The sequence below is a fragment of the Streptomyces sp. NPDC002092 genome (genome assembly GCF_053593775.1).
On the sequence record NZ_JBSFDG010000017.1, the window covers coordinates 167,476 to 208,680 of the forward strand.

41 protein-coding genes, 2 pseudogenes and 1 riboswitch (1 of these 44 only partly in view) are annotated in these 41,205 nt (G+C 70.6%); of the genes and pseudogenes, 19 read left to right on the forward strand and 24 right to left on the reverse strand.

The features are described 5' to 3' along the window. A protein-coding gene (gene bioB, locus ACWCRD_RS34345; protein WP_450969633.1) for a biotin synthase BioB crosses the window boundary here: on the reverse strand, positions 1 to 1,035 show its 5' portion. Its footprint begins 162 nt before the window's first position; only the first 1,035 of its 1,197 coding nucleotides appear in the window; the start codon lies at positions 1,033 to 1,035; its stop codon lies off the left edge, out of view. A gap of 146 nt (positions 1,036 to 1,181) precedes the next feature. On the opposite strand from bioB, the gene ACWCRD_RS34350 reads away from it, so the two are divergent. Further along, entirely contained in the window at positions 1,182 to 2,318 is a 1,137-nt protein-coding gene (locus ACWCRD_RS34350; protein ID WP_450969634.1) for an 8-amino-7-oxononanoate synthase, read from the forward strand. A gap of 71 nt (positions 2,319 to 2,389) precedes the next feature. Here the strand turns inward: ACWCRD_RS34350 and ACWCRD_RS34355 are convergent, their stop codons facing one another. After that, positions 2,390 to 2,617, reverse strand: coding sequence for a DUF397 domain-containing protein (locus ACWCRD_RS34355; RefSeq protein WP_450969635.1), 228 nt, complete (start codon positions 2,615 to 2,617; stop codon positions 2,390 to 2,392). A 9-nt stretch (positions 2,618 to 2,626) separates the two neighbouring features. Continuing rightward, positions 2,627 to 3,487: a helix-turn-helix domain-containing protein gene (locus ACWCRD_RS34360; protein ID WP_450969636.1), complete on the reverse strand. Its 861-nt coding sequence runs from the start codon at positions 3,485 to 3,487 to the stop codon at positions 2,627 to 2,629. A 213-nt stretch (positions 3,488 to 3,700) separates the two neighbouring features. Between ACWCRD_RS34360 and ACWCRD_RS34365 the strand changes: the two genes are divergently transcribed. After that, a complete protein-coding gene (locus ACWCRD_RS34365) occupies positions 3,701 to 4,159 on the forward strand; it encodes an ATP-binding protein (RefSeq protein ID WP_450969637.1) in 459 nt (152 codons plus the stop codon). A gap of 102 nt (positions 4,160 to 4,261) precedes the next feature. On the opposite strand, the gene ACWCRD_RS34370 is transcribed toward ACWCRD_RS34365, so the two are convergent. The 3 genes from ACWCRD_RS34370 to ACWCRD_RS34380 all read right to left on the reverse strand — a co-directional run bounded on the left by ACWCRD_RS34370 (position 4,262) and on the right by ACWCRD_RS34380 (position 6,240). Further along, positions 4,262 to 4,735 carry a C40 family peptidase gene (locus ACWCRD_RS34370; protein WP_450969638.1) on the reverse strand — a complete coding sequence of 158 codons (474 nt, stop codon included), beginning with the start codon at positions 4,733 to 4,735 and terminating at the stop codon, positions 4,262 to 4,264. A gap of 3 nt (positions 4,736 to 4,738) precedes the next feature. Then, positions 4,739 to 4,872, reverse strand: a riboswitch (cyclic di-AMP (ydaO/yuaA leader). 416 nt (positions 4,873 to 5,288) lie between these two features. Next, positions 5,289 to 5,597 carry a hypothetical protein gene (locus tag ACWCRD_RS34375; protein ID WP_099927190.1) on the reverse strand — a complete coding sequence of 103 codons (309 nt, stop codon included), beginning with the start codon at positions 5,595 to 5,597 and terminating at the stop codon, positions 5,289 to 5,291. A 7-nt stretch (positions 5,598 to 5,604) separates the two neighbouring features. After that, positions 5,605 to 6,240 (reverse strand): ATP-dependent Clp protease proteolytic subunit, encoded by a 636-nt coding sequence (locus ACWCRD_RS34380; RefSeq protein ID WP_450969639.1) that lies wholly within the window; start codon positions 6,238 to 6,240, stop codon positions 5,605 to 5,607. A gap of 63 nt (positions 6,241 to 6,303) precedes the next feature. Here ACWCRD_RS34380 and ACWCRD_RS34385 point away from each other — a divergent pair, with 63 nt between their 5' ends. Beyond that, positions 6,304 to 6,591, forward strand: a complete 288-nt coding sequence (locus ACWCRD_RS34385; protein ID WP_389080849.1) for a type II toxin-antitoxin system Phd/YefM family antitoxin — start codon at positions 6,304 to 6,306, stop codon at positions 6,589 to 6,591. Between the two features lie 70 nt (positions 6,592 to 6,661). Here the strand turns inward: ACWCRD_RS34385 and ACWCRD_RS34390 are convergent, their stop codons facing one another. Continuing rightward, on the reverse strand, positions 6,662 to 7,675 hold the full coding sequence (locus tag ACWCRD_RS34390) for an ABC transporter permease (RefSeq protein ID WP_450969640.1): 1,014 nt from the start codon (positions 7,673 to 7,675) through the stop codon (positions 6,662 to 6,664). A 144-nt stretch (positions 7,676 to 7,819) separates the two neighbouring features. Between ACWCRD_RS34390 and ACWCRD_RS34395 the strand changes: the two genes are divergently transcribed. The 8 genes from ACWCRD_RS34395 (at position 7,820) to ACWCRD_RS34430 (ending at position 14,925) form a co-directional block, all read left to right on the forward strand. Next, positions 7,820 to 8,470 (forward strand): TetR/AcrR family transcriptional regulator, encoded by a 651-nt coding sequence (locus tag ACWCRD_RS34395; RefSeq protein WP_450969641.1) that lies wholly within the window; start codon positions 7,820 to 7,822, stop codon positions 8,468 to 8,470. A gap of 87 nt (positions 8,471 to 8,557) precedes the next feature. Next, the gene (locus ACWCRD_RS34400; RefSeq protein ID WP_010355509.1) at positions 8,558 to 8,860 is read left to right on the forward strand and encodes an urease subunit gamma; all 303 of its coding nucleotides are present in this window, start codon (positions 8,558 to 8,560) and stop codon (positions 8,858 to 8,860) included. A gap of 10 nt (positions 8,861 to 8,870) precedes the next feature. Further along, the gene (locus ACWCRD_RS34405; protein ID WP_450969642.1) at positions 8,871 to 9,182 is read left to right on the forward strand and encodes an urease subunit beta; all 312 of its coding nucleotides are present in this window, start codon (positions 8,871 to 8,873) and stop codon (positions 9,180 to 9,182) included. Continuing rightward, positions 9,175 to 10,896 carry an urease subunit alpha gene (locus tag ACWCRD_RS34410; RefSeq protein WP_450969643.1) on the forward strand — a complete coding sequence of 574 codons (1,722 nt, stop codon included), beginning with the start codon at positions 9,175 to 9,177 and terminating at the stop codon, positions 10,894 to 10,896. The genes ACWCRD_RS34405 and ACWCRD_RS34410 overlap by 8 nt, the downstream gene beginning before the upstream one ends. Before the next feature lie 43 nt (positions 10,897 to 10,939). Then, positions 10,940 to 11,614 (forward strand): urease accessory protein UreF, encoded by a 675-nt coding sequence (locus tag ACWCRD_RS34415; RefSeq protein ID WP_450969672.1) that lies wholly within the window; start codon positions 10,940 to 10,942, stop codon positions 11,612 to 11,614. Between the two features lie 142 nt (positions 11,615 to 11,756). Continuing rightward, a complete protein-coding gene (ureG, locus tag ACWCRD_RS34420; protein WP_450969644.1) occupies positions 11,757 to 12,434 on the forward strand; it encodes an urease accessory protein UreG in 678 nt (225 codons plus the stop codon). Then, positions 12,422 to 13,189, forward strand: coding sequence for an urease accessory protein UreD (locus tag ACWCRD_RS34425; RefSeq protein ID WP_450969645.1), 768 nt, complete (start codon positions 12,422 to 12,424; stop codon positions 13,187 to 13,189). Before ureG ends, ACWCRD_RS34425 begins: the two co-directional genes overlap by 13 nt. 140 nt (positions 13,190 to 13,329) lie before the next feature. Then, a complete protein-coding gene (locus ACWCRD_RS34430) occupies positions 13,330 to 14,925 on the forward strand; it encodes an alpha/beta hydrolase (RefSeq protein WP_450969646.1) in 1,596 nt (531 codons plus the stop codon). Between the two features lie 69 nt (positions 14,926 to 14,994). Here the strand turns inward: ACWCRD_RS34430 and ACWCRD_RS34435 are convergent, their stop codons facing one another. The 6 genes from ACWCRD_RS34435 to ACWCRD_RS34460 form a co-directional block, all read right to left on the reverse strand. Beyond that, on the reverse strand, positions 14,995 to 15,726 hold the full coding sequence (locus tag ACWCRD_RS34435) for a lysophospholipid acyltransferase family protein (protein ID WP_450969647.1): 732 nt from the start codon (positions 15,724 to 15,726) through the stop codon (positions 14,995 to 14,997). 208 nt (positions 15,727 to 15,934) lie between these two features. Further along, positions 15,935 to 17,218 carry a PP2C family protein-serine/threonine phosphatase gene (locus ACWCRD_RS34440; protein ID WP_450969648.1) on the reverse strand — a complete coding sequence of 428 codons (1,284 nt, stop codon included), beginning with the start codon at positions 17,216 to 17,218 and terminating at the stop codon, positions 15,935 to 15,937. Positions 17,219 to 17,287: 69 nt separating this feature from the next. Continuing rightward, on the reverse strand, positions 17,288 to 19,750 hold the full coding sequence (locus ACWCRD_RS34445) for a SpoIIE family protein phosphatase (RefSeq protein WP_450969649.1): 2,463 nt from the start codon (positions 19,748 to 19,750) through the stop codon (positions 17,288 to 17,290). A gap of 120 nt (positions 19,751 to 19,870) precedes the next feature. After that, positions 19,871 to 21,091 carry an ornithine--oxo-acid transaminase gene (gene rocD / locus ACWCRD_RS34450; RefSeq protein WP_450969650.1) on the reverse strand — a complete coding sequence of 407 codons (1,221 nt, stop codon included), beginning with the start codon at positions 21,089 to 21,091 and terminating at the stop codon, positions 19,871 to 19,873. Next, positions 21,088 to 21,900: a dimethylargininase gene (ddaH, locus tag ACWCRD_RS34455; RefSeq protein ID WP_450969651.1), complete on the reverse strand. Its 813-nt coding sequence runs from the start codon at positions 21,898 to 21,900 to the stop codon at positions 21,088 to 21,090. The genes rocD and ddaH overlap by 4 nt, the downstream gene beginning before the upstream one ends. Before the next feature lie 154 nt (positions 21,901 to 22,054). After that, positions 22,055 to 22,540: an Lrp/AsnC family transcriptional regulator gene (locus ACWCRD_RS34460; protein ID WP_115914107.1), complete on the reverse strand. Its 486-nt coding sequence runs from the start codon at positions 22,538 to 22,540 to the stop codon at positions 22,055 to 22,057. 78 nt (positions 22,541 to 22,618) lie between these two features. Between ACWCRD_RS34460 and ACWCRD_RS34465 the strand changes: the two genes are divergently transcribed. The 4 genes from ACWCRD_RS34465 (at position 22,619) to ACWCRD_RS34480 (ending at position 26,818) form a co-directional block, all read left to right on the forward strand. Continuing rightward, complete coding sequence (locus tag ACWCRD_RS34465; protein ID WP_115914108.1) at positions 22,619 to 23,368, forward strand: LytTR family transcriptional regulator DNA-binding domain-containing protein; 750 nt, start codon at positions 22,619 to 22,621, stop codon at positions 23,366 to 23,368. Positions 23,369 to 23,370: 2 nt separating this feature from the next. Then, the gene (locus ACWCRD_RS34470) at positions 23,371 to 23,733 is read left to right on the forward strand and encodes a hypothetical protein (protein ID WP_450969652.1); all 363 of its coding nucleotides are present in this window, start codon (positions 23,371 to 23,373) and stop codon (positions 23,731 to 23,733) included. A gap of 39 nt (positions 23,734 to 23,772) precedes the next feature. After that, the gene (locus ACWCRD_RS34475; protein WP_450969653.1) at positions 23,773 to 25,488 is read left to right on the forward strand and encodes a sodium/solute symporter; all 1,716 of its coding nucleotides are present in this window, start codon (positions 23,773 to 23,775) and stop codon (positions 25,486 to 25,488) included. Between the two features lie 115 nt (positions 25,489 to 25,603). After that, positions 25,604 to 26,818 (forward strand): sensor histidine kinase, encoded by a 1,215-nt coding sequence (locus ACWCRD_RS34480; RefSeq protein WP_450969654.1) that lies wholly within the window; start codon positions 25,604 to 25,606, stop codon positions 26,816 to 26,818. A gap of 57 nt (positions 26,819 to 26,875) precedes the next feature. Here ACWCRD_RS34480 and ACWCRD_RS34485 read toward each other — a convergent pair whose 3' ends face one another. Together ACWCRD_RS34485 and ACWCRD_RS34490 are read right to left on the reverse strand one after the other, a co-directional pair. After that, positions 26,876 to 27,046: a hypothetical protein gene (locus ACWCRD_RS34485; RefSeq protein WP_450969655.1), complete on the reverse strand. Its 171-nt coding sequence runs from the start codon at positions 27,044 to 27,046 to the stop codon at positions 26,876 to 26,878. Positions 27,047 to 27,059: 13 nt separating this feature from the next. Next, complete coding sequence (locus ACWCRD_RS34490) at positions 27,060 to 28,832, reverse strand: protein kinase domain-containing protein (protein ID WP_450969656.1); 1,773 nt, start codon at positions 28,830 to 28,832, stop codon at positions 27,060 to 27,062. Positions 28,833 to 28,864: 32 nt separating this feature from the next. Here ACWCRD_RS34490 and ACWCRD_RS34495 point away from each other — a divergent pair, with 32 nt between their 5' ends. Next, positions 28,865 to 29,290, forward strand: coding sequence for a hypothetical protein (locus ACWCRD_RS34495; RefSeq protein WP_450969675.1), 426 nt, complete (start codon positions 28,865 to 28,867; stop codon positions 29,288 to 29,290). A 23-nt stretch (positions 29,291 to 29,313) separates the two neighbouring features. Here ACWCRD_RS34495 and ACWCRD_RS34500 read toward each other — a convergent pair. From ACWCRD_RS34500 to ACWCRD_RS34520, 5 genes and pseudogenes are all read right to left on the reverse strand, one after another. Then, a pseudogene (locus ACWCRD_RS34500) lies at positions 29,314 to 30,255 on the reverse strand (DUF6777 domain-containing protein); the annotation flags it as partial. A gap of 68 nt (positions 30,256 to 30,323) precedes the next feature. Further along, on the reverse strand, positions 30,324 to 31,274 hold the full coding sequence (locus ACWCRD_RS34505; RefSeq protein WP_450969657.1) for a cytochrome c oxidase assembly protein: 951 nt from the start codon (positions 31,272 to 31,274) through the stop codon (positions 30,324 to 30,326). A gap of 120 nt (positions 31,275 to 31,394) precedes the next feature. Beyond that, complete coding sequence (locus ACWCRD_RS34510; RefSeq protein ID WP_450969658.1) at positions 31,395 to 32,420, reverse strand: 6-phosphofructokinase; 1,026 nt, start codon at positions 32,418 to 32,420, stop codon at positions 31,395 to 31,397. Between the two features lie 180 nt (positions 32,421 to 32,600). Next, positions 32,601 to 33,329, reverse strand: coding sequence for a type 1 glutamine amidotransferase (locus tag ACWCRD_RS34515; RefSeq protein ID WP_398952470.1), 729 nt, complete (start codon positions 33,327 to 33,329; stop codon positions 32,601 to 32,603). A 14-nt stretch (positions 33,330 to 33,343) separates the two neighbouring features. Then, positions 33,344 to 34,582: a MurT ligase domain-containing protein gene (locus ACWCRD_RS34520; protein ID WP_030928265.1), complete on the reverse strand. Its 1,239-nt coding sequence runs from the start codon at positions 34,580 to 34,582 to the stop codon at positions 33,344 to 33,346. 113 nt (positions 34,583 to 34,695) lie between these two features. Between ACWCRD_RS34520 and def the strand changes: the two genes are divergently transcribed. Further along, positions 34,696 to 35,235: a peptide deformylase gene (gene def, locus ACWCRD_RS34525; protein WP_450969659.1), complete on the forward strand. Its 540-nt coding sequence runs from the start codon at positions 34,696 to 34,698 to the stop codon at positions 35,233 to 35,235. A gap of 69 nt (positions 35,236 to 35,304) precedes the next feature. Here def and ACWCRD_RS34530 read toward each other — a convergent pair whose 3' ends face one another. Beyond that, positions 35,305 to 35,949, reverse strand: coding sequence for a TetR family transcriptional regulator (locus ACWCRD_RS34530; protein WP_099927154.1), 645 nt, complete (start codon positions 35,947 to 35,949; stop codon positions 35,305 to 35,307). Between the two features lie 184 nt (positions 35,950 to 36,133). Here ACWCRD_RS34530 and ACWCRD_RS34535 point away from each other — a divergent pair, with 184 nt between their 5' ends. After that, positions 36,134 to 37,360, forward strand: coding sequence for an acyl-CoA dehydrogenase family protein (locus ACWCRD_RS34535; protein ID WP_450969660.1), 1,227 nt, complete (start codon positions 36,134 to 36,136; stop codon positions 37,358 to 37,360). Between the two features lie 91 nt (positions 37,361 to 37,451). On the opposite strand, the gene ACWCRD_RS34540 is transcribed toward ACWCRD_RS34535, so the two are convergent. The 3 genes and pseudogenes from ACWCRD_RS34540 to ACWCRD_RS34550 form a co-directional block, all read right to left on the reverse strand. After that, positions 37,452 to 37,973 carry a cupin domain-containing protein gene (locus ACWCRD_RS34540; protein WP_450969661.1) on the reverse strand — a complete coding sequence of 174 codons (522 nt, stop codon included), beginning with the start codon at positions 37,971 to 37,973 and terminating at the stop codon, positions 37,452 to 37,454. Between the two features lie 7 nt (positions 37,974 to 37,980). Further along, the gene (locus ACWCRD_RS34545; protein WP_450969662.1) at positions 37,981 to 39,195 is read right to left on the reverse strand and encodes a cytochrome P450; all 1,215 of its coding nucleotides are present in this window, start codon (positions 39,193 to 39,195) and stop codon (positions 37,981 to 37,983) included. Between the two features lie 7 nt (positions 39,196 to 39,202). After that, positions 39,203 to 40,279 (reverse strand): annotated as a pseudogene (locus ACWCRD_RS34550) (type III polyketide synthase); the annotation flags it as partial. A gap of 172 nt (positions 40,280 to 40,451) precedes the next feature. Between ACWCRD_RS34550 and ACWCRD_RS34555 the strand changes: the two are divergent. Continuing rightward, positions 40,452 to 41,114 (forward strand): thiaminase II/PqqC family protein, encoded by a 663-nt coding sequence (locus tag ACWCRD_RS34555; protein WP_450969663.1) that lies wholly within the window; start codon positions 40,452 to 40,454, stop codon positions 41,112 to 41,114. The last annotated feature ends 91 nt before the right edge of the window (positions 41,115 to 41,205 follow it).

Below are 41,205 nucleotides of genomic sequence, written 5' to 3' on the forward strand. Positions count from 1 at the left end.
GTGCGAACCGCAGCCGCCCGCGGCCGCCGAGGCCCGGTGCTCCGGCAGCGTCACCTCGCCGGCGCCCTCCACCTCGAAGCCGGCGTCCGCGATCATCTCCAGGTCGGCCTTGCCTGCCTGGCCCTCGCTGGTGAGGTAGTCGCCGAGGAAGATCGAGTTGGCCAGGTTCAGCGCCAGGGGCTGCATGGTGCGCAGATGCACCTCGCGGCCGCCGGCGATGCGCACCTCGACGTCCGGGCACACGAACCGCACCATCGCCAGGATCCGCAGACAGCGCTGCGGGGTGAGGTGCCACTCCTTGGCGAGCGGGGTGCCCTCCATCGGGATCAGGAAGTTCACCGGCACCGAGTCCGGGTCCAGCTCGCGCAGCGAGAAGACCACGTCCACCAGGTCCTCGTCGCTCTCGCCCATGCCCGCGATCAGACCGGAGCAGGCGGACAGACCGGCCGCGTGCGCCTTGGTCACGGTGTCCACCCGGTCGGCGTACGTGTGCGTGGTCGTGATGTCCCCGTACGTCGCCTCGGACGTGTTCAGGTTGTGGTTGTAGGCGTCCGCGCCCGCCTCGCGCAGCCGCTCCGCCTGGCCGTCGGAGAGCAGACCGAGACAGGCGCACACCTCGACGCCCTCGTTCTGCTCCTTGATCGCCTTGATGGTGCCGGCGACCCGGTCCACGTCCCGGTCGGTCGGCCCGCGCCCGGACGCCACCAGGCACACCCGCTTGGCGCCCCCCGCAAGACCGGCCGCCGCGGCCTGCGAGGCCTCGTCCGGCTTGATCCAGGTGTACTTCAGGATGTCGGCCTTGGAACCGAGCCGCTGGGAGCAGTACGAGCAGTCCTCCGGACACAGTCCGGACTTCAAGTTGACGAGGTAGTTCAGTTTCACCCGTCGGCCGAACCAGTGCCGGCGCACCTTTCCGGCCGCGGCCACCACGTCGAGCACGTCGTCGTCGGAAGTGGCGAGGACGGCCAGAGCTTCCTCGCGGGTCGGCAGCTCGCGCCGAAGCCCCTTGTCCACCAGCGTGTTCAGCAGGTCCATGAGAGCCGATCCTGTCTTACGGAAGCGCTCCCGGCCAAGGAGAGAATGAACAACAGGGACACTTCGTCGTGTGTGTATTGCCACACCATGGGGTGCGGCCGGTCCGGCTAGTGTCTGTCCACTGCCTACAAAAGCCCGGAGGAGCCATGGCGTTCGGCTGGATCGACGAACAGGCGCGGCTGCGCCGCCGCGCCGGACTCGTACGGACCCTGCGCCCGCGCCCGGCCCACTCCCCGCTGCTGGACCTCGCGAGCAACGACTACCTCGGGCTGGCCCACCATCCGGCCGTCGCCGAGGGCGCGGCGGTGGCCGCGCGGACCTGGGGCGGCGGCTCGACCGGTTCTCGACTGGTCACCGGTACGACGGAACTCCACACCGAGCTGGAGGACGAGCTGGCCGGTTTCTGCGGCTTCGAGGCGGCACTCGTCTTCTCCTCCGGCTACGCGGCCAACCTCGCCGCGGTCACCGCGCTCGCCCCGCACGGCTCGCTGATCGTCTCCGACGCGGGCAACCACGCCTCCCTCATCGACGGCTGCCGGCTGGCCCGGGGCACCACCCAGGTCGTCGGACACGCCGACCCGGAGGCGGTGCGCAAGGCGCTGCAGACACACGAGGACAGCGCGGCGACCGCGGTCGTGGTCTCCGACACGGTCTTCTCGGTCGACGGCGACGCGGCCCCGCTGGCCGAACTGGCCGCCGCCTGCCGGGAGCGCGGCGCCGGACTGCTGGTCGACGACGCGCACGGCCTCGGCGTCCTCGGTGACGGCGGCCGCGGCGCCCCGCACGCGGCGGGCCTCGCGGGCGCCGACGACGTGGTCGTGACCGCCACGCTGTCCAAGTCGCTCGGCAGCCAGGGCGGAGTCGTCCTCGGCCCCGCCCGGGTCATCGACCACCTCGTCAACGCGGCCCGCACCTTCATCTTCGACACGGGCCTCGCCCCCGCCGCGGCGGGGGCGGCCCTGGCGGCACTGCGACTGCTGCGCCGCGAGCCGGAGCGTGCGGAACGCGCGCGTGCGGTCGCCGCCGAACTGTACGCACGCCTGACCGCCGCGGGTCACGAGGCGGTGCGCCCGGACGCCGCGGTGGTCTCCGTGCGTGCTCCGTCCCCGGAGGGGGCCGTGCAGTGGGCGGCCGACTGCCGTACGGCAGGCCTCGCCGTGGGCTGCTTCCGTCCTCCTTCCGTGCCCGACGGCATCTCAAGGCTGAGGCTGACCGCCCGCGCGGACCTCTCCGAGGCGCAGATCGAACGCGCTGTACGTGTGATCGGCGAGACGCGACCATGAGTCGGCGTGACACGGCCATGTGCCGCACGATGCGGAACTGATCGGAACTGACCAGAGCTGATCGGGACTGATCAGGACCTGAATGCGGCCGTGAAGTCCGTCCAGCTCTCGGGGGAGAGGAGCAGGGCGGGCCCGGCCGGGTCCTTGGAGTCGCGCACGGCGAGCAGCCCGGCCCAGGGGCCGGAGCGCGGCCGTGCCGTCTCGACGCAGTTGTTCGCGCCCGTGCTGTAGCTGCTGCGCAACCACTGCACGTCGGGCAGCTCGGTACTGGAAGGTACGTTCCGAGGCAGTGCTGACATGGTGCCTCCTTACGCGCCGTCACCTATCCCGGCGATGTAGTCCAACGAGTCCTCGGGCGAAAGGGCGTGGAACTGAAGGGCGTTGAAGGCCTCGGTGTAGGCCCGGAGGTCTTCTTTCCGTTCGAGGTAGAGGCTACTCGTCAAGTGGTCGAGAACAACCACGTCCAGATCAGAAGTGCTCGAAAATGAGAAGATTACGAAAGGCCCGGTGACGCCGACATGCGCTCCGGCAGCGAACGGCATTACCTGAAGCCGCACTTGAGGCAGCCGCGCCGCCTTCAGAAGCCGCTCGAGCTGCTGCTTCATGACCTCGGGGCCGCCGATCTCCCGGCGCAGCACCGCCTCGTCCAGTACCGCGCTCAGTTCCAGCGGCGGATCCGAACGCAGCACGTCCTGCCTGGCCAGCCGCACCTCGACCAGGGCGTCCAGCCGTTCGTCGTCCAGTCCGCCGACCGCTGCCCGGGTCACCGCACGTGCATAGGCGGGCGTCTGCAGCAGGCCCGGCACGACGGACGTCTCCAGCGTGCTCATCGCGCTCGCCTGGGACTCCAGACTGATGAAATCGCGGTAGGTGGGCGGCAGTACCCCACGATAGGCGTGCCACCAGTGGTGTCGGCCGCCTCCTTCGTCGGATCCCGCCAACACCAGGAGCAGTTCCCGGAGTTGGCCGTCCGCCACGGCGTAGGCGTCCAGGAGTAACCGCACATCGGCCGGTTTCACCCCGCTGGCGCCGGTCTCGATCCGGCTCACCTTCGACTGGTGCCAGCCCACGAGCCGGGCGGCCTCACCACTGGTGAGCCCCGCGCTCGTGCGTAACGCACGCAGTTCGGCGCCCAGTTTCCGGCGGCGCACCGCGGGACCGTGTTGCATGCGCTTCTCCTTACTCCTTCCGTGCCACCCAAATACGGTCTCTCGTCGCAGAGTTCACCGCTTTGAGGGACAGATATATGCATATCTTGGTGGATCGCCACCCGTGACGGGCGCGGTAATGGCAGTCTGGCGACGAAGCACCAGTCCGGGACCGTACTCGAACCATCCGCTCCGTGTCGGACTCCGGTCCCGTGGGAAAGGGACGACCGCGCCATGGCAGACCATTTGGAAGCATCCGTCACTCTGCCGAGCGATCCCGCCTCGGTCTCCGCGGCCCGCGGCTTCGTGGTCACCACGCTGGCCGAGTGGGGCCTGCCGGCCGACACGGAGGCCGCCGAGACCATCCGCCTCATCGTCTCCGAACTCACCACCAACTCGGTACAGCACACCTTCGGCCAGTCACCCACCTTCACGGTGGACCTCGAACTCCACCGTGACGAGCAGCTCCGCATCGGTGTCACCGACAGCCACCCCCGCTTCCCCAAGCGCCTGCCCGCCGCCGTGCAGCAGGACAACGGCCGGGGCATGGTGATCATCCGCTGGCTGGCAGCCGAATGCGGTGGCCGGCTGCATGTCCGCCCCACCCGTGAGGGCGGCAAGACGGTCACCATCGAACTCCCGTGGACCGTACCGGTCCAGCCGGTGACGGCAGCGGGGCAGCAGGAGCCGTAGTCGCTCAACCGTGCCCAGCAACTGCGCCCGGGGCGCTCTGGTGCCGCGTAATGCCCCGCGGGGGCGGCGGCGTGTCAGGTTGCCGTCGCCCCCGCGGGAGAGTCAGCTGACCCGGCCGTACCAGACGCTGGACGTCCAGATCTTCTGCAGCTTTACGACGTCCCCGGTCTTCGGGGCGTGCCAGATCTTCCCCTTCCCGGCGTAGATGCCCACGTGGTAGACGCTGGAGCCCGAGTGGAAGAACACCAGGTCTCCGGCCTTCCGGCTCTTCGCGGAGATGTGCTCGGTCTTGTTGTACTGCTGGGCCGCCGTACGGGGCAGGGTCTTGCCCGCCTTCTTGAACGAGTACAGCGTGAGCCCTGAGCAGTCGAACCGGCGCGGTCCCGAGGCGCCCCACTTGTACGGGGAACCCTTTTTGGAAGCCGCGATCTGGAGTGCCTTCGTCGCCATCGTGGCTGCCGAGGCGTCGGAGGCGACACCCGGGACCACGATGGAGCCGCCCACTGCGGCGATGGTGAGGGCCGAGGCCGTACCGGCCCGGACCATGAGCGACGGGACACGATTGAGCGCAGTCATGCGCAACCCTTCGTCAGCCGCCTGTGAAGGATGACCTGTCGGATTCGGGCTGGCGAAGTTGCCCGGCCGCTGCTGCGGCTTCACCCCAAGGGCTGCTCGACCCGGCCATGGCGCGGCCGTTCCGGCGACCCGTCTTGCTTGGGTCCTCCACTCCTGCCGATCCACTCCTGTCGACCGGTCATCCGGGCGGCGGCAGGACTCGGCGTCCGCCCGGATCGCCCCGCCGCTGCGGCGGGGGCTTGTCGTCAGACAGGGATCTTGACCCATACAAGTCCGAAAATCCCAACGGAACCGGGGGTTTGTGTCGTTACTCACCACTCACCCGTTCGGGTGGACACCCCTGTGTTCGAGGGAGCGTTGAGGCCCCCGACGAGGCTCGGACCAGCACCGGAGCACCAGAAACCGCCCTTGGGGCAGGCGCGTTGCGCAACCTTGGCGGTCGCGAAAAAGGAGCCGCGACTACGCCGAACGGGGGTACCTCATTTGGTCCGTTTGAACTCCGGTCCGGACGCTCCGCCGACAGGGCGGAAGGTCCGGACCGGTCGTATGTGCGTCAACTGTCGGACTGAGGCGGCACCGTGACCCTGGCGGTGCGCCGCTCCCCGTCGAGCACCCGCAGGGCCCGCCCCAGCGTCGGGGCGTGCAGCTCGGTCTCGCCCCGCTGGTGCATCAGCGCCAGGGCGTCGCGGAGCTGAGCTGCTTTGCTCACCAGCGCCTGCGCGGCCCGCAGCCCGCGATACGTGTCGCCGTGCTGCGCCGGGTTGATGCGGCCGAGGAGGTCGACCACGTCGAGGTAACGGTCGATCAACTCGCCCTCGGCGCGGGTGAGGGCGGGCAGCGGCGGAAGTTCCGGTGGGAGCACCGGCCGCTCACCGCCCGGTGGGCGGGGCGAGGGTGGCCTTGCGGCTGGGGATGATCCGGTCCACCAGGCCGTACTCCACGGCTTCTTGGGCATTCAGGATCTTGTCCCGCTCGATGTCCGCAGCGACTTGCTCCGGGCTGCGTCCCGTGTGCCGTACGAGCATCTCCTCCAGCCGGGCCCGCATCCGGCCCAACTCGGCGGCCTGGATGGCCAGATCGCTGGTCTGTCCCTCGATGGGCTCGGCCAGGAGCGGCTGATGGATCACCATGCGCGCGCCCGGCAGCGCGAACCGCTTGCCCGGCGTGCCCGCCCCGAGCAGCACCGCGGCGGACGAGCCGGCCTGCCCCAGGCAGATCGTCTCCACGTCGCAGCCGACGTACTGCATCGTGTCGTAGATCGCCGACATGGCGGTGAACGAGCCGCCGGGGGAGTTGATGTAGAGCGAGATGTCCTGGTCCGGCGCCTGGTACTCGAGGTGCATGAACTGGGCCATCACATCGTTCGCCGAGGTGTCGTCGATCGGCGCCCCGAGAAAGACGATCCGCTCCTCCAGCAGCTTGGAATACGGATCCATTGTCTTGGTGCCGGAGCTGGTGCGCTCGGTGAACTCGGGCAGCACGTAACGGGCGGACGGTCGGGTCATCGGTACCCCTCCTTCTGCGTCTGTAAAAAATGTACAGGACGTACATGACGTTATGATGGGGGCATGGCCTACGAGATTCCGGTGACGCAAGCCAGGGCTGAGCTCGCCGATCTGATCAACCGGGTGGTGTACGGCGGTGAGCGCGTCGTCGTGACACGGCACGGAAAACCCCTCGTCGCCCTGGTCTCCGCCGCTGACCTGGAGCGGCTGGAGGAGCTGCAGGAAGTCCCGGAGCCCGCCGAGGAGCAGGTGATCAGCTCGGTCTCCACCGTCCGCGAGGTGGCGTCCGCTCCCCGCGAACAGCAGCGCTTCGGTATCGCGGCGCACCACCGCGGGACCGGCGCCTCCTAGGTGACGCAAAGACCGTGCACCCCCGTCCGCTACAGCGGGGGTGCACGGTCGGCTCGGGTGCTACGGAGGGTCAGCCGACCGGGGCGAGGTTCCGCCCGGCGGCGGGCTCGGTGGTCTTCGTCCGTGCCTTGAGCGCATGGCCGAGCAGTACGGCGCCCAGGCCCACAAGGGCCCACCAGGCGAGGGTCAGGGCGGGGCCGGTCGCCGCCGCGCCGTCGAAGAACGACACCGAGCGGAGCAGGGTCGTCCCCGCGCCCGGCGGCAGCCACTGGCCGATCGTGCCGACCGGCTCGGGCAGCATCTGCGGGGCCGAGGGCGCGCCGGAGAAGGGGTTGCCGAACAGCATCACCGTGCCCGCGGCGACCCCGATGCCTGCCTGTCCGAGCAGGGCGCCGAGCCCTGCGACCGCGGCGCTCACGGCCAGCGTCGCCAGGCCCAGTACACCGGCCTCCGCCCACCAGTTGCCGGTGAGCACCCCGAGCCAGCTGTGCGCGATACCGGCCGCGGTCGCGCCGACCAGCACGGCGGCCCCGGTCAGGGCGGCCACGGCGCGCAGACCGCGCAGTCCCGTCATGGTCACCACCGAGCCGGCCGCGATCCCGGCCAGGGCCAGCGGCAGCACGCCGGCGTTCAGGGCCGCGCCGCGAGGGTCGTTCGCGGGGGCGGCCACGACGTCGACCGTACGGATCCGTGTGCCCTCGGCGGACGCCTGCCGGGCCACCGCCTGCTGCAGCAGCTGCGCGACCGTCGGGCCCGCGGCCGAGGCGGTGAGCAGTTCGGGGCCCTGGGGTGTGACGACGACAGCGCCGTATACGGTCCGGTCCTCGATGGCGTCCCGGGCGGCGGCCTCGTCGGCGTAGCGGTGGATCTCGAAGGCACCCTTCTTCTGCTCCAGTTGCTTCTCGACCTGGGCCGTCGCGGCCGCGGGGCCGGCCACGCCCAGCGGCAGGTCGCGGGGCGCGGTACGCGCGGCGGGCCAGGCGAAGGCCCACAGTGCCAGGGCGGCGAGCAGCGGGACGAGGACGACGACCGCGATCAGACGGCGGCGGTGTGCCCTCGGCGGGGTAGCGGATGCGGTGGGCATGGCGTTCCTCTCGGGATCGACGGAAGCGGGGCAAGTGGCCCGGAGAGCGTTAAAAAGAAGGATCGTTCGTTTTTGATGGGGGCCCTCACCGTCTCGCCGTCGGCATGGCTTGTCAAGAAGGAACGTTCGTTTTACTTTGGGGCCATGGCCCGTGTATCCCAGGAACACCTCGACGCCCGCCGCCGGCAGATCCTCGACGGCGCCGCACTGTGCTTCGCACGCAACGGCTTCCACGCCACGTCCATGCAGGACGTCCTCAAGGAGGTCGACCTGTCCGCGGGTGCCGTCTACCGCTACTTCAGCGGCAAGGAGGAGCTGATCGCCGCGATCGTCGCGGAAGTGCTCGGCGAGGTGCACAAGGGCTTCGAGGAACAGGCCCGCAGCAGCCCGCCCCCGCCTCCGGACCTCCTGGTGTCATCGGTGCTCGGCCGCGTCCTCGCGACCAAGGAGTCGTTGACCGTGGACGGGCGGCCCGCCTTTCCGGGCCTCGTCATCCAGGTGTGGGCGGAGACCCTCCGCAACGCGGAGCTCGCGGCCCTGCTGCGTGAGGGCTACGGCGCGGTGCAGGAGACCTGGGGGCGGATCGCCGAGTCGTACCAGGAAGCCGGGATGATGCGGCCGGACGTGTCCCCGGACGACGTGGCCCGCACCATGATGGCTGCCGCGATGGGCTTCCTCGCGCAGCAGGCGCTGTTCGGGCCCGCTTCGAGCGACGTCCTGCGAGACGGTCTACGGGCGTTGATGAGCGTGCGGGATCACCGTGCGGTTAACTTGCTTGAAACTCGGTCCAACTAGCCTGCCGATCCACGCCACCAGGCACTTTGCCCCGTGGCTGCGGCAACCGGGCCCCGCACGGTCCGGGTGAGGACTGTGAGGTGGGACGTGCAACTGACCCCGCACGAGCAAGAGAGGCTGCTCATCCATGTGGCGGCCGACGTGGCCGAGAAGCGCCGGGCCCGCGGGCTCAAGCTCAACCACCCCGAGGCGGTCGCCCTCATCACCTCGCACATCCTCGAAGGCGCCCGGGACGGCCGCACGGTCGCCGAGCTCATGGCCTCCGGGCGCAAGCTCCTGACCAGGGACGACGTCATGGAGGGCATCCCCGAGATGATCCACGACGTCCAGGTCGAGGCGACCTTCCCGGACGGCACCAAGCTCGTCACCGTCCACGACCCGATCGTCTGAGGGGGCCTCGATGATTCCCGGCGAGATCCTGTTCGCGGACGAGCCCGTTGTGTACAACGAGGGCCGCGAGGTCACCCGGCTGACCGTCCTCAACGCCGCCGACCGGCCCGTCCAGGTCGGCTCCCACTACCACTTCGCCGAGGCCAACCCCGGCCTGGACTTCGACCGCGCCGCCGCCCGCGGCAGGCGGCTCAACATCCCCGCGGGTACGGCCGTGCGCTTCGAGCCCGGGATCCCCGTCGACGTCGAACTCGTCCCGCTGGCCGGCGCCCGTGTGGTGCCCGGGCTGCGCGGGGAGACCGGAGGTGCCCTCGATGCCTGAGATCTCGCGTGCCGCGTATGCCGACCTCTTCGGCCCCACCACCGGCGACCGCATCCGGCTGGCCGACACCGATCTGATCGTCGAGATCGAGGAGGATCGTTCCGGCGGACCCGGACTCGCCGGTGACGAGGCCGTGTTCGGCGGCGGCAAGGTCATCCGGGAGTCCATGGGCCAGTCGCGTGCCACGCGCGCGGAGGGCACCCCGGACACCGTCATCACGGGTGCCGTGATCATCGATCACTGGGGCATCGTCAAGGCCGACGTCGGCATCCGCGACGGCCGGATCACCGGGATCGGCAAGGCCGGCAACCCCGACACCATGGACGGCGTTCACCCCGACCTGGTCATCGGCCCGGAGACCGAGGTCATCGCGGGCAACGGGCGGATCCTGACCGCCGGTGCCATCGACGCGCACGTCCACTTCATCTGTCCGCAGATCGCCGACGAGGCGCTGTCCGCCGGCATCACCACGCTGGTGGGCGGCGGCACCGGACCGGCCGAGGGCTCCAAGGCGACCACGGTCACGCCCGGCCCCTGGCACCTCGCGCGGATGCTGGAGGCGATGGAGCAGTACCCGCTCAACATCGGCTTCCTCGGCAAGGGCAACACCGTCTCGCACGAGGCGATGCTCTCGCAGATCCGCGGCGGCGCCCTGGGCCTCAAACTGCACGAGGACTGGGGCTCCACGCCCGCCGTCATCGACGCCTCGCTGACCGTGGCGGACCGGACGGGCATCCAGGTCGCCATTCACACGGACACCCTCAACGAGGCCGGATTCGTGGGAGACACCCTCGCCGCGATCGGCGGGCGAGGCATCCACGCGTACCACACCGAGGGTGCGGGCGGCGGGCACGCGCCGGACATCATGACGGTCGTCTCCGAGCCGCATGTGCTGCCGAGTTCGACCAACCCGACGCGGCCGTTCACCGTGAACACCGCCGAGGAACACCTCGACATGCTGATGGTGTGCCACCACCTCAACCCGGCGGTGCCGGAGGACCTGGCGTTCGCCGAGTCGCGGATCCGGCCGTCCACCATCGGCGCGGAGGACATCCTGCACGACCTGGGCGCCATCTCCATCATCTCCTCCGACTCCCAGGCCATGGGGCGTGTCGGCGAGGTCGTCATGCGGACCTGGCAGACGGCGCATGTGATGAAGCGGCGGCGGGGGGCGCTGCCGGGTGACGGGCGGGCGGACAACCGGCGGGTGCGGCGGTACGTGGCCAAGTACACGATCAATCCGGCGCTCGCGCAGGGACTTGCCCGGGAGGTCGGCTCGGTGGAGACCGGAAAGCTCGCCGACCTCGTGCTGTGGGAGCCCGCGTTCTTCGGGGTCAAGCCGCACCTGGTCGTCAAGGGCGGGCAGATCGCCTACGCGCAGATGGGCGACGCCAACGCGTCCATCCCGACGCCGCAGCCGATCCTGCCGCGGCCGATGTACGGGGCCATCGGGCGGGCGCCCGCCGCGAACTCCTTCAACTTCGTGGCACCGCTCGCCATCGAGGACGGGCTGCCGGAACGGCTCTCGCTCGGGAAGCGGTTCGTCGCGATCGACTCGACGCGGGGGGTCACCAAGGCCGACATGCGGGAGAACGACGCGCGGCCCCGGGTGCAGATCGATCCCGACAGCTTCGCCGTGCACATCGACGGGGAACTCGTCGAGGCGACGCCCGCTGCCGAACTGCCCATGGCCCAGCGGTACTTCCTTTTCTGATGGCGCTCCCTCTTCCGATGACTCTTCTGATGGCGTGGTCGTGATGTCGCGGGCAGCTCTTCTCGTTCTGGCCGACGGGCGTTTTCCCGCCGGAGGGCATGCGCACTCCGGCGGGGCCGAGGCGGCCGTGAAGGCCGGGCGGATCAGTGGGGCCGCGAGCCTGGAGTCCTTCTGCCGAGGGCGGCTGCACACCGCGGGACTGGTCGCCGCCTCGCTCGCGGCCGCCGCCGTTCTCGGCGTGGATCCTGCGGCCCTGGATGCGGCGGCGGATGCGCGGACGCCGTCGCCTGCGCTGCGGGTCGCCGGGCGGAAGCTGGGGCGGCAGTTGATGCGGGCCGCTCGCGCTGCCTGGCCCTCGGGTGAACTCGACGCCCTGGCACGGGAGTTCCCCAAGGGGGCGCATCAGGCGGTGGTGCTCGGGGTGGCCGCTCGGGCGGCGGGCCTGGAGGCCGTGGATGCGGCCTACTGTGCGGCGTACGAGAGTGTCAGTGGGGCGGCGAGTGCGACGGTGCGGTTGTTGAGCCTTGATCCGTTCGATGCGACGGGGGTGCTGGCCCGGCTGGCGCCGGAGGTGGATCGTGTTGCGGATCGGGCGGTGGAGGCGGCGCGGGTGGTGGTCGACGAGGGGGTCGATGCGTTGCCTGCGGCTTCTGCGCCGTTGCTGGAGATTTCCGCGGAGGTGCATGCCGGCTGGGCTGTGCGGTTGTTCGCCTCGTAGTTTCTTTCGCCCCCGCCGCCCCTTCGCCTTCCCGACCCTGGGGGCTTTGCCCCCAGACCCCCGTATCGGCCTGAACGGCCTCGTCCTCGAACGCCGGACGGGCGGGAGGGCGCCGGGCGGCCAAAATTTTGGAGCCATTGCCATGCATCTGGAACACACCCACGACGGTCCCGGTGCCGTCAGCGCCGACGCCCGTCGTCCCGACGGCTCGCGGCGGGCCCTGCGGATCGGGCTCGGCGGGCCTGTCGGGTCCGGGAAGACTGCCACGGTCGCCGCGCTGTGCCGGGCTTTGCGGGACGAGCTCTCGCTTGCCGTCGTCACCAATGACATCTACACCCGCGAGGACGCCGAATTCCTGCTCCGGGAAGCCGTGCTGCCGCCCGAGCGGATCACTGCCGTGGAGACGGGGGCCTGTCCGCACACCGCGATCCGGGACGACATCTCCGCCAATCTGGAGGCGGTGGAGGATCTGGAGGACGAGGTCGGGCCGCTGGATCTGATCCTGGTCGAGTCCGGTGGGGACAATCTCACCGCGACCTTCTCCAAGGGGCTCGTCGACGCCCAGATCTTCGTCATCGATGTGGCCGGTGGTGACGACATTCCGCGGAAGGGCGGCCCGGGGGTGACCACGGCCGATCTGCTCGTCGTCAACAAGACCGACCTCGCGCCGTACGTCGGCTCCGACCTCGAGCGGATGGCCGCCGACGCCAAGGCGCAGCGGGCCGAACTGCCCGTCGTCTTCCAGTCGCTCAGGAGCGAGGCCGGGGTGACCGACGTCGCCGGGTGGGTGCGGGCGCAGCTCGCCGCGTGGCCGGCGTGACCGTGAGCGGGGTGCGGGCCACCGCTCGGATCGTCGCCCGCGAGGACGGCAGGGGCGGTACGGCCCTGCCGGTGCTTCAGGGGGAGGGGCCGCTCGCGCTGCGGCGGACACGGAGCAGTGGCGCCGAGGCGCGGGTCATGCTCGTCGGGGCGATGAGCGGACCGCTCGGCGGGGACGAGTTCGCCGTCGAGGCCGAGGTCGGGAGCGGGGCACGGCTGCGGGTCGGGTCGGCCGCCGCCACCATCGCGCTCCCCGGGCAGGCCAAGGGCGGGGCACGCTACGACGTGCGGCTCGACGTCGCCGACGACGGTGAACTGGAGTGGCTGCCCGAGCAGTTGATCTCCGCGCACGGGAGCGACCTGCATGTCAGGACGCGGGTCGAGCTGGGCGGCGCGGCCCGGCTCGTGCTGCGCGAGGAGCAGGTGCTCGGGCGGGTGGGGGAGCAACCCGGGCGGCTGACCAGTCGTCTTACGGTGCGTGTCGAGGGTCGGGCGATCCTCGACCAGGAGCTGGCCTGCGGGCCCGGAGCGCCGGGCGGCTGGGACGGTCCGGCCGTGCTGGGCGGGCACCGGGCCGTGGGGCAACTGGTCGTCGTACGGCCCGAGTTCGGGATGGAGCCCGTGGCGGCCCGGGTGCTGGGGGAGGGCGCCGTGGCGATGCCGCTCGCCGGGCCCGCCGTGCTCGTCAGTGCCGTGGCGGCCGATGCCCTGCGGCTGCGGCGGGTGCTGGACGAGGCGCTGGCCGCCATGGCGTGAGTTTCCGCTGAGCGGGACGAGGGTCACCGTTTATCGGATTGGTAAAGAAGGTCAACGACCCCTGTTCTCGGCATGTTCACAGCCGAAAGGATCGCTTCTGACAATCGCAATGACGTTGGGGGAGGTCCCACTTGAGGGATATGAGACGAAAGAAGCGGGCCACCGCGCTCGGTTCGGCCGGTGTGCTCGCCGCGGCGACGCTCATAGCCGGTGCCGTCGCAGCGCCGAGTGCCAGCGCCACAGCCGGAGCGCGGCCCGGCAAGGACCGCGAGGCCCGCGGTGCCGCCATCGCGGCCGAGCGCGCCGCGAAGGCCGGCATCGACTGGCAGGACTGCCCCGCCGACTGGGGGTTCGCCAAGCCCATCCAGTGCGGGTACGTCAGCGTCCCGGTCGACTACGCGCATCCGTACGGCAAGCAGATCAAGCTCGCCGTCGACCGCATCGGCAACACGGGGACGAAGGAGGAGCGCCAGGGCGCCCTCGTCTACAACCCGGGCGGCCCCGGCGGTTCCGGCATGCGCTTCCCTACGCGGGTCACCAACAAGAACCCGATCTGGGCCAACGTGGCCAAGGCGTACGACTTCGTGGGCTTCGACCCGCGCGGTGTCGGCCACTCCGCGCCGATCTCCTGCATCGACCCGCAGGAGTTCGTGAAGGCGCCCAAGGCCGACCCGGTGCCGGACTCCGAGGCCGACAAGCAGGCCCAGCGCAAGCTGGCCGCCGAGTACGCCAAGGGCTGCGCCGAGCGCACCGGCAAGGCGATGCTCTCGCAGATGACCACGCCCAACACGGTGCGCGACCTGGACGTCATCCGTGCCGCGCTCGGCGAGAAGAAGCTCAACTACCTGGGCGTCTCCTACGGCACCTACATCGGCGCCGTCTACGGCACCATGTTCCCGGGCCATCTGCGCCGCATGATCGTGGACAGTGTCGTCAACCCGTCGCGGGAGAAGATCTGGTACCAGGCCAACCTGGACCAGGACGTCGCCTTCGAAGGCCGCTGGAAGGACTGGGAGGACTGGGTCGCCGCCAACGACGCCGCCTTCCACCTCGGCACCACGCGCGACGCGGTCCAGGCGAAGTGGCTCGAGCTGCGCGCCACCGCCAAGAAGAGCCCGCTCGGCGGGGTCGTCGGCCCGGCCGAGCTGATCTCCTTCTTCCAGAGCGCCCCGTACTACGACTCCTCGTGGGTGCCGGTCGCAACGGCCTTCAGCAAGTACTTCGCCGGCGACACCAAGGCGCTGGTCGACGCGGCCGCCCCGGACATGTCCAACACGGCGGGCAACATCACCGCGGAGAACGGCAACGCCGTCTACACGGCCGTCGAGTGCACCGACGCCAAGTGGCCCACCAGCTGGAAGAAGTGGGACAAGGACAACACCGAGCTCAACAAGAACTACCCCTTCATGACCTGGGCCAACGCATGGATGAACCTGCCGTGCGCCACCTGGCCGGTCAAGCAGCAGACCCCGGTGAACGTCAAGACCCACAAGGGCCTGCCGCCGGTCATGATCGTGCAGTCCACGCGTGACGCCGCCACCCCGTACGACGGCGCCGTCGAACTGCACAACCGCTTCCAGGGCTCCCGCCTGATCACCGAGAAGGACGCGGGCTCGCACGGCGTGACCGGCCTGGTCAACCCGTGCATCAACCAGAAGGTGGACGACTACCTCCTGAGCGGCAAGCTGGACGCCGCGGACGTGACCTGCACCCCGCACGCCACGCCCAAGCCGTAAGCGGCAGCGGTACGAAGTGAGGGGCGGCCGGGAACACTCCGGCCGCCCCTTCCTCGTGCTCACCCCGTCCTAGCCCAGTGGCATCCGCGGGAAGCGGCGCTCCTTCTCCGCGGCCCCGGCCGCCTCGGCCTGCTGCGCCTTGACGACGGCCGCGTACTCGTCGACGTACTCCTGCTCCGACAGCTTCAGGATCGCGTACATGATCTCGTCGGTGATGGCACGCAGGATCGCCTTCTCGTTCTCCATGCCGGCGTAGCGGGAGAAGTCGAGGGGCTTGCCGAAGCGGATCACGACGGGGTGGATGTTCGGGATGACCTTGCCGGGCGGCTGCGCCTCGAAGGTGCCGATCATCGCGCAGGGGATGACGGGCACCTGGGCCCTCAGCGCCATCACCGCCACCCCGACCTTGCCCTTGTACAGACGGCCGTCGTGCGAGCGGGTGCCCTCCGGGTAGATGCCGAGGAGTTCGTTCTTGCTCAGCACGCCGAGGCCTTCGCGGATGGCGGCCTGGCCCGCCTCCTTGCCGGTGCGGTCGACCGGGATCTGCCCGGCGCTGCGGAAGAAGGTCGCGGTGAGGCGGCCCTTGATGCCGGGACCGGTGAAGTACTCCTTCTTCGCGAGGAAGGTGATGCGGCGCTTGAGGATGGCCGGCATCAGGAAGTGGTCCGAGAAGGACAGATGGTTGCCGGCGACGATCGCCGGGCCTTCGGCCGGTACGTGTTCGAGGCCTTCGATGCGAGGCCGGAAGACCAGTCTCAGCAGAGGTCCCAACAACACGTATTTGAGCACGTAGTAGAACAAAAGGTCGCTCCTCACTCCGGCGGATCGCCTGTGCCGCCGCGTTCCAGCAGGTCAACCGGCGTGTCGTGGGATCGCCAGTCTATGTGCAGGCGCAGTTCGCCGGAACACGGCGGACGCCGCGTCGCGCGCGTGGGGACAACTGCCGCACCAGCCTCCAGTTACCGACCGGTAGACAGCAACCTGATGACACATCATGGCGCGATCACGCTCAACTGCTGGCGGACACCAGGTCCTTGCGGCGTGCCGCCCCGTCTGCCTCCCCTCGCAACCGCACGATGACCAGGGCGGTGTCGTCGGTCGCGCCGCCCGGCGGCAGCAACTCCAGCAGGACCGCGTCGGCCAGTTGTTCGGGGTCCTCGGTGCGGTGGCGGGCGAGGGAGTCGGCGAGGCGGGCCAGGCCGGTGTCGATGTCCTCCCGTCTGCGTTCGATCAGGCCGTCGGTGTACAGGACGAGGGTGGCGCCGTCGGCGTACCGCGTGCAGGCCTCGGGTCTGGGGATCGGGTCGGGATGGGCGTCGAGCGGCGGGTCGGTGGCCTGGTCGAGGAACTCGATACGGCCGTCGGCGTGGACGAGGACCGGCGGGGGGTGCCCGGCGCTGCTGTAGGTGATGGTGTGCTCGTCGAAGTCGATGAACGTCGTGACGGCGGTGGCGGACTCGGCGCCGTCCACCACGTGCGCATAGCGGCCCAGGACGTTCAGCGCCTCGGCCGGGCCCTCGGCGACCCGGGAGGCGGCACTCAGCGCGCTGCGCAGCTGGCCCATGACCCCGGCGGCCGCGAGCCCGTGCCCCACCACGTCGCCCACCGCCACGCCGATGCGCCGGCCGCCCACCAGGTCGACCAGGTCGTACCAGTCCCCGCACACGTTGAGCGAGCCGACGGCGGGCCGGTAGCGCACGGCGGCGTGCTGGTGGCCGGCCTGCCGGCGGGCGGGCAGCATCGCCTCCTGCAGTGCGATGGCCACCTCGCGCTCGCGCGCGTGGGCCTGCCGCAGCCGCTCGTTGAGGTCCTGCAGTTCGCGGGCGCGGGTGTACAGCTCGGCCTCCAGCACGCGGGCCCGGCTGCTCCGTGGACTGCCCCTGGCCTTGATCAGCTCGGTGACCTCCTCGACGCGGTGCACCAGCAGCACCACCTTGCCGTCCGGTCCGAGCACCGGCGCGTTGACCGGGCTCCAGTAGCGCTCCTCCCACTCACCCGGCCGGTCCGGGTTCTCGACGTCGTAGCGCTGCAGGGCCATGGCGTCGCGCTCGCCGGTCTCCAGCACCCGCTGCAGCGAGGCCGCAAGGTTGCGCATTCCGGAGGCGGTGGAGTCGTTCGGGTTGTCGGGGAAGACGTCGAACAGATAGCGGCCGACCACCTGCTCGCGCGTGCGGCGGGCATTGCGCAGGAACTCCTCGTTGGCGTCGGCGTACACCAGCTCGGGTGTCAGCAGCGCCACCATTCCCGGCAGGCACTGGAACACTGCCGCGTAGTCGATCGCCCCATCGTTCATGGCTGCCGCCTCACCGCCGGGTCAACGCAATTTTCCCACGTGATGCGGCGTATGTACGGTATTGGGGAATCACGCCGGGGGATCCGTCAGGGACTGCTCGGCCCAGATGACCTTCCCCTCGGGAACGAAGCGGGTACCCCACCGCTGGGTGAACTGCGAGACCAGCAGCAGCCCGCGGCCGCCCTCGTCGGTGGTGCGCGGATGGCGCATATGGGGTGCCGTGGCGCCGCCGTCGGAGACCTCGCAGATCAGTGCGCGTTCCCTGATCAGACGGAGCCGGATGGGGCCTTCGGCGTGTCGGATGGCGTTGGTGACCAGCTCGCTGACCACGAGTTCGGTGGTGAAGGCCAGCTCCTCCAGCCCCCACTCGGCCAGCTGCCGGGCGGCTTCCTTGCGGGCGTCGGCGACGACGGCCGGGTCGGCGGGCAGGTCCCAGTCGGCGACCTGGTCGGCACCCAGCAGCCTGGTGCGGGCCATCAGCAGGGCCACGTCGTCGTCCGGGCGGTCCGGGATCAGTGCGTCGACCACGGTCCGGCAGCGCAGGTCCAGGGAGGGGGCGATCCGCTCCAGGGCCCGGCGCAGCCGCTCGCGGTCCGCGTCGACCGGCCGGTCGTCGTCCTCGCGGGCCAGCAGCCCGTCGGTGTGCAGGGCGAGCGTGCTGCCCTCGGCGAGGGCCAGCTCCACCGCCTCGAAGGGACGCCCGCCCACGCCGAGCGGCGGCCCCTGCGGGAGGTCCACGAAGCTGACGGTGCCGTCGGGCATGACGACGGCGGGCGCGGGGTGGCCCGCGGCGGCCATCGTGCACTGTCCGTCGACGGGGTCGTAGATGACGTAGACACAGCCGGACCCCGCGACCTGCAGGTCGACGTCCTCCGGAGAGCCCGGGTCGCCGCCTCCCTCACGGCCGGTCCGCGCGACCAGGTCGTCCAGGTGCGCGAGCACCTCCTCGGGCGGCAGGTCCAGCGCCGCCAGGGTGCGTACGGCGGTTCGCAGTCGCCCCATGGCCGCGGCCGCGTCGATGCCGTGCCCCGGTACCTCACCCACGACGAGGGCGACGCGGGCGCCGGACAGCGGGATGAGGTCGTACCAGTCGCCGCCGAGGCCGGTGAGCTCGTCGGCCGGCTGGTAGCAGGCGGCCACCTCCACGGCGTCCTGGTCGGGAAGCAGGCGGGGGAGCAGGCTGCGCTGCAGCACCAGCGCCGCATTGCGTTCGCGGGCGTAGCGGCGGGCGTTGTCCACGCAGACCGCGGCTCGTGAGACCAGGTCCTCGGCCAGGCTCAGGTCGTCCTCGTCGAAGGGCTCCTGACGTCGGCGCCGGAAGAACGTGGTGACGCCGAGGGTGACGCCCCGCGCGCGGATCGGCACGACCATGACGGTGTGCAGCCCCAGTTCAAGGAACGTGGCCGTGCGGTCGCCGGGCAGGTCGGTGGCCCACTCCCGGGCCAGCGGGTCGAGCCGCTCCTCGCGCCAGGACAGGCCGGTGGCCAGGCAGCGGATCGGGGGCGATCCGGGCAGATAGGTGGCCACCGCGCCGATGTCGACGACGGCTTCGGGGACCCCCGGGTTCACCGACTGGTGCCCGGCCCGCCGCAGGGGCACCGCCTCCGTCGGGCTGAGCGGTCCGGCCGGGGGCTCCGCGCCGCGCAGCACCCACTCCAGCAGGTCGACGCAGACGAAGTCGGCGCAGCCCGGCACGGCCACGTCGGCCAGCTCCTGGGCGGTCCGCACGATGTCCAGGCTGCGGCCGATCTGCTCGCCGGCCCGGTCGAGCAGGGCCAGCCGCTGCCGGGCGCGGTGCCGCTCGGTGATGTCGACGACCGTGTAGTAGACGCCCATCGGGTGGCCGTGGTCGTCCTCGAGGCGGGTGAACGACATCATGTGCGCCGTCTCCCGGAGCGGCGCGGAGCGCACATGGCCGACGTGCTCGTAGCCGACCACCGGCTGCCCGGTCTCCAGCACGCGCCGCATCTGCGTCTCGATGCCCTCGGAGTCGATGCCCGGCTGGATCTCCGCCAGCCGCCGCCCCAGCCGCTCCCCGGGGGAGCCGCCGCCGAACCGCTCCAGGGCCGCGTTCGACCAGACGCACCGCAGATTCGCGTCCACGACCGCTATGCCGACGGGCGAGCCGGTCACCATCTGCTCCAGCACCGCACGGCTCATGTCCCAGCCGCGTGCCCCGGCCATGTCGGAGAGCAGCACCAGCCAGTGCGCCCCGCCGCCCGGTCCCACCGCCGGAGTGATCCGGACCATCACCCGGACCTGGTGCCCGTCCTTGTGCCGGGCGGTCAGCAGCCCCGCCCAGCCGCCGTCCCGACGGCACCGCTCGGCCACCTCGGGCACCCGTGCGGCGTCCTCCGTGGCCAGCAGGCCCGTCACCGGAGTGCCGACCACCTCGGAGGCGGTGTAGTCCAGCAGCCGCCGGGCGTCCCGGGTCCAGCTGGTCACCAGGCCCTGGGCGTCGAGCAGCAGAGGCGCGGCATCGGCCACGTCGAACCGCTGCCGGGCAAGGTCCTGCTCCTCGTCAGTGCCCACGGCCGACCTCTCTGTCGCTGAGAGTGGTCTACCACCTCTTGTCCCCATCTTCACCCTCCGGGCAACCGGTGAGGGCGCAGAGAAAAGTGGGGGGCGGGTCCGGCCGCCCCTCCACCCCGGTCAGGTACCCAGGACCTTCTCCAGTGCCCCGAGCGCGGACTCCAGCTCCTCGCCGGTGATCGTCAGCGGCGGCGCCAGCCGAATCGTGGAGCCATGGGTGTCCTTGACCAGGACCCCCTCGCGCTGGAGGCGTTCGCTGATCTCGCGGCCGGTGCCGATGGCCGGGTCGACGTCGACGCCCGCCCACAGGCCGCGGGCGCGGAAGCCGGCGACGCCCTTGCCGACCAGGGCGGCCAGACCACCGCGCAGGACCACGCCCAGCTCGGCCGCCCGGCGCTGGTAGTCGCCCGTTTCCAGCAGCTCCACGACGGCCGTGCCGACCGCGGCCGCGAGGGGATTGCCGCCGAACGTCGAACCGTGCTCACCCGGACGCAGCACGCCGAGCACGTCCCGGCGGGCGACCACCGCGGAGACCGGGACGATGCCGCCGCCCAGCGCCTTGCCCAGCAGCAGGACGTCCGGGACGACGCCCTCGTGCTCGACGGCGAGGGTGAGTCCGGTGCGGCCGAGGCCCGACTGGATCTCGTCCGCGATGAACAGACAGCCCTTGCGGCGGGTCAGCTCGCGCACCCCGCTCAGATAGCCGTCGTCGGGGATGACGACACCCGCCTCGCCCTGGATGGGCTCGATCAGTACGGCGGCCGTGGTCTCGTCGACCGCCGCCTCCAGCGCCGCCAGGTCGTTGTACGGCACGATCCGGAAGCCCGGCGTGAAGGGGCCGAAGCCCGCCCGTGCGGTCTCGTCCGTGGAGAAGCTGACGATCGTCGTCGTACGGCCGTGGAAGTTCTCCGCCGCGACCACGATCGTCGCCCGGTCGGCGGGGACGCCCTTGACCTCGTACGCCCACTTGCGGGCCACCTTGATGCCGGACTCGACCGCCTCGGCGCCCGTGTTCATCGGCAGCACCATGTCCAGACCGGTCAGCTCGGCCAGCCGCTCGGCGAACTCGGCGAGCCTGTCGTTGTGGAAGGCGCGCGAGGTGAGCGTGAGGCGGTCCAGCTGGTCGTGGGCCGCCCGGACGAGCATCGGGTGGCGGTGGCCGAAGTTGAGGGCGGAGTAGCCGGCCAGCATGTCGAGGTAGCGGCGGCCCTCGACGTCCTCCACCCAGGTGCCCTCGGCGCGGGCGACGACCACGGGCAGCGGGTGGTAGTTGTGCGCCAGGACCGGTTCCTCGGCGCGGATCAGCTCGGCGGACGAACGCGTGGTCACGGGAGCGGTCATGAACGGATCTCCTGAGTGCAGCACTTGATGCCGCCGCCTGCCTTGCGGAACTCGGACAGGTCGACGGGCACGGGGACATAGCCGCGGTCGGCGAGAGCGGTGGCGAGGGACTCGGCCTGGGGCGCGATGAAGACGTTGCGGCCGTCGGAGACGGAGTTGAGGCCGAAGGCCAGCGCGTCGTCCAGGGTGGCGAGCACCGCGTCCGGATACAGCCGGGCCAGGACCTCGCGGCTGCCCGGGGAGAACGCCTGCGGGTAGTAGGAGACGTTGTCGTCGTCCAGGACGAACAGCGCGGTGTCCAGGTGGTAGAAGCGCGGGTCCACCAGCGTCAGGCTGATCACCGGGTGTCCGAAGAACTCCTGCACCTCGCGATGCGCCTCGCGGGTCGTACGGAACCCGGTGCCGGCCAGGACGTAGCGGCCCGTCCAGACCATGTCGCCCTCGCCCTCGCAGACGGCCTCGGGACGGTGGACGTCGAAGCCGGCCGCCTTGAACCAGGTGTCGTAGTGGGTGGACTCCGGGCGCCGCTCGGGCGCGTGGAAGAGGGAGCCGAAGACGCGGCCGTCGACGACGACCGCCGAGTTCGCGGCGAAGACCATGTCCGGGAGGCCGGGGGCCGGCTCCAGGGTGTCGACGGTGTGGCCATGGGCCCGGTAGGCGCCGATCAGCGCCTGCCACTGCTCCTGGGCCAGGTCCACGTCGACGCGGACATCGGGTTGCATCCAGGGGTTGATCGCGTACTGCACGGCGAAATGTCTGGGTTCGCAGACCAGGAAGCGCCGCCGGCGCGGCACACGGGAGTCGGACACAGAGGGGTTCCTCCGCTTCCTGCGGTGTCGAGGGTGGGTTGACACCAAGGTAGGAAGTGACGGAGTAGGGCGACAAGGAAGGAGAATTGCGTGTCCGCGCAGGAATGCTGCGTCTTGGGGCGGTTCCGCGCAGCGCCGCTGCGTGTTCGGATGTTTATTCGGGAGCTGGTTGGGTGGCGCCCGCCTCCGGGCTCTCCGGGAGCAGATGGGACAGCACCATCACGCTGATCGTCTTGCGGATGAAGGGCTCCACGCGGATGCGCTCCAGCACCTCCTCGAAGTGCTCCACGTCCCGCGCCCGTACGTGCAGCAGCGCGTCCGCGCCGCCGGTCACCGTCATCGCCGCCGTGATCTCCGGATGGTTGCGGACCACCTCTGCGAGCCGCCGCGGCGGGGCCGCGCCCTCGCAGTACACCTCGACGTACGCCTCCGTGCGCCAGCCGAGAGCCGCAGGCTGCACCGTGGCCGTGAAGCCGGTGATCACGCCTGTCTCGCGCAGCCGGTCCACCCGCCGCTTGACCGCCGTGGACGACAGCCCGACGGCCGCACCGATCTCGGCGAAGCTCGTCCTGGCGTTCGCCATCAACGCGGTGATGATCTTCCGGTCGAGCTCGTCGAAGGGGGCCGGCCTGCTGTTCATGTCGGCACTGTATCCAGCACGGACGTCCACACCACGGCACATGTCCACCCGTGCGGATTCCACCTACACTCCGGGTTCATGCTGCGCGCCCTCGCCGTCGACGACGAACGCCCCTCGCTGGAGGAACTGCTGTATCTGCTGAACGCGGACCCGCGCATCGGCAGCGCGGAGGGCGCAGGCGACGCGACCGAGGCGCTGCGCCGCATCAACCGGGCACTGCAGTCCGGTCCGGGCGGTCCCGAGGCGATCGACGTCGTCTTCCTCGACATCCACATGCCCGGCCTCGACGGACTCGACCTGGCCCGGCTGCTGACCGGCTTCGCCAAGCCGCCGCTGGTCGTGTTCGTCACCGCCCACGAGGACTTCGCCGTACAGGCCTTCGACCTCAAGGCCGTCGACTACGTCCTCAAACCGGTCCGCAAGGAACGCCTCGCGGAGGCCGTCCGCCGGGCCGCCGAACTCACCGGCAACACCCCGCGCATTCCCGTGCACGAGCCCGACCCCGACCAGATCCCGGTCGAACTCGGCGGTGTGACCCGCTTCGTCGCCGTCGACGACATCACCCACGTCGAGGCCCAGGGCGACTACGCCCGTCTGCACACCGACAGAGGCAGCCACCTCGTACGGATCCCGCTGTCCACCCTGGAGGAACGCTGGCGCTCCCGCGGCTTCGTCCGCATCCACCGCCGCCACCTGGTCGCCCTGCGCCACGTCGGCGAACTGCGCCTGGACGCGGGCACGGTGAGCGTCCTCGTAGGCGCCGAGGAACTGCAGGTCAGCCGCCGCCACGCACGCGAACTGCGGGACCTGCTGATGAGGAGGCCGTGACCGTGCCCAACCAGGATCCCGCGGAGCGCCGCGTCGTCGTCACCGGCCCGCCGCGCCGCACCCGCCGTGCCTCCGGCTACTACCGTCCGCGCACCGAGATCGACGAGCAGACCACCCTCGGCCACACCTACGTCCGCTCCCTCATGCGCACCCAACTCCGCGCCGCCCTCGCCGTGTTCGCGTTCCTCGGCCTGCTGATCGGCCCGCTGCCCCTGGTCTTCGCCGCCGCACCGGACGCCCGCCGCCTGCAGTGGGTGATCCTGGGCTTCTGCCTCTACGCCCCGATGGTCCTGCTCGCCCTGTGGTACGTCCGGCGCGCCGAGCGCAACGAACGGGACTTCGTGCGCCTGGTCGAGGACAGATGACACGAGGACGGATGAACGAGGACGGATGAACGAGGACCGATGAACTCCAGTTATGCCGTCCCCGCCGTCGCCCTCGTGGTCGTGGCGACCGTCCTGGTCGGCGCCTTCGGCCTGCGCATCTCCCGTACCACCTCCGACTTCTACGTCGCCTCCCGCACCGTCGGCCCCCGCCTCAACGCGGCCGCCATCAGCGGCGAGTACCTTTCCGCAGCCTCCTTCCTGGGCATCGCGGGCCTGGTCCTGGTCCAGGGCCCCGACATGCTCTGGTACCCGGTCGGCTACACCGCCGGCTATCTGGTCCTGCTGCTGTTCGTCGCCGCCCCACTGCGCCGCTCCGGCGCCTACACCCTGCCCGACTTCGCCGAGGCCCGGCTGGCCTCGCAGGCGGTCAGGCGGCTGGCCGGGGCGTTCGTCGTCGGCGTCGGCTGGCTGTATCTGCTGCCCCAACTCCAGGGCGCGGGGCTGACGTTGACGGTGCTGACCGGTGCGCCCGGCTCGCTCGGCGGGCTGATCGTGGCCGTCGTCGTGGTCGCCACCGTCGCCGCCGGCGGGATGCGCAGCATCACCTTCGTGCAGGCCTTCCAGTACTGGCTCAAGCTCACCGCCCTGCTGGTGCCCGGACTGTTCCTGGTCCTCGCCTGGCAGGGCGACGGCGCGCCCCGCCACGCCTTCGAGGAGCCGGCGGCCTTCCGCGAGCAGCGCGTCGTACGCGTCGACGACAGCCTCGACCTGAAACTGGACCGGCCGCTGACCGTCACCGTGACCGGCACGGTCGACGGCCGCACGCACGACGGCGGTCGGATCCGACTTCCCTCCGGCACCCACCACATCGAGCGCGGCACCCGGCTGACCTTCGCCAAGGGCACCACCGTCCCGACCGCCGACCGCGGCACCAACGGCGGCATGTCCACCTCGCTGGCCTCGAGCCGCGAGGAACGCCCGCTGTACGCCACGTACGGGCTGATCCTCGCCACCTTCCTCGGCACCATGGGCCTGCCGCACGTCGTCGTCCGCTTCTACACCAGCCCGCACGGCGTGGCCGCCCGCCGCACCACCGTCGCCGTGCTCGGACTGATCGGCGCCTTCTACCTCCTGCCGCCCCTGTACGGCGCCCTCGGCCGCCTCTACACCCCCGAACTCACCCTCACCGGCGACGCGGACGCCGCGGTCCTGCTGCTGCCCGACCGGATGATCGGCGGGGTCGGCGGCGACCTGCTGGGTGCGCTGGTGGCGGGCGGCGCCTTCGCCGCGTTCCTGTCCACGGCCTCCGGGCTGACCATGGCGGTGGCCGGAGTGCTCACCCAGGACGTCCTGCCGACGCGCGGCGTACGGCACTTCAGGCTCGGTACCGTGCTCTCCATGGCGGTGCCGCTCGCCGCCAGCGTCATCGTCGGCGGGCTTCCGGTCGCCGACGCCGTCGGGCTGGCCTTCGCGGTGTCCGCGTCGTCGTTCTGCCCACTGCTCGTCCTCGGCATCTGGTGGCGCAGGCTGACCCCGCCGGGCGCGGCCGCCGGGATGCTGGTCGGCGGTGGTTCGGCGTTCCTGGCGGTGACCGCGACGATGGCCGGCTTCCCGGGCACGGGCTCGCTGCACGCCTTACTGGCCTGGCCCGCCCTCTGGTCGGTGCCGCTGGGCTTCCTCACCATGGTGCTGGTGTCCTTGGCCACCCCGGGCCGCGTGCCGGGCGGGACCGAGGCGATCCTGGCGCGGTTCCATCTGCCGGAGGAACTGAGCACGCCGGTGAGGGCACGATGATGCGGTATCGATATGGGGCTCCGCCGCGTGTGCGGGCCGGTCGGGGCTTGTCGCGCCCCGTGCCGGTTCGGGACGCGGTACAGCACCGGAGTTTTCTTGCGGCGGAGGCGACAGCATGAACGGATTCCTCGCCGGGCTGTGCGTGGCCGTCCTGCCGCTGCTGGCCGCCGGGTTCTGGCTCGGCCGGCGCACGGCACGCCCCGAGAGCCTCGGCGGACTCGGCACCCCCGTCGAGCACGCCACCTTCCAGACCCTGCACACCGCCTCCCTCGCCGCACCCCCGCTGCGGGCCGGGCTGACGGAGGAGACCGCCCGCAAGTCCGCCCGCCGGCTGCGCACCCTCCTCGGCACGGACGCCCTGTGCCTGACGGACCAGAAGGAGGTCCTGGTCTGGGACGGCGTCGGCGGTCACCACCGTGGCGAGATCATGGAACGCCTCGCCGGACCGCTGGAGACCGGCCGCGGTGAGGCCTTCCGCCTCAAGTGCCCCGACCCGGACTGCCGGGTGCGCTGGGCGGTCGTCGCCCCGCTCACCGTCGACGACCGTGTGCACGGCGCCCTGGTCGCCTGCGCGCCCCGCGAGTCCGCCGTCCTGGTCCGGGCCGCCGGGGAGGTGGCCCGCTGGGTGAGCGTCCAGCTGGAGCTGGCCGACCTCGACCAGTCCCGCACCCGTCTGATCGAGGCCGAGATCAAGGCACTGCGCGCCCAGATCTCCCCGCACTTCATCTTCAACTCGCTCGCGGTGATAGCCAGCTTCGTCCGCACCGACCCCGAACGCGCCCGCGAACTCCTCCTGGAATTCGCCGACTTCACCCGCTACTCGTTCCGCAGGCACGGCGACTTCACCACCCTCGCCGACGAACTGCACGCCATCGACCACTACTTGGCGCTGGTGCGGGCACGCTTCGGCGACCGCCTCTCCGTCACCCTGCAGATCGCCCCCGAGGTCCTCCCGGTCGCCCTCCCCTTCCTGTGCCTGCAGCCGCTCGTCGAGAACGCCGTCAAGCACGGCCTGGAGGGCAAGACGGCGCCCGTCGGCAAGAGCCACATCAGCATCACCGCGCAGGACGCCGGCGCCGAGGCCCTGGTCGTCATCGAGGACGACGGCGCCGGAATGGACCCCGACCTGCTGCGCCGCATCCTCGCCGGCGAGGTCAGCCCCTCGGGCGGCATCGGACTGTCCAATGTCGACGACCGCCTCCGCCAGGTCTACGGCGACGACTACGGGCTCGTCATCGAGACCGCCGTGGGAGCGGGCATGAAGATCACCGCCCGGCTGCCGAAATACCAGCCGGGGGTGCACTCGGCCGGGCGGCTCAGCGAGGAATGAGCGGCACGTGGCGCGGAGGGGGCACGTGCCGCGGACGTAACACATCCCGCAGATGTGTTACGTGGAGCGGGAGGCAACCATCCCGAGGGTGAGCAGACCCAGCACGACCCAGCCGAACCACAGCCAGCCGTTGGAGCCGAGGGCCACCGTGTAGGCGGTCACCACGACCAGGCCGCCGACCGTGACCGCCCCCATCGCCTTCGTAGAACCGTCCGTAGAACCGGGCATCGCAACACCCTCCTCAGGATTCGTCCCCCTCCATGGTGCCCCCGTTCTGCTTCCGTACGGTGCAGACGACGAAATGCGTGCCCGACATCCAGGCGCCCTGGCTGCTCCAGGAACCCGAGGTGTAGACCGACGGGTCGAAGCCGTAGTCCCGCGGCGGCACGTCCTTCGCGCAGGCCGCATCCGACTGCGTACGGGCCTCGGTGAGCGTGACGTCCTTGCCCAGCCGGGTGAAACCGAGCACCTGCTCGTCGTGCGGGCCGCTGCAGGACACCAGCCGGGCGTGCCGGTCGGAGCGGGTCCGCAGGCAGTCACGGCGCTGCATGTTCGCCGTGTCGGTGAAGTCCGAGCCGACCTTGCGCCGATCGCCGAGCGGCCCGTACACCGGCCCGTGCGCGCCCAGCACCAGACAGGCGGTGCGCCGTCCCGCGGCCTCGAACCCGGACCCGGTCGGCACGACGGCCACGCTGCGGACATCCGCCAGCCGCTCCCGGATCTCCTGCGTCCGCTCCTCGCACCGGGCCGGCCCCAGCGTGCGCGCCTCGTCGGCGGACGCGGCCGGCACGAACGCCATCACCTGCCCGTCGGGGGCCTGGTCCCGGCAGGACGGGTCCGGCGTCAGCCGCGGCGCCCCCTGGAAACGGTCGCCCGGCCAGTCCGCGAGCACGCACTCCCAGGCCTTGAGCGGCGCGGAAAGCCCCACGGCCGAACCGTACGGCGAGGCCGCCCCGTCGCCACCGCTCTTCTGGTGCGCCATGGCGTACCAGACCCCGCCCAGGGCCAGCACCAGACCGAGCGAGACGGCGAGGACCGCCCGCAGCGCCCGCGGGAGCTCACGGCGACGGTGGGCGGGACCCGCAGGCCCGGCCCAGGGCGGCTGCGAACCCAGGTCGGTCTGCGCACGGGCGTAGCCCTCGGCCTGCGGTGTGACGACCCGCGACAGCGCCGCCTCCGCCTCCGGGGCGGACGGCCGCCGCCCCGGATCCTTCACCAGCAGCGCCTGCAGTACGAGGCCCAGCGCACCGGCGCGCACGGCCGGCCGCGGCTCCTCCATGACCACCGCGGTGACCTCGGCGAGATGCGACTCGCGCTCGAAGGGACCGTGGCCCTCGACTCCGTGGTAGAGCGTGCAGCCCAGCGAGAACAGGTCGGCGGCCGGGGTCGGCGGCCCGCCCGTCGCCCGTTCCGGCGCCAGATAGCCCGACGTCCCCACCAGCACGGACGCCAGCGTGTACCGCGTCTCGCCGGCGTCCGGCTGCACCGATATGCCGTAGTCGGTGAGCAGGATGCGCCCGTACGGCGCCCCGGAGCGGTCCGGCGCGAGCAGGATGTTCGCCGGTTTCACATCCCGGTGCATGACGCCCCGCTCATGCCCGGCGGTCAGCGCGTCCAGCACGGCCAGCCCGATGCGGGCGCACTCCGCGGGCGCGAGCGGACCGCGCGTCTCGACCAGCTCCTTCAGGTCGACGGCGCCCGCCACGTACTCCATGACGATCCACGGCAGCCCCTCGTGCTCCAGCACGTCGTGCACCGTCACCACATGCGGATGGCCGCGCAGCCCCGCCGCGTGACGGGCCTCCGCGCGCGCCCGCGCGACCCGGGCCTCCCGCTCGTCCCCGGTCGGGTCCGGGTCCCGGAACACGATCTCCTTGAGCGCGACCTCGCAGGCGAGTCTCTGGTCGTGGGCGAGCCACACATGGCCCATGCCACCACTGCCGAGCCGGTTCAGCAGCAGATAACGGCCGGCGATGACCCGGCCCACTCCCGACGTAGGTGATCCTGAATGCATCCGGTGACTCCCGGGTTCTGCGGAGGCGCTACGTGATCGCGGTCGAGGCGGACCCGGAGCTCGCGGGCTCACTCGTGGCAGGTGCGCTGCTCGCCGGCCCGCTGGTGGCCGGCGCACTCGTGGTCCCCGGTGGCGGGGCGCTTTGGGTGACCGGTGTGCCGGGCGGGGGCGCACTGCCGGTCACCGGCTTGCCGGGCGGTGGGGCGCTGCTGGTGACCGGGGCGCGGGTCGTGGGTGAACCGGTTGTCGTCGAAGGCGAACTGGGCGGCGCACTCGACGGGGGCGCCTTTGAACTGTGCGGCGCACTCGACGACGGCCCGGAGGACGACGACCCGGGGCTGCTGCTCGACGGCGACGGCGACGGGGACCCTGGTGACGACCGGGACGACGACGGCGAGGACGGCGGCGCTGTGGGCGGCCCCGACGTCGAGGGCGGCGGGGGAGCGGTCGCCTCGTGAGACGTCCCCAGGGACACGCTCAGCGTCACGTACGCCCCGAACCCCAACCGGCTCCCGGCCGGCGGGTCCGACGCCGTCACCCGCGCGTCGTCGGGCGGTCGCGCCGTCCCGTCGTACCCGGCCGCGAGCCCCGCGGCGGCCAGCCGTCGGCTCGCGTCCCCGAACGTCGTCCCGGTGAGCCGGGGCACGGCCCGTCCCTTGCGCGTGTCGAAGGTCCTGTCGTGCGCCCCCGTCGTGCCGACCGGCCGGTCGATGCCCAGGGCGGCCTCGCCGACGTCGACCAGAACGAGCCGCTGCATTTTCCGGGGCGCCGGCTGCACGGCCACCACCGAGGAACGCTGATATCCCCGCCACTTCTTGCTCCCGTCCCCGAACGTGACCGAAATCCTGTTCGTGTCACCCGTGAAGGGACGCAGTGGATTTCCGCACGAGCACTTCACAGCCGGAAGTCCCTGTTCATCGACGAGTACGGCGATTCCCGCCTGCAGCAGGGAGTCGAAGGGAACGGCCTTTCCCTTCTTGTAGTCGTGATTCTGCACGAGCGTGTCGTGACGCAGGAGAACTGGAGTGAGGCGGTCCAGGTATCCCGGGATCTCATCCGTGGTGATGTCCAGCGCAGTCGCCCACGCCTGCGCCTTCTGATGATTCCCGGGGTCCATGAGGAATTCCTTGAGCTGCTTGATGTCGCAGACGGTCGGCTTCCTCGTGCCCCCGTACAGACCGGGCGTGTCCCCCTGCTGCAGACTGCCCTGCACAGTCTGCGGCCGGAGGGCGGCGTCGTGACCCAGTCCGCTGCCCTCGTCGAAGAAAGGCGCGAGAGAGGGAACTCCCGCGGCCACCGCCTTCACGACGAGCAGCGGTGTACTTCGATCACAACCGCTGAGCGCCAGTACGAAAACGAGCAGGACGGCGAGCTTGCGAATCGCCGATTTCCCGGCCCCTTGCATAAATGCGTGAAGTGTCATCACCGCTCCCCCCGGCGGTTCCCCCCCATGCACTTCATGCTACTGAATACTTCCGAATGGCGAGGCCCTCAATGCCCGCGTGCGTTCAATGAGGCCAAATAGGCGTTGTATGCCTCGAGTTCCTTGTCGCCGTCACGGTCGGCGGCCCGGTCCTTGCGCGTGGCCTGCCGCTTCTCGGAGCCGTACCACTGGAACAGCAGGGCGAGCAGCACCAGCACGGAGGGGATCTCGCTGAACGCCCAGGCGATGCCGCCGGCCGCGGTCTGGTCGGAGAGCGCCTCGATGCCGAGCGAGGCGGGCGGGTTCTTGAACGTCTTCACCATCGGCGTCGACGCCATCATCAGGGCGATGCCGAAGAACGCGTGGAACGGCATGCCCGCGAACAGCTCCAGCATCCGCATCAGATAACCCGGCCGCTGCGGACCGGGGTCCACCCCGATGATCGGCCAGAAGAACACGACACCCACGGCGAGGAAGTGCACCATCATCGCGATGTGCCCGGCCTTGGAGCCCATCAGGAAGTCGAAGATCGGGGTGAAGTACAGCGCGTACAGGCTCGCGATGAACAGCGGAATGGTGAACGCGGGATGCGTGATGATCCGCATGTACCGGCTGTGCAGCAGCATCAGCAGCAGCTCGCGCGGCCCCCTGCGGCCGTTGCCGGCGGTCGGCAGGGCGCGCAGGGCGAGCGTGACGGGCGCGCCGAGCAGGATCAGGATCGGCGACAGCATGCTGATGACCATGTGCTGCACCATGTGCACGCTGAACATGACCATGCCGTAGTCGTTGAGCTTGGTGCACATCACGAGCCCGATGGTCAGCACACCGAGGACGAACGACACCGTCCGCGCCGCCGACCACTTGTCCCCGCGTCGCCGCAGCCGCAGCACGCCGTACGCGTACAGTCCGAGCCCCACCACGCAGGCCACGAGGAAGAACGGGTCCGCCGACCACTGAAGACCCCGCCCCAGCGTGAACGGCGGCAGATCCATGGTCATGCCGTGCCCGCTGTGATCCATCCAACGGCTCCTGATTCGTGGGGGTTGTGCGCTGTCTGTCCGGACCCAGAGTAGAACCGCCCCCGGTCGCTACTGCGACCGGGGGCGGACTCTTCAATTCCGTACGAGATCAAATGCGCACTACAGAACGCACTCCGCCTCGTCGTACCGCTCCGACGGAACCGTCTTCAGCGTCTCGACGGCCTCGGCCAAAGACACCATCACGATGTCGGTCCCCCGCAGCGCGGTCATCTTGCCGAACTCACCCCGGTGCACCGCCTCCACCGCGTGCCAGCCGAAGCGGGTGGCCAGCACACGGTCGTACGCCGTCGGGGTGCCGCCGCGCTGGACGTGCCCCAGGATGACCGGTCGCGCCTCCTTGCCGAGGCGTTCCTCCAGCTCGATGGAGAGCTGGCGGGCGATCCCGGCGAAGCGCTCGTGGCCGTAGATGTCCTTGCCGCCCTCGTCGAACTCCATGGATCCGGCCTTGGGCTTGGCGCCCTCCGCCGCCACCACGATCGCGAACCGCTTGCCCGCCTCGAACCGCTCGCCGACCCGCCTGGCCAACTCCTCGATGTCGAAGGGCCGTTCGGGGACGACGATGGCGTGCGCGCCCGCCGCCATGCCGGAGTGCAGTGCGATCCAGCCGGTGTGCCGGCCCATGACCTCCACGACCAGGACACGCTGGTGGGACTCGGCGGTGGTCTTCAGCCGGTCCAGGGCCTCGGTCGCGACGCCGACGGCCGTGTCGAAGCCGAAGGTGACGTCCGTGACCGCGATGTCGTTGTCGATGGTCTTCGGGACGCCGACGATCGGCAGCCCGCTGTCGTACATCAGCCGGGCCGCCTTCAGCGTGCCCTCACCGCCGATGGGGATGATCGCGTCGAGGCCGAGCTCCTCGACATGGCCCTTGGCCCGCTCCACCCCGTCGCGCAGATGCGAGGGCTGGACCCGGGAGGAGCCGAGGATGGTGCCGCCGCGGGCCAGGATGCCGCCCACCGCGTCGAGGTCGAGCTTGAGGTAGTCGCACTCCAGGAGGCCTTTCCAGCCGTCCCGGAAGCCGATGACCTCGTCGCCGTGGTCGACGACGGCGCGGTGCACGACGGACCGGATGACGGCGTTCAGGCCGGGGCAGTCGCCGCCGGACGTGAGGACACCAATGCGCATAGCCCGAAAGAACCTTCTCAACGTGGGCCGGGACCGGACCACGTCGTCCGGCACGAACCCCGCCACCCTAGCGGCAGAAGGGGGCGGGATCGCACCGTGCGTCCGCCTGCTGGACGGCCCCGCTCACCTGTGCGGACGGGGCGTCAGACGGGCTGGTGGAGCGGAGCTTGCCGCCAGGTGTCAGGCAGGCTGCTGGGCTGCCGCGATGCGCTCGTTGCGCAGGGCCTCGTACCAGCGGTCGTCGGTCGGCGGCAGCGCGTTCACATCGAGCGCCAGCTTCAGCAGCAGGTCGGCGATCAGCGGGTTGCGCGCCAGCACCGGCCCGTGCATGTACGTACCGAAGACGGTGTCGTTGAACGCGCCCTCCGTGCCGTCCCCCGTGCCGTTGCCGTTGCCCAGCTTGACCTTGGCGAACGGGCGGGCCGTCGGGCCGAGGTGGGTGACGCCCTGGTGGTTCTCGAAGCCGGTCAGCGGGGGCAGGCCGAGCCGCGGGTCGATGTCCGCGAGCACGTCACCGACGCAGCGGTCGCCCTCACCCCGTACCGAGACCACGTCCAGCAGCCCGAGGCCGGGCTCGCGCTGGCCGAGGTCGTTGATGAACTCGTGGCCGAGGATCTGGTAGCCGGCGCAGACCGAGAAGACGATCGCGCCGTTCTCCACGGCCCGGTGCAGTCCGCCGTCCCGGCGCAGCCGCTCGGCCGCGAGCCGCTGCGGACGGTCCTCGCCGCCGCCGATCAGATAGATGTCGCCGGAGGTCGGGATCGCCTGGTCGCTGCGCACGTCGAGGCGTGCCACGTCGAGGCCGCGCTGCCGGGCGCGGCGCTCCACGACGAGGACGTTGCCCTGGTCGCCGTACGTGCTGAGCAGGTCGGGGTAGATCCAGACGACCCGCAGTTGGTTGTCGCTCACAAAAGTCCCCTGTGTCAGTTGCCGACGCGGCGGCGCAGGTCCTGGAAGGCGGTGTAGTTGGCGATGACCTCGATGCGCCCCGGCGGGCTCATCTGCACCGCCTGGTCGAGGTCGTCGCAGACCTGGAAGTGCTGGTTCGCGACCTCCAGACGTACCGCGAGGTCCAGCTTCCGGTCGCCGATCACGCAGATCGGGTGGCCGGTCAGACGCGTGTAGTCGACGTCCCACAGCCACGAGGTGTCGGTGCCGTCGGCGCCGCGGGCGTTGACGGAGAGGATCACCGGGGTGGGCGGAGGATCGATCAGGCTGAACGTTTCGAGCCAGCCCGCCGGGTTCTTCGCGAGCAGCAGCCTCAGGTCGCGCTGCTGGAACTGCACCACGTCGTAGCGTCCGGCGACGGCCTGCACCTGGTACATGCGTTCCAGGGCGACCTGCGGCGGCACACCGAAGACCGCGGCCACGGCGGCGGAACTGGCCGCGTTCGCCTTGTTGGCGCGCCCGGGCAGCTGCAGATGGATGGGCCAGGCGGACCCGTGCGGGTCGAGGACGTGGTCCCCGGACAGCGCCCAGCTCGGCGTGGGCCTGCGGAAACCGCACTCACCGCAGAACCAGTCGTCGCCCGGGCGCTGCATCACACCACCGCAGGACGGGCAGGACCAGGCGTCGTCCTTCCACATCTGCCCGGCGGCGACCCAGATCACATTGGGGGAGGAGGACGCGGCCCACACGACCAGCGGGTCGTCGGCGTTGGCGACGATGACCGCCTTCGACCCGGCCAGCCCCTCGCGCCAGTTCTCCGCGAGCATGCGGGTCTCGGCGGCGCGGTCCAGCTGGTCGCGGGAGAGGTTCAGCAGCGCGATGCACTTCGGGTCGGTGTCGCGGGCGACCCCGGCGAGGTACTTCTCGTCGACCTCGATGACCCCGAACCGGGCGTCCGAGCTGCCCGCGAGGGCCGACGTGATGCCGGCCGGCATGTTGGCGCCGAGCGCGTTGGAGACGACCGGGCCCGCGGCGCGCAGCGCCTCGGCGATCAGCCGGGTGGTGGTGGTCTTGCCGTTGGTCGCAGAGACCAGGGTGACGTCCAGGTTCTGGGCGAGCCGCGCGAGGAGGTCGGGGTCGAGCTTGAGCGCCACCCGGCCACCGATCACCGAACCGCTCCCGCGCCCCGCGGCGCGCGATGCCGCCGCGACCGCCTTGCCCGCGGTCACGGCCAGCTTGGCCCGCGGCGTGAGCGGGTCCGAGTTGCCTGCCATGAGTTCTCGATCCTCCTTGCGTACGCGCCGCGCCTCTGCCTGACGGCAACGTGGTGTGGACCTCAGCCTATCGAGATCCATTCACAGTCCCGAACCGCCGTACCCTGACGGCCATGCGAAACAGCTCCATTCCGGGCGCCCGAGGGCGCGTCCGGCCGCTCACCCTGCTCGGGGACCCGGTCCTGCACACCCCGTGCGAGGAGGTCACCGACTTCGGCCCCGGACTCGCAGCCCTCGTGGAGAACCTGTTCGCGACGATGTACGCGGCGCAGGGCGTCGGTCTGGCAGCGAACCAGATCGGTGAACCCTTGCGCGTATTCGTGTACGACTGCCCCGACGACGAGGACGTCCGCCACGTCGGCCACGTGGTGAACCCCCGACTCGTCGAGAAGGACGGCGTGGTCGTGCGCGGCCCGGAGGGCTGCTTGTCCCTGCCGGGCCTGGAGGCAGGGACGGAGCGCTACGACCACGCGGTGGTCAGGGGCTTCACGGTGACCGGAGAGCCGGTCACCGTCCATGGGACCGGGTTCTTCGCCCGCTGCCTGCAGCACGAGTGCGACCACTTGGAGGGCACGGTGTACGCGGACCACTTGACGGGCCGGCGCCACCGCAAGCTGATGCGCCAGGTGACGCGAGCGTCGTGGCGCCGGTGAGTGCAAGCTGTCAGAGGCGCGGGGAACTGCGCGATCAACCCCCACCGGCCCGCAGACGGAAAACAACCGTCAGAACCCCGGACCACCTATCTTGTCCCCGGCCGCAGCCAGCCGCCCCCACAACAGATCGGCAAGACTCCGCACCAACTCGGCCCGAGAGCAAGGCCGTTCCCCCAGCCACCAGTCCCCGGCGGCATGCATCATGCCGACTATCCCGTGCCCCCACACCCGAGCCAGCTGCTGCCCGCCGGGCCCGAGATCCAGCCGGTCCTCGATGACCTGCGCCAACTCCTCGCCCATACGCCGAAGCAGCGGAATCGAATGCTTTCCGACGTCGAAACCCTGCTCCCCGCCGGGGCTGCCCTCCGCCGGATGCATCAGGAACCGGTACACCTGCGGACGTGCCTCGATCGCCGCGAGATAGGTGTCGAGGGTGGCCTCGACCCGCTCCCGCCGGTCCGCCGGGGCGTCCAGCGCCGCCCGGAGCGAGTTCAGCAGCGCGTCGGTGTGCCGTTTGGCCAGCGCGGCGTACAGTCCGCTCTTGTCGCCGAAGTGCCGGTACAGGATCGGCTTGGTGATGCCGGCCTCGGCGGCGATGGCGTTCATCGAGGCCTGCGGTCCGTCGCGCAGCACCACTCTGTCGGCGGCCTCCAGCAGCTCGCGCCGACGTCGGTCGGCGGACCGCTGCTGCTCGGTCCGCTGCGTGGTGTCCATGAGCTCTCCCCACCCGTGCTTATTCGGTGACGCCTGCGCAAACTAACACTCAACATGGCCCCTGCATCGAACGGGCTGCCGACCCGTCCCGACTGTCATCAGGAGTTGACTTTTCCTACCCGCGAGTAACACACTGGAGTTACCGCTAGTAACATGCAAGAGCACCGCCGCCGCTGGAGGGGACATGGCCGAGTTCACCATGGAGCTCAACGACGAACAGAAGGAGGTCCGGGACTGGCTGCACGGCTTCGCCGCCGACGTCATCCGCCCGGCGGCCGCCGAATGGGACGAGCGTGAGGAGACTCCCTGGCCGGTCATCCAGGAGGCCGCGAAGGTTGGCATCTACTCCCTCGACTTCTACGCCCAGCAGTACTTCGACCCCACCGGCCTGGGCATTCCGATGGCCATGGAGGAGCTGTTCTGGGGCGACGCGGGCATCGCCCTGTCGATCGTAGGCACCGGACTCGCCGCCGTGGGCGTTCTCGCCAACGGAACCGAGGAACAGATCGGCACGTGGATCCCGCAGATGTACGGCGACGCGAACGATGTCAAGGTCGCCGCGTTCTGCTCCTCCGAGCCCGACGCCGGTTCCGACGTGGCCTCCATGCGCACGCGTGCCGTGTACGACGAGGCCAAGGACGAGTGGGTGCTCAACGGCACCAAGACCTGGGCCACCAACGGCGGTATCGCCAACGTCCACGTCGTGGTCGCTGTCGTCGACCCGGAACTCGGCTCCAAGGGCCACGCCTCCTTCATCGTCCCGCCGAACACGCCGGGCCTGTCCCAGGGGCAGAAGTTCAAGAAGCACGGCATCCGCGCCTCGCACACCGCCGAGGTCGTCCTGGAGAACGTCCGGGTGCCCGGCTCCTGCCTGCTCGGCGGCAAGGAGAAGCTCGACGAGCGCCTCGCCCGGGCCCGGGAGCGGGCCAAGGCGGGCGGCGAGCGCGTGAAGAACGCGGCGATGGCCACGTTCGAGGCGTCCCGCCCTGCGGTCGGTGCTATGGCGGTCGGCACGGCCCGCGCCGCGTACGAGGTGGCCCTCGACTACGCGAAGACCCGCTCGCAGTTCGGCCGCCCGATCATCGACAACCAGGGTGTCGCCTTCCAGCTCGCGGACATGCGCACCTCCATCGATGCCGCTCGGCTGCTGGTGTGGCGTGCCTCGTGGATGGCGGTCAACGGCAAGCAGTTCACGGCCGCCGAGGGGTCCATGTCGAAGCTGTTCGCCAGCGAGACCGCGAAGAAGGTCACCGCGCAGGCGGTGCAGATTCTTGGTGGGAACGGCTATACGCGGGAGTACCCGGTGGAACGGATGCATCGGGATGCTGCGATTTACACGATCTTTGAGGGGACGAGTGAGATTCAGCGGCTGGTGATTGCTCGGACGTTGTCGGGGATGTCCATTCGGTAGTACGCGGGCTGCGGGTGTGTGGGGGCTTGTCGCGCCCACGCGGCGGAGCCGCAAATCGATACAGCCCCGCGCCCCTGCCGGGGCGCCTCTCTCACCGGTGTTTCAGAGGTGTGAGTTGCTCGATGTCGTAGCGGCGCCGTAGATCCTCGATTGCCTGGTGGTCCGGGGGGCCGCCGCCGCCCAGGATCTCCAGCAACTCCTCGAAGTAGCGCTCGTGGTCCGGCGGCGGGGACGCCTGGAAGAACATCTTTGCCGGGGTGTCCGTCGGGTTGGCGAAGGCGTGGGGGCAGCCCGGGGGTACGACGATGACCGTGCCGGGGGTCGCCCGGACCACGCGGCTGCCCGAACTCGACTCCCAGTGCTGCCAGTTGTCGGGGGTCCGTATGCGTGGCTCGAAGGCGAGGACGTCCAGTTCGCCTTCGAGTACGTAGAACAACTCCTCGCTGCGCGTGTGCACATGGGCGCCCACGTCGAAGCCGGGCGGTACCTCCACCTCGAAGGTGGACGCCGTGCGCGAGTGCGTGCCGGTCACCTTGAACGTCACACGCTGCGCCGGGGTCTCCACGACCCGGCCGTGGCCCGGCGGTACCAGCAGGCCCTCCGTCGCCGTCACCGGCTGCTCACCATGTGACCGGCAGTGCTTCGGGACCGCGGATCAACGCCCCCTTCTTGAAGGGCACTTCGCCGGGCGGCACGGCGAGCTTCAGGCCCGGAACCCGGTCCAGCAGCGCGTCCACGAGCAGCTGCGACTCCAGCCGGGCCAGCATGCCGCCCGGGCAGTAGTGCGGGCCGAAGCCGAAGGACACATGGGGGTTCGGGGCGCGGGTGAAGTCGATCGTCTCCGGGTCCGGGAAGACGTCCGGATCGCGGTTGGCGGCCAGGTAGGAGACATAGATCGGGTCGCCCGCGCGGATCCGTACACCTCTGATCTCCACGTCCTGCATCGCGATGCGCGAGAGACCGACCGCGTTGCGGTGCGGGATGTAGCGCAGCAGCTCGTCGATGGCCTGCGGACGGATCTCCGGCTCCGCACGCAGCCGCTCGGCCAGATCCGGGCGGGTCAGCAGCAGGTAGAACATCTGGCCGCTGTTGTTGGTCACCGCCTCGCCGCCGATCTGCAGGAGCACGGCAAGACCCACGGCCTCCTCCAGGGTGATCTCCTCGCGGCCGACGGCGGCACCGAGCAGGGACGTCACGTCCTCGCCCGAGCTGCCCTCCCGGAGTCCGATGAGATCGGCGAAGTAGGCGCCCATCTCGTTCTTGGCCTTCTCGCTGACCTTCGCGCCGTGCGAGGAGGACAGGATCAGCTGGGTCCAGGTGTGCATGCCGTGCCGGTCGGCGGCCGGGACGCCCATCAGCTCGCAGATCACCGCGATGGGGAAGGGGCTGAGGACGGTCGCGGTGAGATCCGCCGGCGGGCCGTCCTGCAACAGCTCGTCGACCAGTTCGTCCAGCAGCCGCCGCGACCGCTCGCGCACCCGTTCCACGCCTTTCGCCGTGAACGCGGCGGCCACCGAGCGGCGCAGCCGGGTGTGGTCCGGCGGATCGAGGAAACCGACCGCGCCGCGCTGCGGGATGAAGTGCGGGGCGAGCCGGGTGACCGGCTGGTCCATCACCGCCTCACGGCTGAAGCGGGGGTCGTTGGTCACCATGCGCACGTCGTCGTAGCGCGTGACCAGCCAGGCCCAGCCCTCGCCGTTGGGCAGCTGGATGCGGGTGACGGGGCCCTCACGCATCAGCTCGGCCAGCACCGGGTCGAAGTCGACGCCGGTCAGGTCGAGGGCCGGCCAGTGCCGGATCGGGGGGAGGGTCTCGGTGAGGGTTTCTTCAGTCATGCCGTACTCATGCCGTCCTGTCGTCGGGGCTGTGCCAGTGGCCCAGCGCCATCTCCGCGGTGATGCCGGGCCCGAAGCCGGCCAGCAGCCCGCGCGCCCGGTGCTTCGCTCCGCCCTCGTCGAACATCCGGCGCAGCGCGTCCAGGACGACGGCGCTGGCGATGTTGCCGTACTCGGTGAGGGTGGCCCGGCTGAACCGGAACGCGTGCGGATCGACCTGCAGAAACTTGCTGAGGTCGTCGAGAATGCGCGGGCCGCCGGCGTGAATGATGTAGAAGTCCAGGTCGGAGGCGTCCCAGCCGTGCAGGCCTGCCAGTTCCTGCAGCGCCGGCGCGAGCGGTTCCATCGTGCCCGGCACCCGCTTGTCCAGCAGGAAGTGGAATCCGGTGGCCCGGACGTCGTACATGATCCACTCCTCGGTCTTGGGGATCAGGTACGAGCCGTTGCGCACCAGCTCTATGCCCTCGCCGCCCTGTCCGCGCACCACCGCGGCGGCGATTCCGTCGCCGAACAGGCCGTTGGAGAGCAGGGATCCGACGCCCAGGTCGGTGGGCTGGTAGCACAGCGAGCAGAACTCGCAGGCCACGATCAGCGCGTTGGCGTCGGGGTAGGCGGAACAGAAGTCGTGCGCCCGGTTGATCGCGGCTCCGCCGGCCGCACAACCGAGCTGGGCTATGGGTATCTGGCGGGTGGTGCTGTCGAAGCCCATCTCGTTGATCAGCCAGGCCGTGAGCGAGGGCATCATGAAGCCCGTGCACGACACGTAGATGATCACGTCGATGTCCTTGGTGAGCAGCTCCGCGTCGTCGAGCGCCCGCTGTATGACGGTGGGGACCCGGGCCTTCGCCTCGGCCTGGTAGACCTTGTTGCGCTCCTCGAAACCGGGATGCTTCAGCGTCTCTTCGATCGGCTGCACGATGTGCCGGGTGCGAACACCGGTGTTCGCGATCAGCCGGAGGGCCAGCGGCAGTTGTGGATGGTCGGCGTGGCGGGAGCGCGCGAGCTCCAGCGTCTCCTCCATCGTGATCACGTGCTCTGGGACGGACACCGAGGGTCTGCACAAAGTCGCCATGAACCGTCCTGCTTTCGCCGTCCGGAAGGCTTTCGGCCCCCGGGTCGAAAAGGGTTCACCTCTGGGGGTGGTTCACCCACGATCACCCGACGAGGCGACGATCTCGCGCCGGACTACTCCGTATCGGGGACCCCGTGCCAAGGTCGAGGCAGGAGCCCCGCATCGGATCCCCATGGAGGACGCAATGACGCGTACGGCCACGGAACTGCTGGAGACGACCACCGCGAAGCTCGCCCCGGACCCGCAGGCCAACCCGCTCGTTCCCCTCATCGCCCGGGGCGAGGCCTCCCGTGACACACTCGCCACGCTGGCACTGGAACAGCGCTGGGTGATCCCGGCGGACCGCCGGGCGTTCCTCCATCTGGCGCAACGCGCCACGGAGGAACCGGAGGCCGCCGCGTTCTTCGAGATGCTCGCCGACGGCGAGGCGCTGGCAGCCGAACGGCTGCAGCCGTTCGCGCGGGCATGCGGCATCGACGAGGCAAGGACCCTCGCCTACGAGCCGCTGCCGGGCTGCCAGGCCTATCCCTCCTACGTCGCCTGGCTCGCCCTCAACGCCTCCCCGACCGACGCGGTCCTGGCCATCACCGCCAACTTCTCGGCGTGGGGCGGCTATTGCGCAACCATCGCCGAGTCCCTACGCGTCAATTACGGCTTCACAGACGAGTCCTGCGCGTTCTTCGACTTCTTCGCCCAGCCGGCCCCCGAACTGGACCAGAGGGCCACGGCGGCAGTGCAGGCGGGCCTGGACTCGGGGTTCCTGAATGTGGAGCTCGCACACAGCTACGGCCGCCCGCTCCAAAGCTACGAGTCACTGTTCTGGTCAACGCTGCTGCAACTGGCCTAGTGAGCCGGTCTTGAGTTCACCTCTCGCCACGTGAGGTGCGGTTCGTTTCAGATTGCGGCGTGGGCGGTGACGGAAACTGTCGGCTGCGGTC

Coding starts and splice junctions, on each gene's coding strand:
- ACWCRD_RS34350 (WP_450969634.1), top strand. CDS start 1,182: ATGGCGTTCGGCTGGATCGACGAACAGGCGCGGCTGCGCCGCCGCGCC.
- ACWCRD_RS34355 (WP_450969635.1), bottom strand. CDS start 2,617: ATGTCAGCACTGCCTCGGAACGTACCTTCCAGTACCGAGCTGCCCGAC.
- ACWCRD_RS34360 (WP_450969636.1), bottom strand. CDS start 3,487: ATGCAACACGGTCCCGCGGTGCGCCGCCGGAAACTGGGCGCCGAACTG.
- ACWCRD_RS34365 (WP_450969637.1), top strand. CDS start 3,701: ATGGCAGACCATTTGGAAGCATCCGTCACTCTGCCGAGCGATCCCGCC.
- ACWCRD_RS34370 (WP_450969638.1), bottom strand. CDS start 4,735: ATGACTGCGCTCAATCGTGTCCCGTCGCTCATGGTCCGGGCCGGTACG.
- ACWCRD_RS34380 (WP_450969639.1), bottom strand. CDS start 6,240: ATGACCCGACCGTCCGCCCGTTACGTGCTGCCCGAGTTCACCGAGCGC.
- ACWCRD_RS34385 (WP_389080849.1), top strand. CDS start 6,304: ATGGCCTACGAGATTCCGGTGACGCAAGCCAGGGCTGAGCTCGCCGAT.
- ACWCRD_RS34390 (WP_450969640.1), bottom strand. CDS start 7,675: ATGCCCACCGCATCCGCTACCCCGCCGAGGGCACACCGCCGCCGTCTG.
- ACWCRD_RS34395 (WP_450969641.1), top strand. CDS start 7,820: ATGGCCCGTGTATCCCAGGAACACCTCGACGCCCGCCGCCGGCAGATC.
- ACWCRD_RS34405 (WP_450969642.1), top strand. CDS start 8,871: ATGATTCCCGGCGAGATCCTGTTCGCGGACGAGCCCGTTGTGTACAAC.
- ACWCRD_RS34410 (WP_450969643.1), top strand. CDS start 9,175: ATGCCTGAGATCTCGCGTGCCGCGTATGCCGACCTCTTCGGCCCCACC.
- ACWCRD_RS34415 (WP_450969672.1), top strand. CDS start 10,940: ATGTCGCGGGCAGCTCTTCTCGTTCTGGCCGACGGGCGTTTTCCCGCC.
- ureG (WP_450969644.1), top strand. CDS start 11,757: ATGCATCTGGAACACACCCACGACGGTCCCGGTGCCGTCAGCGCCGAC.
- ACWCRD_RS34430 (WP_450969646.1), top strand. CDS start 13,330: ATGAGACGAAAGAAGCGGGCCACCGCGCTCGGTTCGGCCGGTGTGCTC.
- ACWCRD_RS34440 (WP_450969648.1), bottom strand. CDS start 17,218: ATGAACGATGGGGCGATCGACTACGCGGCAGTGTTCCAGTGCCTGCCG.
- rocD (WP_450969650.1), bottom strand. CDS start 21,091: ATGACCGCTCCCGTGACCACGCGTTCGTCCGCCGAGCTGATCCGCGCC.
- ACWCRD_RS34460 (WP_115914107.1), bottom strand. CDS start 22,540: ATGAACAGCAGGCCGGCCCCCTTCGACGAGCTCGACCGGAAGATCATC.
- ACWCRD_RS34465 (WP_115914108.1), top strand. CDS start 22,619: ATGCTGCGCGCCCTCGCCGTCGACGACGAACGCCCCTCGCTGGAGGAA.
- ACWCRD_RS34475 (WP_450969653.1), top strand. CDS start 23,773: ATGAACTCCAGTTATGCCGTCCCCGCCGTCGCCCTCGTGGTCGTGGCG.
- ACWCRD_RS34480 (WP_450969654.1), top strand. CDS start 25,604: ATGAACGGATTCCTCGCCGGGCTGTGCGTGGCCGTCCTGCCGCTGCTG.
- ACWCRD_RS34485 (WP_450969655.1), bottom strand. CDS start 27,046: ATGCCCGGTTCTACGGACGGTTCTACGAAGGCGATGGGGGCGGTCACG.
- ACWCRD_RS34490 (WP_450969656.1), bottom strand. CDS start 28,832: ATGCATTCAGGATCACCTACGTCGGGAGTGGGCCGGGTCATCGCCGGC.
- ACWCRD_RS34505 (WP_450969657.1), bottom strand. CDS start 31,274: ATGGATCACAGCGGGCACGGCATGACCATGGATCTGCCGCCGTTCACG.
- ACWCRD_RS34510 (WP_450969658.1), bottom strand. CDS start 32,420: ATGCGCATTGGTGTCCTCACGTCCGGCGGCGACTGCCCCGGCCTGAAC.
- ACWCRD_RS34520 (WP_030928265.1), bottom strand. CDS start 34,582: ATGGCAGGCAACTCGGACCCGCTCACGCCGCGGGCCAAGCTGGCCGTG.
- def (WP_450969659.1), top strand. CDS start 34,696: ATGCGAAACAGCTCCATTCCGGGCGCCCGAGGGCGCGTCCGGCCGCTC.
- ACWCRD_RS34530 (WP_099927154.1), bottom strand. CDS start 35,949: ATGGACACCACGCAGCGGACCGAGCAGCAGCGGTCCGCCGACCGACGT.
- ACWCRD_RS34535 (WP_450969660.1), top strand. CDS start 36,134: ATGGCCGAGTTCACCATGGAGCTCAACGACGAACAGAAGGAGGTCCGG.
- ACWCRD_RS34545 (WP_450969662.1), bottom strand. CDS start 39,195: ATGACTGAAGAAACCCTCACCGAGACCCTCCCCCCGATCCGGCACTGG.
- ACWCRD_RS34555 (WP_450969663.1), top strand. CDS start 40,452: ATGACGCGTACGGCCACGGAACTGCTGGAGACGACCACCGCGAAGCTC.